The sequence below is a fragment of the Pseudomonas sp. GLN_2 genome (assembly GCF_043106005.1).
Taxonomy (GTDB): domain Bacteria; phylum Pseudomonadota; class Gammaproteobacteria; order Pseudomonadales; family Pseudomonadaceae; genus Aquipseudomonas; species Aquipseudomonas alloputida.
Window position 1 is genome coordinate 57672 of record NZ_JBICMC010000028.1, and the last position, 56944, is coordinate 114615.

The 56944-nt window shown below is 62.8% G+C and carries 49 protein-coding genes (1 of these 49 running past the window's edge); 15 read left to right on the forward strand and 34 right to left on the reverse strand.

What is annotated here, in order from left to right; translation table 11 throughout:
- Positions 1-253: 253 nt before the first annotated feature.
- Both ACF8Q6_RS07985 and ACF8Q6_RS07990 read right to left on the reverse strand, forming a co-directional pair.
- Positions 254-1450 (reverse strand): aromatic amino acid transaminase, encoded by a 1197-nt coding sequence (locus ACF8Q6_RS07985; RefSeq protein ID WP_003247729.1) that lies wholly within the window; start codon positions 1448-1450, stop codon positions 254-256.
- Between the two features lie 159 nt (positions 1451-1609).
- Positions 1610-2635 carry an Ldh family oxidoreductase gene (locus ACF8Q6_RS07990; RefSeq protein WP_392490110.1) on the reverse strand — a complete coding sequence of 342 codons (1026 nt, stop codon included), beginning with the start codon at positions 2633-2635 and terminating at the stop codon, positions 1610-1612.
- A gap of 141 nt (positions 2636-2776) precedes the next feature.
- Here ACF8Q6_RS07990 and ACF8Q6_RS07995 point away from each other — a divergent pair, with 141 nt between their 5' ends.
- The 8 genes from ACF8Q6_RS07995 to ACF8Q6_RS08030 all read left to right on the forward strand — a co-directional run bounded on the left by ACF8Q6_RS07995 (position 2777) and on the right by ACF8Q6_RS08030 (position 9636).
- A complete protein-coding gene (locus tag ACF8Q6_RS07995; RefSeq protein ID WP_012052078.1) occupies positions 2777-3649 on the forward strand; it encodes a MurR/RpiR family transcriptional regulator in 873 nt (290 codons plus the stop codon).
- Between the two features lie 22 nt (positions 3650-3671).
- The gene (locus tag ACF8Q6_RS08000; RefSeq protein WP_012052077.1) at positions 3672-4424 is read left to right on the forward strand and encodes a transporter substrate-binding domain-containing protein; all 753 of its coding nucleotides are present in this window, start codon (positions 3672-3674) and stop codon (positions 4422-4424) included.
- Positions 4425-4594: 170 nt separating this feature from the next.
- Positions 4595-5314, forward strand: coding sequence for an ABC transporter permease (locus tag ACF8Q6_RS08005; protein WP_003247720.1), 720 nt, complete (start codon positions 4595-4597; stop codon positions 5312-5314).
- Positions 5311-6021 (forward strand): ABC transporter permease, encoded by a 711-nt coding sequence (locus ACF8Q6_RS08010; RefSeq protein WP_003247716.1) that lies wholly within the window; start codon positions 5311-5313, stop codon positions 6019-6021. Before ACF8Q6_RS08005 ends, ACF8Q6_RS08010 begins: the two co-directional genes overlap by 4 nt.
- Before the next feature lie 16 nt (positions 6022-6037).
- The gene (locus tag ACF8Q6_RS08015) at positions 6038-7282 is read left to right on the forward strand and encodes an FAD-binding oxidoreductase (RefSeq protein ID WP_274144548.1); all 1245 of its coding nucleotides are present in this window, start codon (positions 6038-6040) and stop codon (positions 7280-7282) included.
- Between the two features lie 22 nt (positions 7283-7304).
- Positions 7305-8087, forward strand: a complete 783-nt coding sequence (locus ACF8Q6_RS08020) for an amino acid ABC transporter ATP-binding protein (RefSeq protein WP_003247711.1) — start codon at positions 7305-7307, stop codon at positions 8085-8087.
- 268 nt (positions 8088-8355) lie between these two features.
- A complete protein-coding gene (locus ACF8Q6_RS08025; RefSeq protein ID WP_392494020.1) occupies positions 8356-8916 on the forward strand; it encodes a PQQ-dependent catabolism-associated CXXCW motif protein in 561 nt (186 codons plus the stop codon).
- A 54-nt stretch (positions 8917-8970) separates the two neighbouring features.
- Positions 8971-9636 (forward strand): response regulator transcription factor, encoded by a 666-nt coding sequence (locus ACF8Q6_RS08030; protein WP_003254108.1) that lies wholly within the window; start codon positions 8971-8973, stop codon positions 9634-9636.
- A gap of 45 nt (positions 9637-9681) precedes the next feature.
- On the opposite strand, the gene ACF8Q6_RS08035 is transcribed toward ACF8Q6_RS08030, so the two are convergent.
- The 12 genes from ACF8Q6_RS08035 to ACF8Q6_RS08090 form a co-directional block, all read right to left on the reverse strand.
- On the reverse strand, positions 9682-11580 hold the full coding sequence (locus ACF8Q6_RS08035) for a NahK/ErcS family hybrid sensor histidine kinase/response regulator (protein ID WP_014860443.1): 1899 nt from the start codon (positions 11578-11580) through the stop codon (positions 9682-9684).
- On the reverse strand, positions 11549-12712 hold the full coding sequence (gene nosP / locus ACF8Q6_RS08040) for a nitric oxide-sensing protein NosP (RefSeq protein WP_392489611.1): 1164 nt from the start codon (positions 12710-12712) through the stop codon (positions 11549-11551). Before nosP ends, ACF8Q6_RS08035 begins: the two co-directional genes overlap by 32 nt.
- Before the next feature lie 140 nt (positions 12713-12852).
- The gene (locus tag ACF8Q6_RS08045) at positions 12853-14040 is read right to left on the reverse strand and encodes a porin (RefSeq protein ID WP_010953581.1); all 1188 of its coding nucleotides are present in this window, start codon (positions 14038-14040) and stop codon (positions 12853-12855) included.
- 392 nt (positions 14041-14432) lie between these two features.
- Positions 14433-15032 carry a hypothetical protein gene (locus ACF8Q6_RS08050; protein ID WP_003254112.1) on the reverse strand — a complete coding sequence of 200 codons (600 nt, stop codon included), beginning with the start codon at positions 15030-15032 and terminating at the stop codon, positions 14433-14435.
- Entirely contained in the window at positions 15032-15730 is a 699-nt protein-coding gene (locus ACF8Q6_RS08055; RefSeq protein ID WP_392489612.1) for a hypothetical protein, read from the reverse strand. The genes ACF8Q6_RS08050 and ACF8Q6_RS08055 overlap by 1 nt, the downstream gene beginning before the upstream one ends.
- A gap of 94 nt (positions 15731-15824) precedes the next feature.
- On the reverse strand, positions 15825-16610 hold the full coding sequence (gene pstB, locus ACF8Q6_RS08060) for a phosphate ABC transporter ATP-binding protein PstB (protein ID WP_003254117.1): 786 nt from the start codon (positions 16608-16610) through the stop codon (positions 15825-15827).
- A gap of 50 nt (positions 16611-16660) precedes the next feature.
- Positions 16661-17554, reverse strand: coding sequence for a phosphate ABC transporter permease PstA (gene pstA, locus ACF8Q6_RS08065; protein ID WP_392489613.1), 894 nt, complete (start codon positions 17552-17554; stop codon positions 16661-16663).
- Positions 17551-18519 (reverse strand): phosphate ABC transporter permease subunit PstC, encoded by a 969-nt coding sequence (gene pstC / locus ACF8Q6_RS08070; RefSeq protein ID WP_004574212.1) that lies wholly within the window; start codon positions 18517-18519, stop codon positions 17551-17553. Before pstC ends, pstA begins: the two co-directional genes overlap by 4 nt.
- Before the next feature lie 70 nt (positions 18520-18589).
- Positions 18590-19621 carry a phosphate ABC transporter substrate-binding protein PstS gene (pstS, locus tag ACF8Q6_RS08075; protein WP_003254123.1) on the reverse strand — a complete coding sequence of 344 codons (1032 nt, stop codon included), beginning with the start codon at positions 19619-19621 and terminating at the stop codon, positions 18590-18592.
- A 316-nt stretch (positions 19622-19937) separates the two neighbouring features.
- On the reverse strand, positions 19938-20171 hold the full coding sequence (locus ACF8Q6_RS08080; protein ID WP_392489614.1) for a hypothetical protein: 234 nt from the start codon (positions 20169-20171) through the stop codon (positions 19938-19940).
- A 71-nt stretch (positions 20172-20242) separates the two neighbouring features.
- Complete coding sequence (locus tag ACF8Q6_RS08085; RefSeq protein WP_392489615.1) at positions 20243-20668, reverse strand: MAPEG family protein; 426 nt, start codon at positions 20666-20668, stop codon at positions 20243-20245.
- A complete protein-coding gene (locus ACF8Q6_RS08090; protein WP_392489616.1) occupies positions 20665-20979 on the reverse strand; it encodes a DUF2834 domain-containing protein in 315 nt (104 codons plus the stop codon). The genes ACF8Q6_RS08085 and ACF8Q6_RS08090 overlap by 4 nt, the downstream gene beginning before the upstream one ends.
- 106 nt (positions 20980-21085) lie before the next feature.
- On the opposite strand from ACF8Q6_RS08090, the gene ACF8Q6_RS08095 reads away from it, so the two are divergent.
- Positions 21086-21904, forward strand: a complete 819-nt coding sequence (locus tag ACF8Q6_RS08095; RefSeq protein WP_392489617.1) for a helix-turn-helix domain-containing protein — start codon at positions 21086-21088, stop codon at positions 21902-21904.
- Here the strand turns inward: ACF8Q6_RS08095 and ACF8Q6_RS08100 are convergent.
- The 3 genes from ACF8Q6_RS08100 to ACF8Q6_RS08110 form a co-directional block, all read right to left on the reverse strand.
- Positions 21894-22679, reverse strand: a complete 786-nt coding sequence (locus ACF8Q6_RS08100; RefSeq protein ID WP_392489618.1) for a 2-keto-4-pentenoate hydratase — start codon at positions 22677-22679, stop codon at positions 21894-21896. The two genes, ACF8Q6_RS08095 and ACF8Q6_RS08100, sit on opposite strands and share 11 nt — an antisense overlap.
- Positions 22680-22817: 138 nt before the next feature.
- A complete protein-coding gene (locus ACF8Q6_RS08105) occupies positions 22818-24161 on the reverse strand; it encodes an MFS transporter (RefSeq protein ID WP_392489619.1) in 1344 nt (447 codons plus the stop codon).
- Positions 24162-24205: 44 nt separating this feature from the next.
- Entirely contained in the window at positions 24206-25348 is a 1143-nt protein-coding gene (locus tag ACF8Q6_RS08110) for an iron-containing alcohol dehydrogenase (RefSeq protein WP_392489620.1), read from the reverse strand.
- Positions 25349-25490: 142 nt separating this feature from the next.
- Between ACF8Q6_RS08110 and ACF8Q6_RS08115 the strand changes: the two genes are divergently transcribed.
- Both ACF8Q6_RS08115 and ACF8Q6_RS08120 read left to right on the forward strand, forming a co-directional pair.
- Positions 25491-26432, forward strand: coding sequence for a LysR family transcriptional regulator (locus ACF8Q6_RS08115; protein WP_012052065.1), 942 nt, complete (start codon positions 25491-25493; stop codon positions 26430-26432).
- A gap of 290 nt (positions 26433-26722) precedes the next feature.
- Positions 26723-27598, forward strand: coding sequence for a universal stress protein (locus ACF8Q6_RS08120; protein ID WP_392489621.1), 876 nt, complete (start codon positions 26723-26725; stop codon positions 27596-27598).
- Between the two features lie 59 nt (positions 27599-27657).
- Here the strand turns inward: ACF8Q6_RS08120 and ACF8Q6_RS08125 are convergent, their stop codons facing one another.
- Entirely contained in the window at positions 27658-28512 is an 855-nt protein-coding gene (locus ACF8Q6_RS08125; protein WP_392489622.1) for a helix-turn-helix transcriptional regulator, read from the reverse strand.
- 151 nt (positions 28513-28663) lie between these two features.
- Between ACF8Q6_RS08125 and ACF8Q6_RS08130 the strand changes: the two genes are divergently transcribed.
- Positions 28664-29218, forward strand: a complete 555-nt coding sequence (locus ACF8Q6_RS08130; protein ID WP_324737469.1) for a GNAT family N-acetyltransferase — start codon at positions 28664-28666, stop codon at positions 29216-29218.
- 292 nt (positions 29219-29510) lie between these two features.
- Positions 29511-30737, forward strand: a complete 1227-nt coding sequence (locus ACF8Q6_RS08135; protein WP_392489623.1) for an MFS transporter — start codon at positions 29511-29513, stop codon at positions 30735-30737.
- 100 nt (positions 30738-30837) lie between these two features.
- Here ACF8Q6_RS08135 and ACF8Q6_RS08140 read toward each other — a convergent pair whose 3' ends face one another.
- The 5 genes from ACF8Q6_RS08140 to ACF8Q6_RS08160 form a co-directional block, all read right to left on the reverse strand.
- Entirely contained in the window at positions 30838-31215 is a 378-nt protein-coding gene (locus ACF8Q6_RS08140) for a DUF2493 domain-containing protein (protein ID WP_014859235.1), read from the reverse strand.
- Positions 31216-31236: 21 nt separating this feature from the next.
- Positions 31237-33951, reverse strand: coding sequence for a magnesium-translocating P-type ATPase (gene mgtA / locus ACF8Q6_RS08145; protein WP_392489624.1), 2715 nt, complete (start codon positions 33949-33951; stop codon positions 31237-31239).
- A gap of 738 nt (positions 33952-34689) precedes the next feature.
- The gene (locus ACF8Q6_RS08150; protein WP_392489625.1) at positions 34690-36315 is read right to left on the reverse strand and encodes a methyl-accepting chemotaxis protein; all 1626 of its coding nucleotides are present in this window, start codon (positions 36313-36315) and stop codon (positions 34690-34692) included.
- A 140-nt stretch (positions 36316-36455) separates the two neighbouring features.
- The gene (locus ACF8Q6_RS08155; protein WP_392489626.1) at positions 36456-37346 is read right to left on the reverse strand and encodes an alpha/beta fold hydrolase; all 891 of its coding nucleotides are present in this window, start codon (positions 37344-37346) and stop codon (positions 36456-36458) included.
- A 325-nt stretch (positions 37347-37671) separates the two neighbouring features.
- On the reverse strand, positions 37672-39168 hold the full coding sequence (locus ACF8Q6_RS08160) for a PLP-dependent aminotransferase family protein (protein WP_392491318.1): 1497 nt from the start codon (positions 39166-39168) through the stop codon (positions 37672-37674).
- Here ACF8Q6_RS08160 and ACF8Q6_RS08165 point away from each other — a divergent pair, their 5' ends adjacent.
- Complete coding sequence (locus tag ACF8Q6_RS08165) at positions 39169-40935, forward strand: M24 family metallopeptidase (protein ID WP_392491319.1); 1767 nt, start codon at positions 39169-39171, stop codon at positions 40933-40935. It abuts the gene before it with no gap.
- A 72-nt stretch (positions 40936-41007) separates the two neighbouring features.
- Positions 41008-41454: a GNAT family N-acetyltransferase gene (locus ACF8Q6_RS08170; protein WP_392491320.1), complete on the forward strand. Its 447-nt coding sequence runs from the start codon at positions 41008-41010 to the stop codon at positions 41452-41454.
- A 46-nt stretch (positions 41455-41500) separates the two neighbouring features.
- Here ACF8Q6_RS08170 and ACF8Q6_RS08175 read toward each other — a convergent pair whose 3' ends face one another.
- From ACF8Q6_RS08175 to bcsQ, 11 genes are all read right to left on the reverse strand, one after another.
- Positions 41501-42013 carry an AmiS/UreI family transporter gene (locus ACF8Q6_RS08175; RefSeq protein ID WP_012052056.1) on the reverse strand — a complete coding sequence of 171 codons (513 nt, stop codon included), beginning with the start codon at positions 42011-42013 and terminating at the stop codon, positions 41501-41503.
- Positions 42014-42025: 12 nt separating this feature from the next.
- Positions 42026-42610: an ANTAR domain-containing response regulator gene (locus ACF8Q6_RS08180; protein ID WP_012052055.1), complete on the reverse strand. Its 585-nt coding sequence runs from the start codon at positions 42608-42610 to the stop codon at positions 42026-42028.
- The gene (locus ACF8Q6_RS08185; RefSeq protein ID WP_033724638.1) at positions 42607-43764 is read right to left on the reverse strand and encodes a transporter substrate-binding domain-containing protein; all 1158 of its coding nucleotides are present in this window, start codon (positions 43762-43764) and stop codon (positions 42607-42609) included. The genes ACF8Q6_RS08180 and ACF8Q6_RS08185 overlap by 4 nt, the downstream gene beginning before the upstream one ends.
- A 21-nt stretch (positions 43765-43785) precedes the next feature.
- Positions 43786-44907, reverse strand: coding sequence for an AAA family ATPase (locus ACF8Q6_RS08190; protein WP_392491321.1), 1122 nt, complete (start codon positions 44905-44907; stop codon positions 43786-43788).
- A 55-nt stretch (positions 44908-44962) separates the two neighbouring features.
- On the reverse strand, positions 44963-46006 hold the full coding sequence (locus ACF8Q6_RS08195; RefSeq protein ID WP_012052052.1) for an aliphatic amidase: 1044 nt from the start codon (positions 46004-46006) through the stop codon (positions 44963-44965).
- A gap of 185 nt (positions 46007-46191) precedes the next feature.
- Positions 46192-47058, reverse strand: coding sequence for a 4-hydroxy-tetrahydrodipicolinate synthase (gene dapA, locus ACF8Q6_RS08200; RefSeq protein WP_392491322.1), 867 nt, complete (start codon positions 47056-47058; stop codon positions 46192-46194).
- Between the two features lie 337 nt (positions 47059-47395).
- Positions 47396-50914 carry a cellulose synthase complex outer membrane protein BcsC gene (gene bcsC / locus ACF8Q6_RS08205; protein WP_392491323.1) on the reverse strand — a complete coding sequence of 1173 codons (3519 nt, stop codon included), beginning with the start codon at positions 50912-50914 and terminating at the stop codon, positions 47396-47398.
- Positions 50902-52017, reverse strand: a complete 1116-nt coding sequence (gene bcsZ, locus ACF8Q6_RS08210) for a cellulose synthase complex periplasmic endoglucanase BcsZ (RefSeq protein WP_014859243.1) — start codon at positions 52015-52017, stop codon at positions 50902-50904. Before bcsZ ends, bcsC begins: the two co-directional genes overlap by 13 nt.
- Positions 52017-54305, reverse strand: a complete 2289-nt coding sequence (bcsB, locus tag ACF8Q6_RS08215; RefSeq protein ID WP_392491324.1) for a cellulose biosynthesis cyclic di-GMP-binding regulatory protein BcsB — start codon at positions 54303-54305, stop codon at positions 52017-52019. Before bcsB ends, bcsZ begins: the two co-directional genes overlap by 1 nt.
- Positions 54302-56911: a UDP-forming cellulose synthase catalytic subunit gene (gene bcsA / locus ACF8Q6_RS08220; RefSeq protein WP_392491325.1), complete on the reverse strand. Its 2610-nt coding sequence runs from the start codon at positions 56909-56911 to the stop codon at positions 54302-54304. The genes bcsB and bcsA overlap by 4 nt, the downstream gene beginning before the upstream one ends.
- Positions 56908-56944, reverse strand: partial view of a cellulose biosynthesis protein BcsQ gene (gene bcsQ / locus ACF8Q6_RS08225; protein WP_392491326.1) — the final stretch only. 671 nt of this gene lie beyond the right edge of the window; 37 of the gene's 708 nt are visible here — the last part of the coding sequence; its start codon lies off the right edge, out of view; the stop codon is at positions 56908-56910. The genes bcsA and bcsQ overlap by 4 nt, the downstream gene beginning before the upstream one ends.

The following is a 56944-nucleotide window of genomic DNA, read 5'->3' on the forward strand; positions in this document are numbered from 1 at the left end:
AGTGGACGGCATTGCTGGTGTCGATCAATGGAATGTAGCGGCCTGGGGGCCTGTGGGGCAGCCTCTGGGGGCCGCCTGTGGGAGCGGCCTGTGTGCGGCCTTGCGTCGCGAAAGGGCCGCAAAGCGGCCCCAGCAATGTCAGCGGCAAAGCTACAATCGTGGGGGCGCTCCGCCCCCCTTTCGCGACGCAAGGCCGCTCCCACAAAGTCCAACCGCGCCCCACAGGAGGGGCCGTGGCTGACCCCTTGGCGAGTTACTTCTGAACGGCAGCGAACGCTTCGGCAACCCGTTGCAGGTTGGCCGGGCGCAGGCCGGACATGCACACACGGCCGCTGTCGATCAGGTACACGCCGAACTCGTCACGCAGGCGACGGACCTGCTCGACGCTGAAGCCGGTGTAGCTGAACATGCCGCGCTGGCGCAGGAAGAACTGGAAGTCCTGGCCCGGCAGCAGCACGGCCAGGGCATCGACCAACGCCTGGCGCATGTCGAGGATACGCTTGCGCATCACTTCGACTTCTTCGGCCCACTGGGCATTCAGGCCAGCATCGCTCAGTACGCCAGCAACCAGCTGGGCGCCGAAGTTGGGCGGGCTGGAGTAGTTGCGGCGCACGGTGGCCTTCAGCTGGCCAAGCACGCTCTGGGCAGTGGCCTCGTCATCGCACACCACCGACAGGCCGCCCACCCGCTCGCCATACAGCGAGAAGATTTTCGAGAAGGAGTTGCTCACCAGGCACGGAACGCCCGCACGGGCCATTTCGCGGATGGCGTAGGCATCTTCCACCAAGCCTTCGGCGAAGCCTTGATAAGCGATGTCGAGGAACGGGATCAGCTGGCGCGCCTTGACCACTTCGACCACTTGTTGCCACTGGTGCTGCTGCAGATCGGCACCGGTAGGGTTGTGGCAGCACGGGTGCAGCAGCACCACGCTGTTGGCCGGCAGGCTCTGCAAGGTGGCCAGCATGCCGTCGAAGTCCACGCCACGGGTGGCCTGGTCGAAGTACGGGTAGGTGTGCACCTTGAAGCCTGCACCTTCGAAGATGGCGCGGTGGTTGTCCCAGGTCGGGTTGCTGACCCAGACTTCGGACTGCGGGAAGTAGCGCTTGAGGAAGTCGGCACCGACCTTCAGGGCGCCGGAGCCACCCACGGTCTGTACGGTGGCCACCCGGCCGCCGGTCACGGCCGGGTGATCAGCACCGAACAGCAGCGCCTGGATGGCTTGGCGGTAGCTGGCCAGGCCTTCCATCGGCAGGTACAGGGAGGCTTCGTGGTCCTGACCGGCAATGCGTTTTTCCACCGCATCCACCGCCGCCAGTTGCGGCACCACGCCGGCCTCATCGTAGTACAGGCCAATACTCAGGTTGACCTTGTCGGCGCGCGGGTCGGCCTTGAAGGTTTCCATCAACGAGAGGATCGGGTCGCCGGCATAGGCATCGACATGTTTGAACACAGCGTGCAGCTCCTTGGATCAGGACGATACGGAAAGTCAGCCCTGAGCATACCCGCAGAGCGGGCTCAGGAACATCCACTATTGTGCAAGGTTGTCTATGCAACATTGCATGACCGGGGATGAGGGCTGGATTCTTCGCGGGTAAACCCGCGAAGGGGATCAGCCAAGCAGCTCCTTCAGGCCTTGCAACTCCTGCTCGGTCACCGCCACCCCCTCCTCCTCGGCCACCTCACGCTCACGGTAGCGCCGCTCGCCCGGCATGCGCGTCAGCCCCACCGCCTGCATGTGCTCCACCAGCTCGCGGCTGCGCTGGGCAAAGCGCTGGCCTTCGGCCTTGCCCGGGTCGATAACGATGATCAACTGCCCGGTCCACGGCGTTTTCGCGCCCGGATGCCCGGACCAATCGAACTCCCAGGAGAAATGACCGCCGGTCAGCGCCGCCGCCAGCAGCTCGACCATCATCGACAACGCCGAGCCCTTGTGCCCGCCGAATGGCAGCAAGGCCCCGCCTTCCAGAATCGCCTTCGGGTCGGTGGTCGGCTGGCCATCGGCATCCACCCCCATGCCCTCCGGCAATGGCTGGCCGGCACGCGCGGCAATCTGCACATCGCCATGGGCCATGGCACTGGTGGCCATGTCGAAAACGATCGGGTCATGCTCGGCGCAAGGCGCAGCAAAAGCGATGGGGTTGGTACCGAACAGCGGCTTGCGTGCACCATGCGGCACCACGCAGGTCATGCTGTTGACCACGCTGAGGGCTACCAGGCCCTCTTCGGCGAACGGCTCGACATCCGGCCATAGCGCGGCGAAGTGGTGCGAGTTGTGGATCGCCAGCACGGCAATGCCTGCGCTGCGCGCCTTCGCCACCAACAGCTCACGGGCGGCCGCCAGTGCCGGCTGGGCAAAACCACCCGCAGCATCGACACGCACATAGCCGGCGGCCACGTCGCTCACCTGTGGCGTGGCCTGGCCATCGACCCAGCCGCTGGCCAAGGTCGAGACATAACCGGGCATGCGGAACACCCCATGGCTATGGGCGCCATCACGCTGGGCGCTGGCGCAGTTGTGGGCCAGCACCCGGGCCACGGCCTCGCTGCACCCATGACGCTGGAAAATCGCCTGCAACAGGCTTTGCAGCTCGGTAAAAGGCATGCGCACAACGGTGCTGGTGGAAGGTGCGGACATCTGAAGCTCCTTGTTGATTTTGGAATGGCTACAGCGTTGCAACGACAAAAACTTTCCTTCATGTGACAGCAATCTGTCAAATGTTGACTTGATGACAGAAAACATTCATTTTCTTCCCAAGCCTCACCCTGGAGCCGCAGCATGAGCCAACTGATCAAGCAACGCCTGGAAAACAGCCTCGAAGGGGCCGCTGCCTCGGGTCGCAAGATCGCCACCTACATGCTTGCCAACCTGCACGAACTGCCGTTCCAGACCTCGGCCAGCATTGCCGCCAAGCTGGGCGTCAGCGAATCCAGCGTCGGGCGCTACTGTCGCTCACTGGGTTATGCCCACCTCAAGGCGCTTAAGCAAGACCTGCAGAACGATCTGGGCGATGGCCCGTGGCTGGTAGGCGATCGTCTGCAAGATTACCGCCAGAACCAGGACGCCAGCGACAACGCCGGCAGCCTGGAGCTGGAAATCGCCGCCCTGGTGCGCGTACACGAATACCGCCAGAGCCCCGCCTGGCACAACGTGGCGCAACGCCTGGCGAGCAAGCCGCGGGTGTTCATCGCCGGCTTCCAGACCGAGCGCGGCATCGCCATGTGCATGAGCCACCTGCTGCAATACCTGCGCGATGGCGTGCAACTGGTGGACATCAGCGCCGGGCACTTCGGCGAAGTGCTGCTGGGCCGCGCCGAAGACAGCGCCCTGGTGGTGTTCGAGGCGCGCCGTTATTCCCGCCATGCCCTGATGCTGTGCCAAAAAGCGCGCGAGGCTGGCATTGCGGTCACCCTGGTGACCGACACCTTCTGTGACTGGGCGGATGCCAATGCCGACGAGGTGTTCCGCATCCCCACCGAATTCAACCTGTTCTGGGAATCCACCTCGACGATGCTGTCGTGGGTGCATCTGATGGTCAACGAGGTCTGCAAGAAGCTCGGACCGGATGTTGAAAAACGCTTGGAAGCAACTGCCGCTCTACATAACGAATTCGTCGGCTACACCTCGTGGTCGACGGGCAAACAACAATAGCAAGAGTGCAATGAGGTGCGAGATGAACAAGTCCATGGCCTTGCTGGGTGCGTGCGCGCTGCTGCTGGCGGGTGCCGCCAGCGCTGAAACCCTGCGGTTCGCCACCGAGGGTGCCTACCCGCCCTTCAACTATGTAGACGCCGATAACAAGCTGCACGGCTTCGATGTCGACATCACCCACGCCCTGTGCGAACAGATGAAAGTCGAATGCACGCTGGTGGCGCAGGACTGGGAAGGCATCATCCCCGCCCTGATGGCGCGCAAGTATGACGCGGTGGTGGCATCGATGATCGACACCGAAGAGCGACGCAAGAAGATCGCGTTCACCGACCACTACTACCGCACGCCCCTGACCGTGGCGGTTGCCAAGGACAGCAAGATCGACAGCGCCCAGACCGACTTTGTCGGCTACACCGTCGGTGCGCAGTCTTCCTCTACCCAGGCCATCTACGCCGAAGACGTGTACGGCAAGGCCGGTGCCGACGTGAAACTGTACCCGACCATGGACGAAGCCAACGCAGACCTGGCGGCCGGCCGCCTGGATGGCGTGATTGCCGACAAATTCCCGCTGCACGAGTGGATGAACAAGAACGGCGGGGATTGCTGCAAGATCCTTGGCGACGTGGCCGACACCAAGGCCGATGCCGCGATCGCTGTGCGCAAGGACGACGAAGCCCTGCGCCAGCGCCTGAATACCGCGCTGCAACAGATCGTGGCCAACGGCACCTACCAGAAGATCGCCAGCAAGTACTTTGCTTTCGATATCTACAACTGATCTTCAGGAAGTTGTGCGACCACCTTGTGGGAGCGGCCTTGCGTCGCGACAGGGCCGCGTAGCGGCCCCGGCAATCTCTGCAGTTGCATGAACCCTGGGGCCGCTACGCAGCCCTGTCGCGACGCAAGGCCGCTCCCACAAGGCCGCATAACCCGCCCAAGAGGTTCGTCATGCTCGATCAATTGTCCTTGCTGTCTTTCGCCAGCGGAGGCTGGGGCCAGGCGTTGCTGGCCGGCGCGCTGGTTACCGTTTCCCTGGCCTTGGCCTGCCTGCCCATCGGCCTGCCACTGGGCCTGGTGGTCGCGCTGGCGGCGCGCTCACGCAAACGCCTGCCACGGGCCTGGGCCACCACTTTTTCCACCGTCTTCCGCGGCCTCCCCGAGCTGCTGACCTTGCTGATCATCTATTACGGCTGCCAGATCGCCGCGCAGAAGATCCTCGCCGCCATGGGCTACCAAGGTGAGTTCCTCATCAACACCTTCCTCGCCGCGATGATCGCCTTCAGCCTGGTGTTCGCCGCGTTTTCCAGCGAGATCTGGCTGGCTGCCTTCAAGACCCTGCCCAAAGGCCAGTTGGAAGCCTGCTCGGCGCTTGGGCTTAGCAAGCGCACCGGCTTCTTCAAGGTGCTGCTGCCACAACTGACCCGCATCGCCCTGCCCGGCTTGTCCAACAACTGGCTGTCGCTGCTCAAGGACACCTCGCTGGTGTCGACCATCTCGCTGGTAGACCTGATGCGCCAGACCAACCTGGCGGTCAGCGTAACCAAGGAGCCGATGTTCTTCTACGGCGTCGCCTGCCTGGGCTACCTGCTGTTCGCGGCACTGTCCGGGCGCGTGTTCGCCTACATCGAACGGCGCAGCAACCGCCACCTGCAAGGAGCACGCGCATGAGCTTCGATCAACTGCTGGCAATGGTGCTTGACCCCGACCTGCTGGAACGCTACGGCCCGCGCTTCATCGACGGCCTGCTGGTAACCGCCAAGCTGGTGGCGATTTCCTTCAGCCTGGGTGCTGTGCTCGGCCTTCTGCTGGCCCTTGCCCGCCTGTCTCGCAGCCTGGTACTGCAGCGCATGGCAGCTGGCTACGTGTACTTCTTCCGCGGCTCGCCGCTGCTGGCGCAATTGTTCCTGCTGTACTACGGCCTGGGCTCGCTCAAGGGCTTCTGGCAGGACGTCGGCCTGTGGTGGTTCTTCCGGGATGCGTGGTTTTGCACCTTGCTGGCGTTCACCCTGAACACTGCCGCCTACCAGGCCGAGATCTTCCGCGGCAGCCTGATGGCGGTTGCGCCTGGCCAGCATGAAGCGGCGCGGGCGCTGAACCTGAAGCGCTCGACCACGTTCTTCAAGGTGATATTGCCGCAGTCGCTGCTGGTAGCCATTGGCCCGTTGGGCAACGAACTGATCCTGATGATCAAGGCCAGCGCGATCGCCTCGCTGGTGACGATCTACGACCTGATGGGCGTGACCAAACTGGCCTTCTCGCGCAGTTTCGACTTCCAGATCTACCTGTGGGCCGCCGTGCTCTACCTGGTGATCGTCGAACTGGTGCGGCGCCTGCTGAAACACCTGGAAGCTCGCCTGGGCCGCCACCTGAACTGACCGAAGGATACGTTTCATGCATTGCCAGACCCTTGTCCTCGGCGCCGGCATCGTCGGCGTCAGCACCGCGCTGCACCTACAGGCACGCGGGCGCCAGGTAATTCTGATCGACCGCGACGAACCGGGCAGCGGCACCAGCCACGGTAACGCCGGGCTGATCGAGCGCTCCAGTGTCATCCCCTATGCCTTCCCGCGGCAACTGAGCGCACTGCTGCGCTACGGCCTGAACCGCCAGCCCGATGTGCGCTACAGCCTGGCGCACCTGCCCAAGGCCGCACCGTGGCTGTGGCGTTACTGGCGCCAGTCGGCACCCGGGCGCCTGGCCGGCGCCGCCGCCGATATGTTGCCGCTGGTGCAGCGCTGTGTCGACGAGCACGACGCGCTGATCGCTGCCGCCGGCCTGGAGGGCCTGGTGCAAGCCAAAGGCTGGATCGAAGTGTTCCGCGACCCCGCGCTGTTCGAGCAGGCAAAAACCGATGCCAAGGGCCTGAGCCGCTACGGCTTGCGGTTCGAAATCCTTGAATGCGGGCAGCTGCAGGCCCGTGAACATCAGCTGGACGCCACCGTGGTCGGTGGCATCCACTGGCTCGACCCGAAAACCGTGAACAACCCCGGCGCGCTCACCCGTGGCTATGCGGCGCTGTTCCTGCAGCGCGGCGGGCAGTTCGTGCATGGCGATGCGCGCAGCCTGCGCCAGGCCAATGGCCAATGGCGGGTAGAGAGCCAGCGTGGCCCGATCACTGCCGACGAGGTGGTGGCCTGCCTTGGGCCTCAGTCAGCCGACCTGTTCAGCGGCCTGGGCTACCAGATCCCGCTGGCCATCAAGCGGGGCTACCACATGCACTACAGCACCCGTGACGGCGCTCAGCTGGAGCACTCGATCTGCGACACCCAAGGCGGCTATGTACTGGCGCCGATGGCGCGCGGCGTGCGCCTGACCACCGGCATCGAGTTCGACGCAGCCAGCGCGCCTGGCAATCAGATTCAGCTGGGCCGCTGCGAGGCCTTGGCGCGCAAGCTGTTCCCGGCCCTCGGCGATCGTCTGGACGACACGCCATGGCTGGGCCGCCGCCCCTGCCTGCCCGACATGCGCCCGGTGATCGGGCCGGCGCCGCGCCACCCAGGGCTGTGGTTCAACTTCGGCCATGCCCATCACGGCCTCACGCTGGGCCCGGTCTGCGGCCGGCTGCTGGCCGAGCTGCTCACTGGCGAGCCCCCCTTCACCGACCCCGCGCCTTACAGCGCGACCCGTTTCGACTGAACCCACGCGGGAGAACAACAAGATGACCGCACCACTGAGCCTTGCCACCCTTGCCCCCGAACCCGACCCGCGTTCGGTGCTGATACGCATCGAAGGCCTGAACAAGCACTATGGCGCGTTCCACGTGCTGCGTGACATCGACCTGCAGGTGCGCGAAGGCGAACGCATCGTGCTGTGCGGGCCGTCCGGCTCGGGCAAGTCGACCCTGATCCGTTGCATCAACCGCCTGGAAGTCGCCCAGCAGGGCAGCATCCAGGTGGACGGCATCGACCTGGCGGCCACCACGCGCGAGGCCGCACAGGTACGCAGCGACATCGGCATGGTGTTCCAGCACTTCAACCTGTTCCCGCACATGAGCGTGCTCGACAACTGCCTGCTGGCCCCCACCAGCGTGCGCGGGCTGTCACGCAAGGACGCCGAGGAGCGGGCACGCATGTACCTGAGCAAGGTCGGCATCGAAAGCCAGGCGCACAAGTACCCCAGCCAGCTGTCCGGCGGCCAGCAGCAGCGCGTGGCAATCGCCCGGGCGCTGTGCATGAAACCGCGGATCATGCTGTTCGACGAGCCCACTTCGGCGCTGGACCCGGAAATGGTCGCCGAGGTGCTGGACGTGCTGGTGCAGTTGGCGGGCACGGGCATGACCATGCTGTGCGTCACCCATGAAATGGGCTTTGCCCGGCAGGTCGCCGAGCGGGTGCTGTTCCTTGAGGGTGGGCAGATCATCGAGGACAGCCCGCCGCAGGTGTTCTTCAACCAGCCGCGCACCGAGCGCGCCAAGGCATTCCTGGCGCAGATACTGCACTGATTGAAGACCTGTCACTGAACGTGTGCGAGCGGCCTTGTGTCGCGAAAGGGCTGCGCAGCAGCCCCGGCAATCTATGTACAGTGCTGAAATCCGAGGGCCGCTTTGCGGCCCTTTCGCGACACAAGCCCGCTCCCACACCTTGGGCGTCTCCCTGCCTTCAGGCGCCCGGCCCTCTACTACTTTAGTACTGCATTTACTGTCTATCGTCGCATTCACAAAGGACCGCCACTGGCATGTAATGAGTCCATAACAAAAAGGAAAAACCTCCATGCCACGTGCCCTGCCCCGGCTGCCACGCCCTTTGCTGGCGGTACTTTCGCTGAGCCTGACGTTAGGCATCGCCCAGGCTGACACGGCGCCGCTGTTCTCCGCCGACGGCTATCGCACCACGCACTACCGCAGCCCGACCCCGCAACAGGTCGAAGGCGGCCAGGTCGTCGACACCGCCACTTTGCAAAGCCTGCTGGGCCAGGCGCCCAGGCCGGTGCTGATCGACGTCTATCGCCGCCAATGGCTGCAAGGTCGTTTCATCGAAGACGAACCACACAGCAACCTCCCCGGCAGCCTGTGGCTGGCCAACGCCGGCGACGGCGAACTGAGCCCGGCATGGCAGGACTACTTCGTGCGTAACCTGCAAAAAGCCACGGCCGGGCACCCGGACCAACCACTGGTCTTTTACTGCCGCTCCGATTGCTGGTTAAGCTGGAACGCGGTAAAACGCGCGAAAGCCTTGGGCTATAACAACCTGTATTGGTACCGCGACGGCCTGGATGCATGGCAGCAAGCCAACCTGCCATTGCAGCCGGCACAACCGGTGCCGTTCCCCTGAAATGCCTGTGTATGCGTGCCCCGCTCCATCCAATAAAAACAAGGTGAAAAGGCCATGTACAAAATTCTGATTGCCGACGATCACCCCCTGTTTCGCGAAGCCATCCACAATGTCATCAGCGATGGCTTCCAGGGCAGCGAGGTCATGGAGACCGCGGACCTTGAAAGCGCCCTGGCCCTGACCCAGGCGCATGACGACCTCGACCTGATCCTGCTCGACCTGAACATGCCCGGCATGCACGGCCTCAATGGCCTGATCACCCTGCGCAACGAGGCGCCGACCACGCCGGTGGTCATTGTTTCGGCCGAGCAGGAAAAGCAGATCGTGCTGCAGGCCATTACCTACGGTGCCGTGGGCTTCATCACCAAGTCGTCGCCACGCTCACAGATGATCGAAGCGATCGAGCAGATCCTCAATGGCAATGTCTACCTGCCGCCAGACATCATCCGCGCGCAAAAAAGCAGTACCAGCCGGCGCCATAACGATGCTCCGAGCTTCCCGCCGGAAATGCTCCAGGCCCTGACCCGCAAGCAACTGCTGGTACTCGAGCGCATGACCAAAGGCGAATCGAACAAACAGATCGCCTACACGCTGGACATCGCCGAAACCACCGTCAAGGCCCACGTTTCGGCGATCTTGCGCAAACTCAATGTGCACAACCGGGTACAAGCCATCCTCAGTGCTGGCGATATCGATTTTGCTGATTATCTGCGCCGTTGACCTGTTCCGACGGCTTCGCGGGTAACCCCGCGAAGCGGCCAACCGCTATGCCACGCCACTGGCCAGCAGATGGCTCATCGCCGTCTTGAGTTTCATCGGCCTTACGGGCTTGTGCATCAGCGTGTGACCCAGCTCGCGGATCTGCTGCTTGAGATCGTTGCTGTAGTTGGCCGTGATCATCAGCGCCGGTAGCGGCTGGGCGCGGCGGGCATTGATCCGCGCTACGGCGTCGACACCATTGCAGTCATTGTCCAGGTGGTAGTCGGCAATCAGCAGGTCGGCCTCGGCATGGTAGTTGTCCACCTGGCGCGCCAGGTCTTCCTCCGACAGCGCAGTGACCACCCGGCAGCCCCAACCTTCCAGCAAGGTACGCATGCCCGCACAAATCGCCGCATCGTTATCCAGCACCCACACCCGCGCCCCGCGCAGGCGTTCGAGCATCGGCTCGCAGATCGCCTGGCTTGGCTGGGCCTTGGGTGCAGTGGCGCTCAGCGGCACCTCGACAGCGAACACCGAGCCTTTGCCCAGCCATGACCGCACGCGGATCCGGTGGCCGAGGATGCCGGCGATCTTCTCCACGATTGCCAGGCCCAGGCCCAGCCCACGGTCCTGGTCCGGGCGCTGCACATCACCCCGCTTGAACTCCAGGAACATGTCTTCCAGGTGTTCTTCGGCAATGCCGATGCCGCTGTCCCACACTTCAATCCGCACGCCACCGCGCTGGCGCCGACACCCCAGCACCACGCGCCCGCTGCGGGTGTAGCGGATGGCATTGCTGAGCAGGTTGCGCAGGATGCGTGCCAGCAGCTGGATGTCACTACGCACGACGGCAGAACACCCCACAAAATGCAGCTCTAACCCTTCACTACGCGCCACCTGGGCGTATTCGGCAGCCAGGTTGTCCATCAGTTCGTGGAGGGCGAACGGGGCGACATCGGCCTTGATCACCCCGGCATCGAGCTTGGAAATATCCACCAGGGTACCCAACAGGTTTTCCACATCCTCCAGCGAATTGCTGACATTTCGCACCAGGTGGGCAGCGTTTTGCGGTTCGTCGCGCTCGAGCAACGCACTGGTGAACAGCCGCGCCGCGTTCAGCGGTTGCAGCAGGTCATGGCTGACCGCCGCAAGGAACTTGGTTTTCGACAGGTTGGCCTGCTCGGCCTCGCGCTTGGCCTCGCGCAGACGCGACTCGGCCTGGCTGCGCTCTTCGATTTCGCGCAGCAACTGGTCGTTGAGGCTGGTCAGTTCGGCAGTCCGCTCGCGCACCCGTTGCTCCAGGTGCTGATACGCCTGGTGCAACGCCTGTGCGGTGTTGCGGCGCTCGGTGATGTCGCGGATCAGCACGAAGATACCCACCACTTCGCCACTGGCCAGGCGGTTCGGTACGTAGGAACGTAGCATGTAGCGTTCCTGGCCGTTGATATTGGTCTCGGCAAACTCGAACGTTACGCTCTCCCCCGCCAGCGCCCGCGCCACGTAGCCTTCCAGGCGCTGGTAATGCTGCTCGCTGTGGGCCTCGCGCAGGCTCTGGCCCAGCATCACGCCATGCGGCCAGCAATACCATTCTTCGTAAACCTTGTTGGTGAATTCGTAGACCAGATCGGCGTTCAGGTAGGCGATCAGCGCCGGGACGTTGTCGGTAATCAGGCGAATCTGGTGCTGATGGGCCGTCTCGGCCCGCTGCCGGGCCTCGCTGAGCAGGCGGTTGACGGCCTTGAGCTCGGCCATGGCCTGGTTCAACGCATCGGTGCGTTCGCGCACCTGCTCGGCCAGCACCACTGAATGCTGGAACGCGGCGTAGGGGTCGTTGCCCCGGGTCACGCCCGACTCGATGCGCTCGATCAGTGCGTCATTGATACGCTGCAGCTTGTGGTTCTGGTGCTGCAGCCGGGTCAGCTCGGCCTGCAGTTCAGCGACCGACAGGAGGCCGGTTGCGGGCAATGGCGACCCCGGTGAAGGTCTGGTTGATGTGCATGCCATTGAACTGTTCTCCGTAGGTGTTGAAGCCGATCACCCGTTGCTCGCGCAGGAACGCGCCGACCGGCTCCAGGCCGTGGTGGGCCTCCAGTTCCAGCCGCCGCAGGAAACAATCACAACCGATGGTCAGCAGCAACGGTCCGAGACGCTGGTGCAGGCCATCGAACAGCTGGTGCAGGTTCGGCAGCAGCGGGCCCGGGGTCATGGCCGTGAGCACGATGCCGTTCTCCACCGCGCAGTAGAAGCTCAAGCTGAAGTCAGGGTGCATTTGCTGGATCGCCCGCACGTAGTACTGATCATGAATGCGCACGGCCAGCGGGTGGGCGGCGAACACCCGGTGATCGAGCGCAGCCACGGGCACACCAATGTGGCGGGCATATTCCTCGGCCGCCGGCTCGGCATTCAGTTCGAAAACCCGGCGCTGGGCGCTGTCGGCACCGGTGACCACCAGCTTTTCCTGGCGCGGCAGGATGTGATGCGTGGTGAACACTTCGAAGTCGAGCCAGGTGTTGACCAGCACCACCACGGCTGCACCGTTGTGGAATGTACCGCCGTAATACACATGGGTGCGGTTCAGGTAGTTGTCGTCACCGGCCGAGCCGCCGAAGTGCGGGATATCCCCCAGTGCTGCGCTGAGTGCGGCAAGCACCATCTCCTCGCGGCTGGACAAGCCATCGAGCAGCGTGAGTGCAAAGCTGTGGCCCTTGATTGGCGCCAGGGTATTGCTGCGGCAGGTGCCGACCAGCCGCTCGACCATCTGCTGCGCGTCGATCAGGCTGAAGCGCTCCATCTCATCGATCAACGCGGTGGCGATCGAAAAGTGCCGGTGATCGAAGCCCACCGCCGTCACGCAATTGCGGCCGTAGCCCAGCGGGGTGATTTCACCGGCGCTGGTGCAGCCGACCAGGCGTATGCCACCAAAGTCCTGTTCCAATGCTTCGCCCAAAGCCTGCAAGTCGTATTCGGCGGAGCAGAAGAACAACACGAAACCCAGGTGCGGGTGCAGCAACTGCCGCGCCAGGTCCTGAGCGGCCAGCCGTGCGTCGGTAGCCTGCGACATGGCATTGACCACACCGTCGTTATGAGCCTGCTGCATCGTGGTCTCCGGCACGGGGTGGCTGAGTGATCAGTTTAAGGAGCGGGTGGCGGGTGACGAATGCTACTTGGGTAGCGGGTGGGCGGTTCCATGGGCGTAAAAGACCGTGTCATTCGGGGCCGCCTTGCGGCCCCGGCCGCTTACCAGGTCAACACCGCGCCCACCGCAAAGGTATCGGTGTCTTCGTTCTGCGCACTGGTGTCATGCCCGTCGATGGAAAACTGGTTGTACTCGGCCACCAGTTTCAGGTTGTCGTTGATGTCATGGAACAGCGCCACACCCCGGGTCTCGTAGTCCGCGCCGCTGCCAACCGCACCGTTGCCATCGTCCTTGGTCTTGCCATAGGACAGCGCCACGCGGTTCTTGCCGAACTTGTACGAGCCCTGCAGCAGGTAGCCATCACTGTCGACATTGCGCAAAACCGGTTCGCCGGCATTGTTGGTGAAGAACGGGTTGATGCCTTTGGCCTGGAACCCCGAGCCGGTCAGCGACCAGCCGCCCATCTTTGCCTGCACCCCGTAACCCACCCCCTTGGAAGTGATCGTTTCTACCGTGGAGTCAGTATTGTCCGAGGTCTGGTAACTGCCGTTGACCCAGCTGTAGATCTGCGCCCCACCCAGGTCGAACTGGTAGGTGATCTCGCTCTCGGTGCGTGGGTTTTCCTGGTAGGCCTTTCCGGTTGGGCTGCTGTCGTTGGTGTCCACCGGGTCCATGATGCCCACCGCCACCCGCAGGCCCTCCATCACGGGCGTACGGTAGGTGATCTGTGAGGTAGGGAACGGGTATGGGTAGCCGCTGCCAATGTTGCCGAACGACACCCCGCCGCCGTCCACCAGCCCCAGGGTGTCGCTGACCTGGCCATAACCGGCCAGCAGTTCGTCGAGCAGGATGTTGGAACGGGCGAACAGCCCGAAGTCCTTGCCGATCAGCACCTCGCCCCACTCGGGGTTGGCCACCGTGCCGTAAAACTGGCGCACGTCGATGGCGGTGTCGGTGCCGTTGGTTTCACTGTCGTTGATGGTTACCCAGAACGAGGCACGCGCGCCGAGCTTCAGGTCATCCACCTGCTTGCCCATGTTGAAGCCGAGGTAGTTGGGCAAGAAGCCCATCTTCACCCGCGACTGGCGGCGGTCAAACTGCTCGCCCTCGCGATCGACCTCGCTGTTGACGTAGAAGGCGTTGATATAGCCATCGGTGGAAAACGTCGTCTGGTCCTTGTCGTACAGCATGATCTCGGCTTCGGCGACGCTGCTCAGGCCAAGCGCAGAAAAGCTGGCGATGGCGGCTGCGAGAAAACGAGGCGGCAGGTGCTTATTGTTGTTGTGCATGGCGCGCTCCAAACGGGGACGGGATGTCGGAGGCGATTATCAGAAGTGGGCAAATTGCCAGAAACGCTGCTTTGGCGTGGGGTGGCGAGTGCTTTGGGGCGGGAGGGTGTGGCCCGGTGATTTGGTCCCGGTACCTGCTTGGGTCTGGGTTCGAGACTTAGGACTTAGACATGAGTGGTAGGCAGGTATCAGTACCGCTGCATGAGCGGGTTAGTACGGTCAATTGCAGGCGTGGCTGTGTTGAAGATGCGCGGGGGATGGCACCGGCATTGCCGGTGTTCGCGGCTAAAGCCGCTCCTACAGATGCCGTGCAAGACCCGAAGGTTGCGAGCGTCCTGTGGGAGCGGGGTTACCCGCGAAGGATGCTACGCGGTCGCTGGCATTGCGTCCGTTCAGGAAGCCAGTGCCTGCGAACGCTGGCAAGCGGGCATCTCATAGCGATGCGGTTGCTGCCAGGCCAGCCGTGCCTGCACATCCACCACCGCGTCCTTCACCTTCTGCGCCCAGTGCTCATCCTTCGGGCACACCACCACCACGCGGAAACCGTGGTCGACCCCTTCCAGGCGCACACCTTCGGAATCATCTACGTGCAGATCGATATCAAAAGCCGAAGGCAGCTTGGAGGGTGAGTTTTCCAGCCCGTTCTGGGCCAGGATGTGCTGGTGCCGATCGCTGTTGACCACGCCATCGACATGAATGCCGTAAAGCATCAGCCAGCGGCGGATGTAAGCCGGGGTACGTCCCGAGGAGGTGTAGATCCAGATGCTGCAGCCCTGGCGGCGCAGGTCGCGGATCAGTTCGCGGGTGCCGCTGCGCAGGGGCTCACCCAGCCAGCGATGGACGAAACCCGGCAGCTTGCTGTCCTCGGCGGCGGCGTGTTCGGGCAGGCAGGCCAGCGTGTCGTCGATATCGAACGAAATGCGTACCTGGCCACGCTTGAGCTTGCGTTCGATGGCTTGCCGCCCTCGGGCGAACAGGGATGAACCTTGCATCAGCGGCTCCACTCACAGGCAGGCACGGGCGTGCCGGTCAGGAAGAACTTGCCGGGCTCAGGCGCCTTCGCTTCCAGGAACGCGGCGTACTTTTTCTTGATCTTGGGGAGTTCGTACAAAGCCTTAACACCGTGTTTGGCGGAGTTGCGTATGACCGAGGACGGGTTGAAGTAACCCTCGGCGTTGTCCAGCGACAGCACGAATGGCGGTAGCCCGGCACGCATCAGCAAATAGCTGACAATAAGCGAACCCGTGCGGTTGTTGCCTTCGATGAACAGCTGCGGCTTGCTGAGGATCCGTACATACACACCCGCTGCCCGCTTCCAGATGGAATCGCTGCGGTACGCGCAGTACCAGTTGTACAAATCCTTGATGCCACCTTCCACGTTGTTGAAAAAGTGCGCTTCGGTTGCCGCAAGGTGCGGGGCGAATTCCAGGCGACGGGCCGGATCGCTGCCGCATAGCACGGTGGCATTGATTTCCAGCATCAGGTTCAGCTGTTGCAGGTCGAACAGGTCGATACCGCGAGCGACATAGTCGTCAATCAGCGCATAGCCTTCAACCACATTCAGCAGCACCTCGTCGGTAAACGGGTCCCGCGGTTCGGTGAAATGCTGGCTGAGTTCGGCAAAACGGCCCTGCACCTCGCGCAGTGCGCGCTCTACCGCTGACAGATCAAGACGACGCGTCGCTCGCATTGGTAATCCCGGGTAACACTTTAACGGAAGGTAACGCGGCCGGGTGTTGCAACCATCCTGGCTGCAACACCCGGCCACCTTGAGCTTGCATGGCTTAGCTGAACTTGCCGCTGATGTAGTCGCTGGTCAGTTGCTCGCGCGGGTTCTGGAAAATCTGCGCGGTCGGGCCCATCTCGACCAGGTAGCCGGTGCGGGTGCCCTGGGAAATATCCACCGAGAAGAACGCAGTGGTGTCGGCCACACGAATCGCCTGCTGCATGTTATGGGTCACCAGGGCGATGGTGTAGTCCTTTTTCAGCTCGACCATCAGCTCCTCCACGCGGCGGGTGGCAATCGGATCGAGTGCCGAGCAGGGCTCGTCCAGCAACAGCACTTCCGGCTCGGTGGCGATGGCACGGGCGATGCACAGGCGCTGCTGCTGGCCACCGGACAGTGACAGCCCGCTGACCTTGAGCTTGTCCTTCACTTCGTCCCACAGCGCGGCGCCTTGCAAGGCGTGCTTCACGCGATCGCCCAAGTCGCCTTTGTAGCGGTTCAGGCGCAGGCCGAAGGCCACATTGTCGAAGATGCTCATCGAGAACGGGTTGGGCTGCTGGAACACCATGCCGATATAGCGGCGTACTACAACAGGGTCGACACCCTTGCCGTAGACATCTTGCCCAAGGAAGTGCACATGGCCTTCGAAACGGAAACCCTTCACCAAGTCATTCATACGGTTCAAGCTACGCAGCACGGTACTCTTGCCGCAGCCCGAAGGGCCGATGAAACCGGTGATCTCGTTTTTCCTGATCGGCACATGGCTGTCACGCACGGCCATGAAGTTACCGTAGAAAATCTTGTCGAGCTTGCAGTCCATGACAATGGGGGCTTCGCTGACCATGGGAGCGGCTCTTTGCGCAGTGGATACGTTCAAGTTGGATGCTCCCTTTCTCAATACTTGGGCTTGCCGAAGACTCGGCTCAAAATGTTGATGACCAGCACGATCATTACCAGTACCAGCGAGGCCGCCCAGGCGAGCTCCAGCTGGTTGTCGAACGGCATGCCGGAGAAGTTGTAGATCAGTACCGCAAGCGAGGCTGTGGGGTTCATCACCGCCAGGCCGCCGTCGTGGTAGATCCAGTAGTTGCTGAACAACGCGGTGAACAGCAGTGGCGCGGTTTCGCCAGCGGCGCGAGCCACGGCCAGCATCACCCCGGTAAGGATGGCCGGCAGGCCGGTGGGCAGGACGATCTTCCAGATGACCTGGGCACGGGTGCAGCCCATGCCGTAGGCAGCATCCTTCATGATCTTGGGCACCATCTTCATCGACTCTTCGGCGGTGAGCACCACGATCGGCAGCATCAATACCGCCAGCGCCACGCCGCCTGCCGGTGCCGAGTAGGTACCGGTGGTCATCACCACCAGGGCGTAGGCAAACACCCCGGCCAGGATCGAGGGCAGGCCAGTGAGCATCTTGGCGGCAAAGCGCGCAGCGTTGGCCAGCTTGCTGTCGGGGCCGAGCTCGGCCAGGAACACCGCTGCCAGGATACCGACCGGCACAGCGATGGCGGCGGCAATGCCGACCATGACGAAGGTACCGGCCATGGCGTTACCGAAACCACCGCCCATCTCGAAGCCAGTCGGCGGCAGCTCGGTGAACACTTCCAGGTTAAGGCGTGCCCCGCCGCGAGTGATCAGCATGTACAGCACGGAAATCAGCGGCACGCTGGCCACCAGTGCCGCGAACCATGCCAGGGTGGTCAATACCAGGCTGCGCAGGGCGCGGCCTTCCAGCTTGCGCTGCAGGCTGGGCAGCGCGGCTACAGGGGTCGTCAGGTCAGTCATTGTTTGTTACCACGCTGAGCGTAGAGCATGATCATCGAGCCGAGGACGTTCACCAGCAGGGTGATGAACATCAGTACCAGTGCCGCGTACATCAGCACTTCGACTTCGTTCGGGCCGGCTTCCGGGAAGTTCAGCGCCAGCAGCGCCGCCAGGGTGTTGGCCGGTGCGAACAAGGACAGGGAAATGGTGTTGGCGTTGCCGACCAGCATGGCCAGCGCCATGGTTTCACCGAGTGCACGGCCCAGCCCGAGCACCAGCGAGCCGAAGATGCCGGTAGCCGCCGAGGGCACCATCACCTTGAGAATGGCTTCCCAGTGGGTGGTACCCATGCCGTAGGCAGCCTGCTTGGTTTTCATCGGTACGCTGGTCAGCGCATCCTGGGAAACCGCAGCGATGGTCGGCAGGATCATGATCGCCAGTACCAGCGCCGCAGGCAGCAGGCCTGGGCCACTCAGGGAGGTGCCGAAAAACGGGATCCAGCCCAGCTCGCTGTTCAGCCAGGCGGTCAACGGGCGAATCGCCGGGATGACCACATAGATGCCCCACAGGCCGTACACCACGCTGGGGATGGCGGCGAGCAACTCGACGATGGTGCGAAACACCGCGGCAAGCTTGGCCGGAAGGAAATCCTGGGTCAGGAAAATGGCCATGCTGACGCCGAAGAAACCGGCGATCAACAGGGCGATCAAGGCGCTGTACAGCGTCCCCCAGATCGCTGGCAGAATACCGTACTTGCCTTGGTTAACGTCCCAGACGCTGCCGAACAACACGTCAAAACCGTGCTTTTCAATGCCGGGCAGTGCCTTGCGGCCGACTTCGTAGACCAGCGCGAAGACCAGCGCCAGTACCAGCACCACGCCAATGCGCGCAAGCGCACGGAAGGTGCGATCGACCAGAAAGTCTTTCGCAGACGGTGGCTGGCACGCGGAGTCGGGGTTATCCGGTATGGCAAAAGGAGTGTTCATTGGCGAGTTCCGGGACAAGGGACAAACACCCCCGGCATGGCTTCATGCCGATACCGGGAGCGCCTGGGTATTACTGGATGTTGGCGGACGCTTTACGCACCTGGTCGACTACCGACGGCGGCAGCGGGATGTACCCCATCGAGTCGGCGATGGTCTGGCCTTTGGTCAGGCTGTACTCGACCATTTCACGCATGGCCTTGGCTTTTTCCGGGTTGCCGTTGTCCTTGCGGAAAATCATCCAGGTATAGGAAGTGATCGGGTAGGACTTGGCACCGTCCGGGTCAGGCAGCCAGGCCACCAGGTTTTCCGGCATGTTCACCGCAGCCAGTGCTTCGGCACCGCTCTCGGCATTCGGCACGACGTATTGGCCAGCCTTGTTCTGCAACATGGCGAAGTCGACCTTGGCCAGCTTGGCGAAGCCGTACTCGATGTAGCCGATGGCGCCCGGGGTCTGGCGGACGGTGGCGGTTACGCCGTCGTTCTTCGGCGACTTGATGAACTTGTCGGTGGCCGGCCAGTTGACGGTGTTGCCTTCGCCCAGCCCTTGCTTGAAGTCAGCGTTGATGGCCGACAGGTGCTTGGTGAAGACGGCAGTGGTGCCGCTGGAGTCGGCACGCACGACCACGGTGATCGGGGTGGCAGGCAGCTTCAGGTCAGGGTTGGCCGCCGCGATTTGCGGGTCGTTCCACTGGGTGATCTTGCCGAGGAAGATATTGGAGTAGACGTCGCGCGGCAGCTTCAGCCCTTTAGGGTTACCCGGCAGGTTGTAAGCCAAAACGATTTCACCGGCGGTCATTGGCAGCAACTGCACGCCTTCGCCAACCTTGGCAATGTCTGCTTCGCTCATGGCCGAGTCGCTGGCGGCGAAGTCGACGGTCTTGTTCAGGAAGTCCTGAACGCCCGCGCCGCTGCCCTTGGACTGGTAATCGACGGTGACGCCAGCCGTGTTCTTGCTGAAGTCCTTGAACCAGGTCAGGTAGATCGGTGCAGGGAAGCTGGCGCCCGAACCGGTCAACCGAACGTTTTCTGCAGCAAAGGCTGCCGAGGTGGCGCAAAGGGAAACGGCAACGGCGAGTGCAGCAGACTTCATCAGGCGTTTCATCAAAATGTGCTCCATGTGATGGCCGGCACACTTTGCATCAGCTGTGTTACAACTTTGTGACTATTGAATGGCAGGCCGCGCGGTAGAGCTTATCGACTGTGCCATCAGGCGCCGAGCCGGAACCCTGAAACGGCTCCGGCCTCAACGCTAACGCTTGAATGTGCCGATTGGATGACGGCCGTACGAGGCCAAAGCACCGCTCGCCCATTAGCCGGCACTTTTCAGACACGCAGGGTTGCAACCGTTCAGGCAAACCGGCAGGCGCGAAGACCCTGCAACGCAGCACCAGGAACAAGAACCTGGCCACTGCAGGCGATCAACCGATGCCGGCAAGACCTGGATCACCGGCATCGGCACAGCGGTTGCGGCATGCACATTCGAACTCGGCTTGGGCACGGGTGGAAAAGTTCAGGCTCAGACGCATCTTGTCTTGGGTGTCGTAGAGGTCGTAACCCTCCCCCAGTGCAGCGGGAAAGCCAAGCCGCCGAGGATAGGCCTCTTTCTTGAGTGGCACTGCGGGAACCACAACGAAGCGTGTCTGCATGATCATCCCCTTCGGCAGTGCTTAAGTATTAGTACCGCTACGTGAAAGCATCAAGATGACTCATGCAATATTTTGGTTCAGCCGCCCATTCTCGCGGTGATAAGTGAACAGAATCCCAGCAGGCAAATGACCCCGATGCCATAGAACAACGCTCTCCAGGGCTGCAAACCGCGCAGGTAGGCCAGCGTGTGCAGGACCCTGGCAACCGTGAACACAACACTCAGCCACAGCACCGGTAGCGTGGCGGCTTCCAGCGCAACAGCCAGCCCGCCGAGGGCAAAGAACAGAGGAATGTTCTCCAGGTCGTTGGCCCAAACCTTGGCAGCACGTATCACCTGCGGGCGTTCCGCGGCCTGGGCGACGCGCCCGAACACGGCAGCGTCCTCCGGGTTGGTGAACGCGACGAAGCGCAAGCGGTGATAGCCCTGATAGCAGGAAACCAGGAACATCTTGAGGAACAGCACCACCACACACAGCGCATAGACCTGCAAGGCACTGCTCATGGCTGGCGCCCCTCGGCAACGCCTCTGATCACCAGATACAGCAACGGCCCCAGCGAAACGAACACGACGGTCAGCAGCAGGTAAGGCAGCACCGCGATCCCGGCGCTGGCGCGCATGCGGTTGTCTCTCACCATCCAGCAACCGGCCAGCCCGGCCATCAGGTACAGGTCGATGACCACCTGGGCCGTGTCCGGCTGCGCCAGCAGTGCCAGCCCGAATGCCAGCAGCGATTGCTCGGCAATCAGCATGGCCCAGCCGGTATACAGCGAAAACAGCACCAGTATTGCCAGCGCGCAGATACGCAAGCCCATATAGCTCTCCTTGATAGGGTTTGCCGGCACAGTAGTGATAGGGTTGCTTGCACTCAATGACCCGTGAGGTCATGGACATTGCACTCAAGGACGATCAGGGCAACGTATGAATCAGCATTTGTTCCATCGCAGCACCCCTGCCCCGCACATCTCAGCGGGCCAGCATCTTCGCGAACTGCGCCGTCAGGCCAACCTCAGCCAGCTGGACCTGGCGCTGCTGACGGGGCTGTCGCAGCGTCATCTGAGCTGTGTGGAAACAGGACGCGCCAAGGCCAGCCCAGGCACGTTGCATGCCCTTCTCTCGGCCCTGGATGCGCCGCTGGAGCGGTGCAACGAAGTGTTCGTTGCTGCAGGATACGCGCCCCGCTACGCCGCCACGCCACTCGATGCGCCTGCACTGGCCTTGGTGAATACTGCCATCGAGCATATTCTGCAGGTGAACAACCCCGCTCCGGCGATCGTCATCGACAGCCACTGGGACGTCATCGCCGCCAACGCCAGTACCGGGCTGCTGCTGGCGATGGCCGGTGTCAGCGCACAGCCGGCAACCGGCCTCAACCTGCTGCAGACATTGCTGTGCCCCGGTGGCCTGGGTGATCACCTGGCCAACGCGCCGGAAATCCGCGCTGCAGCCTGGCAACGTGCATCCAGGGAGGCCGCAGGCAATCCGGCACTGGCAGCGCGCTTGCGCGACTTGCCGGCCCCCTCGAGCCCGTGCCTGATGACGACAGCCACCCCTCTGCTGCTGACCCGCGTGAACACCCCGTATGGCGAGTTGCGGTTCCTGTCCACGTTCACCACCTTTGGCATGCCGCAGGATGTCACCGTGCAGTCACTGCGCATCGAACACCTGATCCCCGCCGACCCACAGACCCGGCAAAGAATGCTGGCAGCGTTCGAGCAATGGTCGGCCGTTACAGCGTGAACGTCAGGGTCTGGCCAAGGAACCTGGCGCTGACCTGGTGGCCTGTTTCATGCAGGTCGAACGGCTGGCACATGGCCCCGGTGGTCACCACATCCCCGGCCTTCAGGGTCTGGCCACGCTCGGCAGCGTGCGCGTACAGGTGAGCCAGCGACACCAGCGGGTCGGTGGCCGCATCGCCAGACAAGCCACCGGCGCGCCGTTGACCATCCACATGCACCTCGGTGGTTTCGGCCAGGTCGGCGAGCAACGCCACATTGATACCGGCGCCCAGGCTAGTGCCGACCACCAATGCTTCGAACCCCACGTTGTCAGCCACAAAACTTGGCCAGCCGACAGCCTTGCGGTCGACAAAGCGCGAACGCACCACTTCAAAGGTGACGCACGTGGCGCGAATATCCTCACTCACCGGTACGCGCCCGGCTTGCGGAGGAATATCCCGGTCCAGCACGAAGGCAATCTCGCATTCGATGGTCACCGGCGTAACCGCTGGCAGCTGGATATGTGCGCCGTCGGCATGGCAACGCCCCGCTTCCAGTTGGCCAATCAAGGGCCGCGACAACTTGCCTGCACGCATGCCAGCTGGGCTGCCGACGCCCAGCTTCCACCCGGCGCGCTGGCCTGCGGCAGCAGCAAACAACTGGTCCTGGCTGTCATAGCCTTGTTTCAACGTCTCGGGCTTGAGGCTGGCGGGCAGTTCCGTCAGCAGGTCACCGCTGCGCCAGTGTTGCAGTAGCAAGGCTGCAGTGCGTTGGTGTACGAAGAGCGAACGGTTCATCAAGACCTCATTGAGATAGGCGATGGCGGGCAACAGATGCTATGGCCTGAAATTGATAATGATAAATATATTGTCATGATGCCCATCATCACAAATTGTTATTTAACTGCCTGATGAAATCCGCCTGCAGGTGCATGCTCAGCGATCAGTGGAAACCGGCTGCTTCAACAACAACACATAAGCCATCGCAGCAACCGCGGCCACGGCGGCACTGATCAGGAATGCCGAAGCGAAGGACCCGGTCTGCTGAATGCTGAACCCGGTCACGATGGGCGCCACAGACCCTGCCAGGTATCCGCCGAAGTTCTGGATCGAGCCAAACGAGGCCACGCGCTGGCTATCGACCACGGTGTTGGCGATCATCCATGCGGTAGAGCTGGCCATGTTCACGCTGAACAGTGCGCAACACAGCAGCGCCACACTGAGCAGGAAGCCGCTACCGAACGACAGGGGAACGGTGAATGCAGCCGCCGCGAACAACGCACTCACTACAACCCGCTTGCGGCTACCCAGCACACTGGCACCGTGCTTCACCAGGCGGTCGCAGATGCGGCCCGCGACAATGGTGCCCAACGCGCCGAACACATAGGCCAGCGAAACCACCCAGGCGGTCTGGTACAGGCTCAAGCCATGCTCGCGCTCGAAGTAGCCCGGCAGCCAGGTCAGGTGCAGCCACAGCATGTAGATCACCCCCATGAAGCCCAATACTGCCCCCCAGGTGCTCTTGTGGCGGAACAGCTCGGCCCACGCCGCCAGTTGTGCCTGCACACTGGGCCTGGCGCTCGGCACCGCCTGTTTATGCGCCTGGGCCGCCAGCAGTTGCTCACGCGCCTCGGCAGGCAGTTCGGCCAGGTACCGCGCCTTGCTTTTGTAGAAGGCGAACCAGCAGGCGGCAACCAGAATGCCGAACACTCCGGTGACGATGAACATGCCGCGCCACCCCCAGGTGACCATCAGCAGCGTCAGCAACGGCGGCGCCAGACACGGCCCGATGCAGGTCGATGACAGCACGATGCCGGTCGGCGTCCCTCGCTTCTCGGCCTCGAACCACTCCGCCAGCGCCTTGGCCGCCGACGGGAACATCGGCGCTTCGCCAATCCCCAACACCACCCTGAGCCCGATGAATGCAGAAAAACTGTTGATCAGGCCAGAAGCCGTCTGTGCCACCGACCAGCCCAGCAGGGCCGCCCCCAGCGAAATCTTGCTGCCCAGGCGGTCGATGATCATGCCCAAGGGCAGTTGCGAAAAGGCATACGCCAGGGAAAACGCCGACAGCAGAATGCCCATCTGTGACGGCGTGATGCCCATGTCGCGCTGGATGGACGTATTGGCAATCGACAGCGCACTGCGGTCGACGTAGTTGATGATGCCGATCACCAGCAACAGGCTGACGGTGATGACCTGGTACTTTCTGAACGGGTTCGAGCTGGCGACCGCTTCAGGTTCGCGGGCGAGCCCGGGTTGCGCATATTTGGTATTCATGGGCGTTCACTTTTGTTGTTATTGGTTGAACAGCAGGTAACGGCTTACATGGACGCTTCAAGCAGCCACTGATAGTCCTCGGCAGATGCCTCACGTGGGTTGGTGCGGTGGCTGTGATCGGCCAACGCGCCCTGGACGATGCGCGGGAACAGGTCCGGGCTGACATCCAGTTCGCCAAGGCCGGTCGGCAGGCCCAGCGTACGGGTCATGTGGCGAATGGCATCTTCGATCTGGCTGTCATCGGCCAGCCCCATCGCCCGGGCGATGCGTTGCATCTTGTGTTCACTCACCACCGTTTCGGCCGTGCGGTTGAAGCGGATGACGGCAGGCAGGAAGATCGCATTGAGGGTGCCGTGGTGCAGGCGCGGGTTGATCCCGCCCAACGCATGGCTAAGGCTGTGCACGCAGCCCAGGCCTTTCTGGAAGGCCAGCGCACCTTGCAGCGATGCGCTCATCATGTTGATGCGCCCGTCCAGGTTGCCCGGCTCGCGGGTGGCTCGTTCGATGAAGCGCCAGGCCCGCCACAGGCCGTCCAGGGCAATGCCGTCGGCAGGCGGGTTGAACGCAGGTGCCATGAAAGTTTCCAGGCAGTGGGCAATCGCGTCCATGCCGGTGGCAGCCGTGAGTTGTGCCGGCAGCCCGAGGGTCAATGCCGGGTCACAGATGGCGGCCTTGGGCACCACATGGGGCGAGATCACCCCCACCTTGCGCCCGTCCTCGAGTATCAGGATGGCACCGCGCCCGACCTCGCTCCCCGTGCCGGCTGTAGTCGGCACGGCAATCACCGGCGCAGTTGCCGGGGTAATCCGGGCCAGGCCGCCCTCGATCACCGCAAAGCCCTTCAACGGGCCGTCGTGCCGGGCACACACCGCCACCCCCTTGGCCAGGTCAATTGCCGAGCCACCGCCAATGGCGATGATGCCATCACAGCCATATGCCTTGAACATGGCCACGGCCTCACGCACGGCATGCTCGTTGGGATTGGGTGGCGTACCGTCGTAGATCGGCGGTTGTGCCATATCGCTGGAGAAGGTGTTCAACGCCGTATCGACGATACCGGCGGCACGCACGCCACGGTCGGTCACGATCAAAGGCCTGGTTATACCAATGCGCTCACATTCGGCGGGCAGGCAGGCAATGGCACCGATATCGAATTGAATCTGGGTGATGTAGTTGATCAGGGACATAAGGCTTGGCAGGCTCCTGGCTTTATTGTTCTGGGCGTTTCAGCGGCACTGGATGCGACACTGTGCAGCGCCAGTATAGGAATGCGCGGCTGGCCATGGTATTGAGAACAATCCATATCGGTATAACCAGGACTAATACCAGATGACCCCATCGCTCAATTCGATCATGTCCCGCCTGCACGCCCGCCATCTGCGCTTGTTGATCGAGTTGGACGAGCACCGCTCGCTGCTCGGTGCAGCAAGCAGCGTCGGGCTTACCCAGCCTGGTGCCAGCAAGGCCTTGCAGGAAATCGAAACCACCTTCGGCACTGTGCTGTTCAACCGCACCAACCGAGGCCTGGAGCCCACGGCCGCCGGACACTGCGCCATCCGCTACGCACGCCTGTTACAGACCGACATCGCCAACCTGCGGCACGATCTGGATGCAATCCTGCGTGGGGTCGGCGGCCGGCTGGCTGTGGGGGCGATCATGGGCGCGGTGCCGTTGCTGATGAAGGCGGTGTCACAGCTGGCCAGCATCCAGCCACAGATGTCGTTCGAAATCATCGAAGACACCAGCCAGTCGCTGCTGACGCAGATCGAGAGCGGCCGCCTGGACATCGCCCTGTGCCGCACCAGTGTCAGCAATACGCCGCAGCTGTTCGCCAGCACCTTTGTCCAGGATGAGACACTGGCGGTCATCGCCAACATCGACCACCCGCTCAAGCATGCGCCAAGCCTGAGCCTTGCCGACCTGGCCGAGAGCCGCTGGATCGTCTACCGGGCCAACATGCCCATGCGCGTGCAACTGGAGCGCGAATTTCACGATGCCGGGCTGCGCTTCCCGCTGCACCTGGTTGAAACCACTTCGATCCTGGCGACCTTGTCGCTGTTGCAAAACCGTCCTGACTTCGTTGCGCTGGTGTCGATCGACGTGGCCCAGCAATGTGCAATGAATCAACAGGTCAGCATACTGCCCTTGAGCATGGCCTCGGTCAGCGACCCCTACGAGTTGGTAACCCGTAAAGGCAGCCAGGCAACACCGGCCATGGACACGCTCACCGAACTGCTGCTGTTGCAGGGCCGACAGCGCTGCGACAGTTAATGCGGTTTCATGGCAGAAGCCACTGGGAAATCTGGGCTGAGAGGCTGAGGTTCAAGACAGTAATGAGGCGGCCCGCCAGCCCTGGGTAATCAGCCTTGCAGCTACACCGGCAGTGCTGTTGCCGGCATGACCTGCCGCTACACCTACACGCCATTGACCCAGATCAAGCCCTCGCGCCGGGTTCGCGCGACGATGGCTGCACGCAAGGAATGACTCAAGCACCGCCAGGCGCACAGTGCTCAAGGTTTACCGCTTGATCGCTGTGCGCGGCCTTGGCCAAGGAGCCCCACATGAACCCGATGAAACACATACTGGTTGCCACCGACCTTTCCCCACATGCCCGCAAGGCCGCTGAGCGCGCTGCCTACCTGAGCGATGCGCAACAGGCCTCGCTGGACCTGCTCTACGTTGCCAACCCGGCACCCTTCGAGCGCCTCAAACAGTTGGTGACGCCTGATGACGATCTGTTGAAACGCGTACTGGATTGCGCAGGCGAGAAAACCCACGCACTGGCAGCGCTGCTGTTCCAGCGTTACGGTATCTCCGCTGGCGTGCAGGTCGCCAGCGGCTCGGTGATCACGGAAATCAACCGGGTGGTGCAGGACAAGCACAGCGACCTGCTGGTGTGTGGGGCCAGGGGCCAGAGCGTGGCGCGGCGCCTGCTGCTGGGTTCGACCGTGCAGAAACTGCTCAACCGCATGCCCTGCCCTTTGCTGGTGGTCAAGCCGGCCCCTCGTGATGCCTACCGTACCGTGCTGGTGCCAGTCGATTTTTCGTCCGTTTCACTGCGCACCCTCGAATTGGCCAAGGCCATTGCCCCGCAAGCAGAGATCATTCTGCTGCATGTGTACGAAGCCCCGTTCGAAGCCAGCGTGCGCTTCGCCCATCTCGACCACGACACCCTCACCCACTACCGCAATGTCATCCGCAAGGATGCACAAGTACAGCTCGCGGCGCTGAGTGAGGCTGCCGGCCTGGCCGATGCACGGCAGATCCTGGTGCACGGTGACCCTGGCTGGCGCATTGCCGAGCAGGAACAGGAGCTGGAGTGCGACCTGATCGTGGTCGGCAAGCAGGGGGCAAGCGCGCTGGAGGAACTGCTGGTGGGCAGCGTCACCAAGCATGTACTGAACGAATCGCAGTGTGATGTGCTGGTCTCGCCATAGCATACCGTGCCTGCCGAGCACGCTGCTAAGCGCCCTCGGCAGGCACCGCTGTGCAAGCGTCAGCCCAGCCCTTGCACGTTCTGCGATTGCCTGCGGTAGCTGGAAAGCGAAAAACCGGTCTGACGCTTGAAATAGCGGCACAGGTAAGACGCGTCGGCAAAATGGAGTGCATCGGCAATTTGCCCGACAGCCTGATTACTGTAGGAAAGCAGTGCCTTGATTTCCAGGGTCACCTGCCGATCGATCAAACTTTTCGGGCTGGCATTGAAATACATCTTTGTCAGTTGCGACAGATAGAACGGGGTGATGTTAAGCGCGTCGGCATAGAACTTAACCTCGCGCTGCCGGGTGCTGTGTTTGCCTACCAGCTCCCAGAATCGCCAACTCAGTGCTTCCTTGCGGCTGAACGCCCTGCCTGCTGTCGGTAACATGGGAAGCTGCTCGGCAATCTTCAGAAAAAGGTTCTGCAGCTGGTTGCGCAGCATTATGTGCTGATAAGTGGCACAGCAGCGCACAATATCGCGCATCTGCCTCAGCCACCCTTCCAGCAGCGGCCTCTCGCTTTCGGCAAGTACACAGTGCGGATGGTCGTGCAGAAAGACGAACAATGAATTGGGCAGTGGGTAGGCGACCTCGGCAGCAAGTGCTTGGGGTATCAGGCAGAAAAACACCTTGAAGCATCGTGAGCGACATTTGAGCAAGGCTATGGTGTCTTCGGCCAGCACCAGCACATCAGCGCGCCTGACAGCATGTTCTTTGAAGTTCAGCGTGAAACGGGCAGACCCGGACAGGCACACAAGCAGTGTCAGATAGGCATGACCGAACGACAGTGGCGCCCCCTGCCCATCGGCAAGCGTGCTTTCACCTGTCTGGATCGGATCACCAGCCGCGTAAAGTTTCGGAATGTGATGCATCGCACTCGGTACCAGCGCCAGATAGAGCCAACAGCCTAACATCAAGCACCCGCGCAGTTTCGAAAAGTACCGATAATGCCAAGGTAGCGACGTTTACCGCGTGGCCAGTCGGCCATACGCTGGCCCAACGGACCAGACACGAGTACAGGACATGAAATTGGAAACCGAACGTTTGCTGCTTCGCCCTTGGCTGGAGAGCGACGCTGCTGATTTGTACGAATATGCCAAGGACGAGCGCGTCGGCCCCGTTGCGGGCTGGCCTGTGCACACCAGTGTGGAGCACAGCCGCGAGGTCATTCGCGAAGTGTTCAACCACCCCGAAGTGTACGCCCTTGAGCTCAAGCAGAATCAACGTGCCGTAGGCTGTGTCGGTCTGCTGACTGGCAGTAACAGCAACCTCGAGATCAGTGAACAGGAAGGTGAAATTTCCTACTGGATCGGGGTTCCCTACTGGGGCAAAGGCCTGGTTCCGGAGGCTGTGCGGGAAGTCATGCGCCACGCCTTCGAAACCCTGAAACTGCAGGCACTGTGGTGCGGCTACTACACTGACAACAGCCAGTCACAGGCGGCCCAGGCGAAGTGTGGTTTCCGTCATCATCACACCGAAGAAAACAAGCACAACCGCTTTCTTGACGACTATCGTACTGAGCACATCAGCCGCATCACCTACCAGCAGTGGGTGGAGGGTGAGCAACAGCAAAAGTAGCCGACGGCGACGCCCGTACGGTGCGTTCGATCACTCGCTGGGTACCCCCGGTATACGACGCAGGAAAGAGAAGCTGACGCTGCAGGCTGCAAATTGCCATGGCCTGCACCGTGCGGTACCGGTAGGGCGTAGTCGCTGCCAGCGCGCTCTCGACAAGGCGTTTCATCGATTGCACTGATGATTACTATCGAGCGGCCTGCCTGTCGGCCAGGCACGGCCGCCTCTACAATCCCCTGCCAATCCCCCCGCTCCTGCGCCTGCTACAGGCGAGATCCCTCATGGAACCTAACCCATGCCAAGCAACAGCCAGGCCCCTCGCGGCCTTCCCGAACACAGCCAACAAAGCGTGACCCAGCAATGGCTGGCAATCCTCTCGGTAGCCGTGGGCGCTTTCGCCCTGGTCACCAGTGAGTTCCTCCCGGTGGGCGTGCTGAACGATGTGGCCAGCGACCTTGGCATCAGTGCAGGCCTTGCCGGCTTGATGGTGACCCTGCCCGGCATCATGGCTGCGTTAGCCGCCCCGTTGATTTCCGTAGGCGTCGGCGCACTGGACCGGCGCTACCTGCTGATCGGCCTGACGCTGATCATGATCATCGCCAACGTCATCGTGGCCTATGCCGGTGACTTCAACCTGCTGTTGGTCGGCCGTGTGCTACTGGGTATCAGTATCGGCGGCTTCTGGGCGACAGCCATCGCCCTCAGCGGCCGCCTGGCACCTGACGGGATGGGCGTAGCCAAAGCCAACTCCATCATCATGGCGGGCGTAACCCTGGCGACGGTCGTGGGCGTGCCTGTCGGCACCTGGCTGAGTGGCCTGATGGGCTGGCGCATGACGTTCCTGGTCACTGCACTGGTAGGCGTACCGGTGCTGCTGGCACAGGTGTTCCTGCTGCCGCGGCTGATGCCGGAAAAGGCCATTCGCATCCGCGATCTGCCGGCGTTGTTCATCAACCCGCAAGCACGGGTCGGTTTGATCGCCGTGTTGCTGATCGGCCTGGCGCACTTTGCTGCGTACACCTACGTCGCACCGTTCTTCAAACAGAATGCCGGCTTTGACGGGCCTACGATCGGTTCATTGTTGCTGCTGTATGGCGTAGCCGGCTTCATGGGCAACATCTTCGCCGGCTTTGCCGCCAACCGCAGCGTGCGGCATACCCTGATGCTGGTCGCGCTCATGATCGCAGTCAGCACCGCCCTGTTCCCGCACTTCGCCACCGGCATAACGGGTGCCGCGATGCTGATCGCACTGTGGGGCTTTGCCTTCGGTGCGTTCCCGGCCTGTGCCAATATCTGGATGTTTGTCGTAGCGCCCAAGGATGTCGAACGTGGCATGCCGCTGTTCGTGGCCCTGTTCCAGGTAATCATTGCCGTGGGCTCGTTCTTCGGCGGGCAAGTCGTGGACCATCTGGGCACTGCGGTACTGCTGAGCCTGGCCACGGCGCTGGTGGGCTGTGGCTTTGTCACCGTGCTGGTGCTGGGGCGCAACGTCAGCAACGATCTGGCGACGCAGCCAGGCTGAGCAGCCGCCCAGGGCGGCTGCGCAAAGCTTGAGGCCGTGAAACCGAGGCGCCTGCTTCGCGGGCAAGCCCGCAGGTGCCGTACGGCCTTAGGCGCTTGTATTAGCTGCAATCGCCCCGCTCGGGCTGGCGCGGTTGCCTGGCGCACATCACCTGAACCTCGGCGCCACGGGCCCTGGCCAGCAGCTCCTCGGTGTCATCGCCACCGGGCAAGGCAAGCAACAGGTCAGGGCGGCTGTCGTTGAGCATGAACAGGTTGCGCAAGCGTTCGGCCTGCTTGCCGTGCAGCTGCCAGTTTGGCGGGTAACGCACCAGATCGGCGCCATGCTCGCGCGCCCAGCTTTCGATTTCCCCTCCAATGAACTGGCTGCCACCGTGGATCAACACCCGGATCGGCCGCTGGCGCTGGACGTCGTCCAAGGCCTGGCGGCAGCGTCGTGTGTCGGCGTAGTTGCGTCCTGCACAAATCAGTACTCGCATGGTCTGCTCTCCTTGCATCGCTCAGAACCACTGGCCGAAACGGCGGATATAGAGGGTCTTCATGGCCTGGGCGACCACGCAGTAGCCCAGCAGGGTGGCGGCCAGCCAAGGGAAGTACTCCCACGGCAGCGGCACCAGGCCAACCATCGCGCCCACCGGGGAGAACGGGATGTAGATACCCAATGCCATGACCAGCCCCGTTGCCAATACCACCGGCAATGCAGCGGTGCTCTGGAAGAACGGTACCTTGCGAGTGCGCAGCATGTGCACTACCAGCGTCTGTGACAGCAAGCCCTCGATGAACCAGCCCGACTGGAACAGCGCCTGCATTTCGACGCTGTTGGCGGCGAACACGTACCACATCAGAGCGAACGTGGTGATGTCGAAGATCGACGACGTAGGACCTATCCACAACATGAAGCGGCCGATGTTGCGGGCATCCCATTTGCGTGGCTTGCTGAGGAACGCCTTGTCCATGCGGTCCCAGGGCAGCGACAGCTGGGAAAAGTCATACATCAGGTTCTGCAGCAGCAAGTGGATCGCCAGCATCGGCAGGAACGGAATGAACGCACTGGCCACCAGGACCGAGAACACGTTGCCGAAATTGGAACTGGCAGTCATGCACAGGTACTTCATGATGTTGCCGAAGGTTTCGCGGCCTTTGAGCACGCCCTCCTCGAGCACCATCAGGCTCTTTTCCAGCAAAATGATGTCGGCCGATTCCTTGGCGATGTCGGTGCCGCTGTCCACCGAGATACCGACGTCAGCATCGCGCAGGGCGGCGGCGTCGTTGATGCCGTCGCCAAGGAAGCCCACGGTGTGACCATTGACCTGCAGGGCCTTGAGCACCCGTGATTTCTGCAGCGGGGTGAGCTTGGCGAAGACAGTGCGCTCCTCCACCTGAAGCTTCAGGGTGGTGTCGTCCATGCCCTCGATGTCCTGGCCGAGCAACGGCTGGCCTGGCGCCAGGCCCACTTCACGGCAGACCTTGGAGGTGACCACCGGGTTGTCGCCGGTCAGTACCTTTACCTGCACGCCCATGTCGCGCAAGGCGGCGATGGCCGGGCCGGCCGTTTCCTTGGGTGGGTCGAGGAAGGTCAGCAAGCCCTGGATGACCAGATCGCGCTCATCTTCGGTGTGATACTGCGCCTTGCCTTCGGCCGCCGGGATCTCCCGGGTGGCAACCATCAGCACGCGGAAGCCGTCCTGGTTGAAGGCATCGACACTGGCCATCAACTGCTGGCGGCGGCACGGATCGAGGGCAAAGACCTTGTCGCCTTCCTGCACATGGGTGGCGATGGCGAGCATTTCCTCGACCGCCCCTTTGCTTACCAGCAGGTGATCGCCCGAGGCATTCTTCACCACCACTGACAGGCGGCGGCGGATGAAGTCGAACGGCAGTTCGTCGACCTTTGCGTAGGCGGAAGGCGCCTGGAACTGGCGGTCCTGGCCGGCGAAATGCAGCACGGCCTGGTCCATCAGGTTGCGGATGCCGCTTTGGTGATGGCTGTTGAGCCAGGCCAGCTCGAGGATGCGCTTGTCGGTTTGGCCGTCGAAGCGCACATGGTGCTCGAGGATGATCCGATCCTGGGTGAGCGTACCGGTCTTGTCGGTGCACAGCACATCCATGGAGCCGAGGTTCTGGATGGCGTTCAGGCGTTTGACCACCACCTTGCGCCGGGCCATGGCCACGGCGCCCTTGGCCAGGTTGGCGCTGACAATCATCGGCAGCATTTCCGGGGTCAGGCCCACTGCCACGGCAAGCGCGAAGAGGAAGGCATCACCCCAGTCACCTTTCACCACACCGTTGATCATGAACACCACCGGCACCATCACCAGCATGAAGCGGATCAGCAGGCTACTGACGCTGTTCACGCCGCGGTCAAAAGCGGTCTGGCTGCGCGAACCGGCAATGGCCTTGGCCAGCGAGCCAAAATAGGTGCGTCGGCCGGTCGCCACCACCACGGCGCGGGCGCGGCCACTGACCACATTGGTCCCCATGAAGCAGATGTTCGGCAACTCGAGCAGGTTGTCCTGATGTGCGCCATGCTCGGCGGCCGACTTCTGCGCGACATTACCCAAGGTGTCGTACTTTTCGACCGGCAACGCTTCGCCGGTAAGCACGGCCTGGCTGATAAACAGGTCGCGCGCTTCGAGCAGGCGGATATCGGCGGGAATCATGTCACCTGCAGAAAGCTGCACGATGTCGCCGGCCACCAGTTCGTCCATGGGCACTTCGCGCAGGCGCGGGGCTTGCCCGATCTGCTCGCGGCGCAACACGGTGGCAGTAGTGCGCACCATTGCCTTGAGCGCGTCGGCAGCCTTGTTCGAGCGGTACTCCTGCCAGAAGCGCAGCAGGCTGCTGAGGCTGACCATGGTCATGATGATGATGACCTTGGTCAGGTCGGCGTCGTCTGCTTCGCCTGCGCTGACCGGCAGCCAGTAGTCGGTGACGAAGCTGATCCCGGCCAGGGTCAGCAGTACATAGATGAACGGGTTGTTCAGGGCCTTGAGCAGCTGCACCAGGGCGTGGGGTTGCGGGTCGTGGGCAACCTGGTTGGCCCCATCGCGCGCCAGGCGCTTGACGGCTTCGTGCTCGGTCAGGCCCTGTTCGCTGGCATCGAGGTTGGCGAGGGTGACCGCCAGGCCATTGCGCGCTTCACGGGCGGCGCGGGTGGACAGGCGGGTTTCGCGTTCGGCCTTGGCCGATGAGGTGTTACGGTGTTTGACAGTCATGTTGCTGTGCTCCTGCCGCGGCGGCACGACACACAGACGTTTCACTCAGGCGGTGAACGAAGGCATGTCGGGTCGCTGAATAATGCTGGTTCTTTCCGACAGTTATCTGTCCGCTGCCGAGAGTCGGAAGTTGTGTCGGCAGCGAACTTTCTACTCGCGCAATCCATGGTTTGATTCCTTTTCATAAACACAGGGCAATAGTTATCCCGCGAACTTTTAACGTGAAAAGTTCGAGCACAAAGATACCGTTCAATATATTTTATTCAGTGAGAAGTGCGGGGGCTCAAGCGTGCATGAAGACGCGCCAGCACCCCGCAACTACTTGGGGGGTGCTGGTGGTGGTCAAGGTAGCCGTGCAGACGCCGCGGCCAGGCGCGGGCCTGCCGCGGTACAAGGCACGCAGGCTGGCGATGTGAAACGAATGAAGTGAGGTTCATGAGCTTGCCTCCAACCGGCCAACACCGGCGGTGGCAAGTCACGGCGGAGCATCAGGCTCTGGCGCGGCTTGCCCGACCAGGGTGTCGGGACCGGTGTTCCGGTTCAAGTGCCTGACCCGGCCATTCGGCAGAGGTCAGGCAGCGACGAGATACTGTGTCCATTGAATTCTTCAGTGAAGGGAAAAAAGGCCCCGCGCTCGGGGCGGTCGAACTTTATTCAAGCGTAGTATCGAAGTCAACCCGCAAGGGGAACTTTAAATAAGTTTAACCTTATCTTAATGTTCCACGCAGGCGCAGCGCCTCAAACCTTGAACCGCCCCACCAACGCCGTCATCTCCCCCACCAGCCCCGACAACGCCTTGCTCGCCTCGCTGGTCTGCTGCGCACCTGCCGCGGAATGGTTGGACAGTTCGCGGATGTTCAGCAAGTTGCGGTCTACTTCCCGCGCCACCTGAGCCTGCTCTTCGGCCGCACTGGCAATAACCAGATTGCGCTCGTTGATTTCGCCGATCGCACTGTAGATGCCCTCCAGCACTTGCCCCGAGGCCAGGGTCACGTCCAGTGTCGACTGGGCGCGGTTGGTGCTGGCCTGCATGGAAGCCACCGCAGCTTCGGTCCCCGCCTGTACGCTGCCGATCATCTGCTCGATTTCCTGGGTCGATTGTTGCGTGCGGTAGGCCAGTGTGCGCACCTCATCCGCCACCACCGCAAAGCCGCGCCCGGCCTCACCGGCACGGGCCGCCTCGATGGCAGCATTGAGCGCCAGCAGGTTGGTCTGCTCGGACACCGAGCGGATCACTTCCAGCACCTTGCCGATGTCCCGCACCTGCCCCACCAACTGCTGCAGGTGCGCACTGCTGGTCTGGATCTCGCGGGTCATGGCTTCGGTGCCGTCGATGTTTTCGCTGACCTGCCGGCGGCTTTGCGCGGCCAGCTGGTTGGATTCACTGGTGGTTTGCGAGGTGGTGATCGCGTTGCGCGCCACCTCCTCCACTGCCGTGGTCATTTCGGTCACGGCAGTCGCCGCCTGCTCCAGCTCCTGCCCCTGCTGACGCAGGTTGTTGGCGCTTTCCTCGGTGACCGCGTTCAACGCCGTGGCGGCGGCGTCCAGCTGCCGGGCACAGTCGTTGATCTGCCCAAGGGTGTCGCGCTGGCTCTGCTGCATGCGCTGGAGCTCATGGAACAGCTGGCCGATCTCGTTGTTGCCCTGCCCTTGCACCGGCACGCTCAGGTCGCCACTGGCAATGCGCTGGAAATGCCCGCCGGCTTCACGCAGGGGGTGCAACACACGCTGGGCAATGAACGCCCAGCACAGCACCGCCAGCACCACGGTCATGCCCAGCAGGCACAAGCTCAGCAATTGTGCCCGGGCCAGACGCCGGTCGGACTCGAGCATGATTTGCTGACCACGTTCGCTCAGTGTGGTCACCAGCTGCTGGCGCAGGGTTTGCAACCGCCCCATGGCATTACCGGCATCGCTGTTGACCTTGAAGTACTGCTCCAGCGAACGCTGGCGGGTCGCTTCACGCTGCCCAGCCACCGCCTTGGCGTATTCGGCAAAGGTAGCCTGCAGCTCGGTTGCCAGCACGCGAAGGGCGGGTTCACGGGCGTTTTCGACAAATTCGTCGACCAGCGCCTGGCTCTTGTTGTTCAGCTCCACCGACAGTGCCATGCGCTTGCCTGCACTCTCGTCATGGCCACCCAACTGCTCGATAAAGCCCGAAGACACGTTGGCGCTGGAACGAATCGCCATCAGCAACGCATTGTTCAACCGGTCCGACTGGTGCGCAGTCTGGTCCAGTTCAGTGATCTGCTGGTCGCTACCCACGGCAGCCCACCAGGCACTGGCCGTCGAAAACAGCAGGGTCAGGCTGAACAGCGACAACACCCAGAACATTCCGGTGCGAATTTTCAGGTTGGCAAGCATGCGGGCAGTACTCCTTGTTGGCACCACTTCTGATCGAAGATTCGAGGGTGGGTGTGCTGCTATCGGAGGCGCTGGCGCAGGCTTGAGGCGCCGAGATGCGGTTATGTGCGGTAACCGAACGGAATGCGTTGAGGCCAACCTCAACGGCTGAGGAAGTCCACTACCGCCTCGGCGAGCGCCTGCGGTTGATCCAGCATGATGAAGTGGAAGCTGCCATCTATACGCTTGAAGGTGACACCCCGTGCCCCGGCATAGGCCTTAACGAAGGTTGCGTCAACGCTGTCAGCGGGTATGCCATACATGGAGTCATAGGCATACACGACCTCCAGCGGTGCCTGGATATCGCCAAGTTCGGGGCGCAGGTCGGTGATCATCAGTTCATGGGTGGCATCGGCTACTGCCTGGCGGTCCGAGCGCAGCGCCGCATCAACCAGTCCGGGCCTGACCGCTGCCGTCTTGGCCAATCGGTCGATGGCCGCGCGCTGCATGGCCTCGGCCTGCACTGCCGGGGCCGCCAGCATCGCGCTGCGCACTGTGCCAGCCTGCGCCGAAGCCGTTTCGGCAGTTGCCGTGGGATCGATCAGTAACGTGTAGAACGGCAGCGCATCGACAACCATCAGCCGCCCTACCCGCTCGGGGTGGCGTGCGCCAAGCATCAGCGCGACTTCACCGCCCAGCGAATGGCCAACGATGGCTGGCGCCTCAAGGTGCTGGCTGCGGATATAATCTGCAACAGCCTCAGCAACGGGAGCGGCCACGCGACCGTCTACAGAAGGCACGGCAGGCGAGCCGGCAAAACCTGCAACCTGCACCAGATGCAGCCGGTACTGCTGGCGCAGGGTAGTGGCGAGCCCCGCCCATACCTCACGTGATGAAGCCAGCCCAGGGATCAGGATAACGTCCGGCCCCGCGCCTTCGACCTGCACCGAAATGCGCTCACCAGGCGCTGGCACTGCCTGGCTCGGTGTTGCCAACGTTGAGGACAGCGACAAGCTGGCTCCTATTGCCGCAAGCAGGGTTAGTACGCGCATGTGTGCCACTCCTTTGACTTCAATCGGGAAAAGCCCGCCACTATAAGGCGCGCGGCAAGGCGTGGGAAAACTATCGTTTGCGACCCGGCGCGCTGCATCGGTGGTGGGGGCGACGCCTACACTCCGCTGTTCCTGAGTGGGCACTCAGGCTACCGCATTGCCAGGCAGGAGCAGCTGCTTGCTGAAAATCCAGAAGGTTGCGCGCCCTTTGGAGGCCTGACCCTCCTGCACAAATCCTGAGGCCAGCGCGATCACTGTGGGAGCGGGCTTGCCCGCGAACACGGGCGAAGCCCGTGCCATCCCCTGTCGCGACAGAAGGCCGTGCCTACAGCCACCGCACCTTGCCAATCGCTTTCGCGGCGTCTGCCAGGCGTTGGGTCGCCTGCCGAATCTCATCCGCATCCAGCGAAGCAAACCCCAGGCGCAAGGCATTCTCGGCATGGCCAAACGGTGAAAACTGTCGCCCACTGCGCACCACCAGGTCCCGTTCCAGCGCTTTGTCGACCAACTGATCCACGTTGATCTCATCGGCAAACCTCACCCACAGCGCCAGGCCACCTTCTGGCGCCTGCACGCTGATCTGTTCGCCGAACGCATCGCGCAAGCACCCCAACAAGGTCTCGCGCCGGCGCCGGTACTCGCGGTTGACACGGCGCAGATGCTTCTTCAGTTCGCCATCATTGATCAGGTCCGCCAACATCTGCTGCATGACTGCATCGCCCTGCCCCAGGGTCAGCATCGCCCTGCGTTCCAGCACGGTTGTCACTTCCTCCGGTGCCACGATATAGCTGCAACGGAACGTGCTGCCCAAAGGCTTGGACAGTGAGCCGATGTAAATCACGTGCCGCTGCTGGCGGTCGCTGGCCAACGGCAGATAAGGCCGCCCGGCAAAGTGGTATTCGTAGTCGTAATCTTCTTCGACCACGCAAAAGGCATGCTGGCGCGCCAGCTCCAGCAGTTGTTGCCTGCGCCCGGCTGGCAGGCTGACCGTGGTCGGGAACTGGTGATGGGGTGTTATGTACATCATCCGCACCTTGTGCTGCCGGCACAGGGCCTCGAGCTGATCGACCCGGCACCCCTCATGGTCCAGCTCCACGGTCACCAGGCGGGCACCCAGCTGACGGAAGATCTCCCAGGCAGGGGGGTAACTCAGGCGCTCGACCAGCACAACGTCACCTGGCTTGAGCAACACACTGGCCACCAGGGACAGCGACATCTGCACCCCCTGGGTCAGGCAGATATGCTCGGCGCCAACGTTCAGGCTGCGATTGTGCCGCAGCATGTCGGCCAGGGCGCTGCGCAGATTGCGGCTGCTGCACTCGCTGCCGTGGCGCACGCTATTGCTGCTGAAGCTGCTGCGCAAGGCATTGCGGTAATAGCGATGCAGTACAGCCTGTGGCAGCAGGCGATGGTCACAGGCGCCGTTGTCGAAGAACAAGGCCCCCGGCCGCCCTTGCTGGGCTACAGCCTGTTCGTTCGCCTTGAAGTAGGCAACGGCGGGTTCCTCTGGCAGCGCCAGGGCAAAAGGCCGCACGGCACCGCAAACGGCCGCTGTGCCAGGCGCCAGCTGCTGGCTGACAAAGGTGCCCCGGCGTTGCACGCTTTGCAGCCAGCCTTTGGTTTCGGCTTCCTCATAAGCAAGGATCACGGTCTTGCGATTGACGTTCAGCAGTTGCGCCATCTCCCGCGTGCCCGGCAACGGTGTGCCAGGGCGCAGGCGACCCTCGCTGATTGCGGCCACCAGCCCTTCGACGATCTGCCGGTACGAAGCCTGTGCCCCATCGAGTTTGAGCAGTGGCTGCCATTTACGAAGCTGGACCATATGAAATATCCAAAACTGGAGGTTCTGCTGGTCCTGGACTATAGCAACAATCGAACCTCCATTTGCCCCGAGGTGCTTATGCAAAGCCGCCACGTCATTGAATTGTCGCCCTCGGGCAAAACCTTCGAAGCCAGCCAGGAGCTGCTGCTCGACGCCATGCTCGCCAGCGGCCTGCCGGTACCCTTCTCCTGCCGCCGCGGCGCCTGTGGCTCGTGCAAGGTCAAGGTGGTGTCGGGGCAGCATCAGGACAAGCAGCGGGATGCGGTCACACCGCCGCCTTCCTACCCCTTGGCCGCCGACGAGATGTTGCTGTGCCAGAGCCACGCCTGCAGCGACATGCGCCTGGAAATACCCGGCTGGTCACTGGACGCACCCGCACTGGAAACCCAGGCACAGGTGGTTGGCAAGCGCGCGCTGAGCGCAGATATCGTCGAGCTGGTGTTGCAGCCTGCTCAGCCGCTGGAGGTGCGGGCGGGCCAGTACATGCGGTTTCAGTTGGACAACGGCGACAGCCGCTGTTTCTCCATTGCCAACCTGCCTGCCCGGGAACAAGGGCAACTGGTGTTTCACATCCGCAAGGTCAGCGGCGGCCTGTTCACTGAAGGTTTGCTGCCCACCCTGCAAGCAGGTGCAACGGTAAAGCTCGAGGGCCCGCTGGGCGCCTGTACCTGGCAGCACGATGACCAACGCCCGCTGATCCTTTTCGCCACTGGCACAGGTTACGCCGGCATAAAGCCGCTGTTGCTGACCGCCTTGGCCGGCGATGCAGACGTCACGCTGTATTGGGGCGGCTCTTCGCCGGCGGATTTCTATGACCGCGAATTTCTCGACGTGTCCAGCCGTGTGCACCCGCACTTTCGCTGGCAACCGGTGCTCTCGGCCCAGGCACGTATACAGCAGGTGGCGCTCAGCCAGACGCATCGCTGGGACGAAGCCCAGGTCTATGCCTGTGGCAATGCCACGATGATCACCCAGGCCCGCGAGCAATGCCTTGCAGCAGGGGTACAGCCCCATCGCTTTGTCGCCGAGGCCTTTGTCGCCAGCGGCGCACGGACAACGCAGGCTTCCTCAACCAACCCGCTGCACCCCGAGCTGGAAAAGGTCGGCCCACGTTATTCGCTGGACGGCATGCTTGCAGCCCGCGAACAGTCGGTACGGGCCGTGGCCGCCATTGCCAGCCAACTGCAGGTCGGCATGACCACCGCCCAGGCACTGGAGATGGCCGCGCATACCCTGCAGGCGATGGGCGCCTCACACACCTGGCACCCCACCTACATCCGTTTTGGTGATGATACCGTGCGTACGCCACGGCAAGGCATTGACCTTCAACGTGTGCTACGTACCACGGACATCGTCGTGGTCGACGTCGGGCCGGTATGGGATGGCTATGAAGGTGACTATGGCGATACCTTCGTGTTTGGCCAGCACGCTTTGCACCACGCCTGCGTGAAGGCACTGCATGAAGTGTTCGACGAGACCCGTCAGGCCTGGGGCCGCGGGTTGACCGGGCGTGAACTGTATGACTTCGCCGAGCGCAGTGCCCAGGCCAAAGGTTGGCAGCTGGAGCGCAACCTGGCCGGGCATCGCATCGCCGACTTCCCGCATGTGTTGTATAGCCAGGACAAGCTGGCCGAGGTGGAGATTGTCCCGAGCGAGGTGGTGTGGGTGCTGGAGATACAACTGTGCCACCCTACCGAACCTGTCGGGGCATTCTTCGAAGACATCCTGATTGGCGAACGCAAGCCGGGCACTGTCAGGGCAGCTTGATACCGCATCAGCGTCTGAACCCGTAACAGGTTAAAGTGGGCAACAGAAGGTCACCCGACAAGGACGATTACCATGCAAGTACGCACGCTCACCCCTGACGACCTCCCCCAAGCCTGCGCCTTGTGCATGGATGCCTTCATGCAGGCTGTCGCGCCCACGCTGTCGGCGCAAGGTATCGAGACCTTTACCCAGGTGTCAGCACCCCCGGCGTTTGCCGAGCGCATGCAAGGTGACAACCTTATGCTGGCCTGTTTTGTCGAAGGCGCTATCGCGGGGCTGATCGAGCTCAAGGAAGGCCGCCACGTTGCGATGCTGTTCATTGCACCAGGCCTGCAACGTCAGGGTATAGGCAAGCGCCTGATGAACGCAGCACTGGCGCATGCCAGCGCTGAGGTGGTGACGGTAAAGGCATCATTGTCCTCTGTACCCGCCTACCAACGCTACGGCTTCACCCTGGCAGGCGACGTAGGTGAGTTTGCCGGGCTGGTGTATCAGCCGATGGAAAAGCGCCTGCCGTAAGGGCAGCGTCACAGCGCAAGGCTGCTCCACAGCGGGCGCATGGCCGTCAGCCCATCTGCTGCCACAGGATCAACAGCCCGGGCACCCAGGCGGTGAAGATCGCGCACAGCAACGTCATTGCCGCCACCAGACGCTGGATCTTCCTGGCCAGCGCCAGCAACAGGAAAAAGCTGAACCACAACACCGTCCACGCCGCCCAGTTCAGCACATCCCATACCTTCAACAGCCCTTCGGCGCCAGGGATGGAACTGACTGTCACCACCAGCGCCGTCACGCTGACGAACAGGCAGAACCAGCCTAGCCCGCGCCCATCAACCTGCAGCACCTGGTTGGCGGCCACCCACAGGTAGGTAAAGGCGAACAGGAGGGTCAAGGCACCGGCCTTGATGCCTTCGGCCGAGCCCACCACGAAGATCAGGTAGACCGCCACCAACAGGCTGAGCAAACCGACAAACAGGTTGATCACCGCCACTTCGCGGTCAGTGATACGCCCCATCAGCCAGATGCTGTTGATGAACAACACCGCACCCACATACAGCAGAACCAGTCCGTACAACATGGCAACCTCTTCTCATTCGAATTGTTTTAGGGTTTTTCTTGCCATTTCCAACATCGACAGCCGCTGTTTCATCGCTTCTTTCGACAAGTAGGCATGAGCTTCAGGCTCCTGCCAGCCCTGGGCCGCCATCAGCAGGACCTTGGCCTTGTTGATGTCGGCCTGGTGCTCCAGACGCTCCTGCAACTGGGCATTCTTCTGCATCAAGCGGGCCTGGGCTTCGCTGTTGCTTCTGGCGCACACCAACGCCGGAAGTACCTTGTGGTTGTCCAGAGGCAGCACCATCACGCCGTGACACCCCAGCTCCAGGATTTGCGAAAGAATGGTCGGGCTCTCGTACTCCACCAAGGCGATGGCGGTCAGGCGTACGCCGCCCTGCGCCAGCAGCTTGCCCAGCTCGGCATGGTGGCGGCCTTCGAACACCCCGCAGAACACCAGGTCGGTGTGGGTGTCGAACGCCTTGGGCGGTGGCCAGCACTGCTTCACCGAGCAGCCGATACGCATCAGTTGCAACACCAGGGCATCAGTGATTTCACTGGGCGGACAAACGATGCCCACGTGCAGTTCACGCAGCGTGTTCAGGATGTTCGACGTGCTCATGAGGGGCCGCCCCCCATCATGCTCACGGTCCAGTCGTCCAGGTTGTGAACCACCACATAGGGGTCAGGGCGGATGGTCGTAGGCGATTGCCATTTGATGCAGATCTGCCCGCGCGCATCGATCTCGCCGATACGTGAAAACAGGTGCGAGTGGTTGTTCTGCTGCTCCACCTGCACCCTGCCCTGGGGGCTATCCATGCTCGCGTGGTACAGGTGATTGCGGATTACCTCCACCTCCAGGCTGCCGGTGGCATTTACCGCCTGGCACAGCATGCGCATCTGGCAGTACGCCGCCTCGGCCCAGGCAGTGATGCGCACATCGGCCGGAAAGAACGCACGGCACTGACTGACGAATGCGTTGCTTTGCGGTGACTCGACGCTGGTGAAGTAGGGTGCCACGACAATGTTGCCACGGGCCGCCTCGGCCCCCATTTCGGCAATTTCTGCCTCGCTGGTAGTCAAGCTGGCGATCGGCGGCCGAGGGCCATTGCCATAGCGCTGCGCCATTGCTTGGTAGAAGCTTGCCGTCCCCGTACCGACCACGGTCGAGAACACCACGTCAGGGGCAGAACGCACCACCCGCTCGACCACCAGGGCCAGGTCATCGGCCGAGGGGTACAGGGGCATGTAGGCTTCTTCCACCACTTCGCCACCATGCTGCTTGTACAGGTGGCGCATGACATGGTTGCTTTCCCGCGGGTAGATGTAGTCGGAACCGACGAAGGCGACCCTGGCACCGTAATGACGTGTCAGGTATGCCGCCAGTGGCGCGCTATTCTGGTTAGGTGCCGGCCCGCCGTAGATAATATTGGGCGAGTACTCGAAGCCCTCGTAGGGCGTGGGATAGAACAGCAAGCCATCGGCGCGCTCGATGACGGGCATCACGGCTTTGCGGGTGTGCGACATGTAGCAGCCGAGCATCAGGCGCACACCGTGGTTGCGCACATAGTCGTCACACAGATTGCGATAACGGTCCGGGTCGCCCCCGGGGTCGCCGACCAGGGTCAGAACCGGTTCGCCAAGTACGCCCCCCTCGCGGTTAACCTGTTCGACCGCCAGCAGCGCGCCACAGCGCTGCGAGCGTTCAATGGCTGCGGTAACGCCGGTTTCGGCGAACAGCAAGCCCACCTTCAATTGCCTGTCTTGTCTACTCATCACACCATCCTGTGACAACCGTCATGTCGGCAACGAAAAACGGATGCGCCCGCGCTCAAGGCGGCCGACCACCGTCATGCACGTCACTTCTGCCTGGCATGGGATGCGGTTACCAAGCAGGAACTCGGCCAGTGGCACTTCCAGCTCATGGCGGATAAAGCGCTTGAGCGCACGCGCGCCAAACTCCAGGTCATGGCCTTCGCTGGCCAGCTTGCCAACCACCGCCGCATCCAGTTGCAGGTGGCAGTGATGCTTGGCAAGGCGCCGGTTCAGGCGCGACACCTCCAGTTCAACGATGCGCTCGCTCACCTCCTGTTCGATGGCATTGAACACCACAGTGCTGTCGATGCGGTTGACGAACTCGGCAGAAAAACGCTTCACCAGGCGCCGCCGCACCAGCCCCGGCAAACGCTCGCGGCGCCCTGCCTGCAGGCCAAGCAGACGCCGCAGCGGCGCCAGCGGGCCCAGCCGGTGCTGGCGTATTTCGTCTGCCGCCAGGTTGCTGGTCATGAACACCAGTGTGTTACGGAAATTGAAGCTCTTTTCACCGGAGGCCAAGCGCAGCAGGCCATTGTCGAACACATTGAGCAGCGCCTGGGACACCTCCTTGCTGGCCTTTTCCAGCTCATCGAACAGCACGATCCCAGGGCGCCCTTGGCTCCCGTCCAGCAGCGCCTGGTCAAACAGCGTGCGGCCTTCCTTGGCGCCAGCATAGCCCGGTGGCGCGCCGGTCAGAGCAGCGGCGTAGTGTTCCTGGGCCAGCGTGTTCATGTCGACCCGGCAGAAGGCATCGGCATCACCGTGCAGGGCGCGGGCCAGGGCACGCACGACCTCGGTCTTGCCGACCCCGGTCGGGCCGAGGAACAATGCCGTGAACAGCGGGCGGCGCGGGTCGAGAATATCCGCACGCACCACCGTGAGCACATCTTCGATGGCCTGCAAGGCTTCGTCCTGGCCCAGCACTTCGTTGCGTACTACCTGCATGACGGCAGCGACATCGAAGCGGAAACGCGACTCCAGGGTGTCTTCACTGCGCAGGTGGGTCTCGACGATTGCCCGGGTGTGGCAGTTTTCAGCACTCAGTGCAGCACTGGAGGACGCATCGCGACGCGTCTGCTCCAGCAGGTCGTTCAAGAACGGCATGGTCTTCCCCTCGCTTTGTGAAACAGCGTGCCCGCAGGCACGCTGGGCAACCCCGTCAGCGGGCTTCCTTTTCCTTGGCATCGTAGGGAAGGCTGCCGACCGGGCACTGCGCCACCCCCGAGGTGCGCCGGGTCAGGGCCTCGACGTTCTCGCGGGCCTTCTCGGCATCCAGCACCCAGGTGCGGTAGAACTCGAATGGGCATTCGGCAATGCCGCGGTCGCCGTCGCCAGACAAATGCATACCGCTGTAGCCACGGTGCAGGATCTTGTACAGGTGGTTTTGCGACTGGTCGTTCTGCCGCGCATCGCGAATTTGCGAGATCGACAGCTGGGCGTACTGGATACCCATCTCCTCTTCACCGCACTCGCCGAGTGTACGACCATCGAAACCGATGATTGCCGAGTGACCGAAGTAGGAATACACACCATCGAAGCCCGCGGCGTTGGCCACTGCAACGTAGCAGTTGTTAGCCCACGCCATAGCCTTGGCCATCAGCACCTGCTGGTCCTTGGCCGGGTACATGTAACCCTGGCAGCGCACGATCAGCTCGGCGCCTTTCATGGCACAGTCGCGCCAGATTTCCGGGTAGTTGCCGTCATCGCAGATGATCATGCTGATTTTCAGGCCCTTGGGGCCATCGGCAACGTAGGTCTGGTCGCCCGGGTACCAACCCTCGATCGGGCACCAGGGGATGATCTTGCGGTACTTCTGCACGATCTCGCCATTGTTGTCGATCAGCACCAGCGTGTTATAGGGGGATTTGCGCGGGTGCTCTTCATGGCGCTCGCCGGTCAGCGAAAACACGCCCCAGACATTGGCCTTGCGGCAGGCCTGGGCGAACACTTCGGTTTCCACGCCGGGTATGGCCACGGCGGTTTCCATCATTTCGGCCGGGTCATACATGATGCCCTGCAGGCTGTACTCCGGAAAAATCACCAGATCCATGCCCGGCAGCCCCTGCTTCATGCCGACAATGATGTCGGCGATTTTCCTGGCGTTTTCGAGCACTTCATCGCGGGTATGCAGGCGCGGCATCTTATAGTTGACCACGGCGACGCCGACGGTGTCATTGCTGCTGGAAATATCACCATGACGCATGTTGACCACCTCTTGTTGTTATTTTTCAGGGACGAAAAAAAGCCCTCTCCGCATGCGGAGAGAGCTCATTTGCTCTTTGGGTTCGGGGTGGAGGCTGCGACATCGCCATTGATGCGCGGCTCCTGACAACCAACGGTATATGCCGGGTGTGGCGGCTTGTCAACCCGCCATCAACCGTTGCCGCTTCAGGCGCCGAGCGAACACAGCACGCTTTGCAGCTTGTCTCGGGTGGTATTCGTGCACGCCTGCATGGGCTCGCGCAGCTCGTCTGCAATCAGGCTTTGCAGCTGCAACGCCGCCTTGACCACGGCCGGGTTGGGCTCGGCAAAGGCCACTTTGATCCAGGGCAGCAACTTGTAGAACGTACCCCGCGCGGCGGCCCAATCACCGCTGTCAACCTGCTGCACCATGCGTACGTAAAGGTCGGCGCGCACATGTGCGGAGGCTGAAATGGCCCCTGCCCCACCCAGGCACAGGTTATTGAAGATCTGCAGGTCTTCACCGGCCAGCACCTGGGCGTGGCCGTCCTCGATCAGGGCCATGGTCGTCTCGCTGTCACCACCACAGTCTTTCACCGCTGCAATGCGTGGATGGCGCACGATACGGCGCAGGGTTTCACGTTCCATGCGTACGCCAGTGCGGTAGGGAATGTCGTAGACGATCACTGGCACGCTGGCGGCATCGGCCACGGTGGCGAAGAAGGCTTCGATGCCAGCCTGCGAAGGGCGGATGTAGCAAGGTGCGGGAACCAGCAGTCCGCCAATGTCACGCTGCTGGATTTCAGCCTGGAAGGCCAGCAACTCACGCAGGTTGTAACCTGACAGGCCCATCACCACCCTGCCAGGCTCCACCCAGGCCAGCACGGCATCCAGCACTGCCAGTTGCTCGGCCTTGGACAACGCCGCTGCCTCACCCGTGGTACCGCACACCACAAAACCGGCCACACCGTCTTCGAGCAGCTTCTTCACCAGCTTTTCCAGGCCTGGGAAGTCGATTTCATTGGCGCGCATTGGCGTGACGAGGGCGATCCAGATACCACGGAAATTCGACATGCAAAAACTCCTGATGTTGACCGAAAGTCAGCGTCAGCAGGGCGAAGAGTGGAAGTGGTGGCAGGGATACCTGGCGCCTTCTGTCTCGTCAGCCCACCTGACGAGACAGCGCGCCTCGGTCAGATGAGCGGCTGTTTCTTGGATTTCTTGGCAACGGCAACGCACGCGTCTGCCCGAGCGATGAAGCCCGAAGCGGAAATGGCGTGGTTGGATGTGGACATGCTGGCAAGCCCGTTGCGTAGGTATGGCTGGATAATGGTGGGGCGGCGTGCCTGGTGTCAACCCTTGGCCCGCATCGCCCCGTGCAGGCGCGCCCCTTGCAACGCAGCGATTGCCGTCACCGCCACTCGCTGTAAGGCTCCAGCGGTGTCACCGGCAGGGCCAGGTTGCCTCGCCACGGTTCGAACAGGTAGCGCAGGTAGAGCATGCCATGGCTAGGCGCATAGTCATCGCTGTGCTGCCAGTCGAAGCCGCCGCCCAGTACCCACTGGTCACTCAGGCGCCGTTCGAACAAACCGCGCAGGCGGTAGCCCAACCCGCTGCTGTCGCTGGCTTCGGTCATCGCATCGATGTTGGAATCGACGCCATAATTTGCCAGTACCTTGCGGTTGATGTGTGCGTCCGGGTACAAGCGGCTACTGCCACTATGGGCCTGGGACCAGCTGACGGAACCTTCCAGCAGCAGCGACCAGTCGTAGTTGCGCCAGGCATAACTGACCGGCACGCCCACCGAACTGTAGCGCTGCGGGCTGTAGTAACCGCCCTGCCCCAGGCTGTAGCCGCCCAGGTCCTTGTCATGGCGCCAGTGCATCAGCGTCACGCCAACACGGACACGCTCGTCGGCCTTTTCCACCACGCGGTGGTAAAAGCCGGCCATGGCCCGGGTCCGCTGGTTGTCGGCCACGTTTTCGCCGTACAGCCAATGGTGCCCCAGGCTGGCCCACACCCCGTTGTCGCCACCTTGGTCCCAGCTCAGGCCGAGCGTGGCGCCATTGGCAGTGACCCCGCCCCAGCGCACGCCCGTCGGGCGGTCGCGTGCGCCGGAGAACGACAGCAATGAATTGCTCATCGGCCGGCGCGAGGCGGTCAGCGACCAGCCAACCTGCCCGAGGTCACCGTTGACCGTTGCGCCGCCCAGCCAGTTGTTGATTGCATAGCCCTGGGTTGTGCCCAGGTCGAACGCCCAGCGGCTGCCCTGCCAACCCAACGCCAACAGGCTGCCGTTTGCAGTCTGCGATCCCCCCGTGCACGCGGGCAGTGTTTTGCCGTCAGCGGTCTGGCCAACAAACTGGCAGCTGCCGAAGTCGGGGGTGTAGCTTCCCTGATCGTTCGGCTCGAACGACCCCGCATCCATGCCAATGCGCTCTACCCGCGCAAACGCGGTGCCTTCCTGCCAAGGGGTGTCGACATGCAACAAGGTCGACTGGGTACTCAGCTCCGACGTGCCGGGTGTACCGTCATCCTCGCGCCAGCCGTAGTCATGCATCAGCGTCACATGGGTATTGCGCTGGCGATACAGGGCGTCCACATCACTGCGCAGGCTACGGGCCAGCCAGTCGTCGCCATCCCGCTCGCGGCTAGCCAGGGTCAATGCACGGTCATCCCGTGGCGCTACGGCAGCACGGTCCAGCAACTGCGCATCAGCCATCGCTGCCGCGTAAAGGTCCAATGCTCGTTGAGGATCATCCTGCGCTACCAGGCGGGCTGCGTCGCGTCGCAACAACGGATCGGGTCGCGTCTGCTGCGCGGCAATCCGGTCAAGCAGCCTGGCCGCCTGATCGTGTTCGCCCAACGCGGTCCACAGCGCCGCCAGGCGCCGCTGGGCGTTGCCGTCATCAGCTGCAAATTGTGGCACCTTCACGCCCAGCATGTGCCGGGCCTGCTGCAGGTTGCCTTCGGCCACGGCGCTTTCCATCACCCCAAGGCGTGCATCAGGACGCCCAGGCTGCGCGACCAGCACACGCTGGTAATAGCTGCGCGCCTTGCCATGTTCACCACGCGCGGCTGCCCAGTCAGCCAACAGCATCAAGTCGTCCGGGCTACCTTCACCACGCGCCAGGCCGGCTTCAAGCAAGGCTGTCGCCTCGGCACCGCGGCCTTGTGCCTGCAACTGCTGCGCAGAGACCAGGGTCATACGCCGTTGAACACGTTGCTCCAGCGCGTGCATGTCCGCGCTCCAGGTCGCCTGAGGTACCGCCCTCAGACTGTCCAGAGCCAAGGCATCACGGTCGCTGGACTCCAGGAACAGGCCGTGGGCATAGCGCGTTGCCGGATCACGTGGCTGGTGCTGCACCAGCCTGGCAAATGCCGCGTCGGCCTCGCCAGTGCGCCCTTGGTGACGCAGACTGTTGGCCAGCTGATACACCAGCCAAGGCTCATCGGGAGCCAGGGCTGAAGCCTGGCCCAGCACGTGGCTGGCCGTCGACCAGTCCTCGCGCTGCAGGGCTTCGTCCCCTTGCTGGCGCAGCCGCGCAAGTTCCAGGCTGCGTCGCAGTCTGGCGAACTGCGCCTGCTGCCGTGGTGGCAGGCTGTCCAGGTATGCCTGCGCCTTGCCTGGCGACTGCGCCTGGTAAACGCGCATCAAGCCACGCACGGCACTTTCGTTATCCGGCGCCATACGCCGTACCTGCAGGTACTGCCGCTCGGCAGCCGCCACATCGCCTTCGGCCAGCGAGACATCTGCCAGGCCCAGCAACGCGTATTCATCCTTTGGCCGTTGCTGGCGAGCCTGCCGGTAAAGTGCACGCGCACTGCGCACGTCTTTCGCCGCCAGAGCCTGCTCGGCTTTCTTCAGCAGGGCCCAATACTGGCTGGACGACTCCAGGTCCTTCCATTGGCTGATCCAGTAGGTGTCCTGCTCCTTGGCACTCGCCGCGCGGAACGCCGCATGGGCGTCTTCATGGCGGCCCTGGCGCATCAACGCATAACCCAAGGCCCCATACAGGCCGGCATCGCCCGGGTACTGGCGCAGGGCGCGACGCAGCTGCGTTTCAGCTTCGGCATTACGGCCCTTGTCGAGCAATGCCTTACCCCGTTGACCGGCCTGCCATGCCGGGTCGGCCAGCAGCTTGCGCTGCTGTTGCAAGGTCTCGCTGGCCTGTGCCAACAACGGTGAAGCCGGGTAACGCTGAAGAAAGGCCTGCCAGGCTGCCGCACTGGTTGCACTCACGGCTTGCCCGGACAGGTAGTCGAACTCGCGCTGGGCAGCGGCATCCCGTGCACCGGGGTCTCGCGCCAGCTGATCGAGCAGGGCCAAGGCCTCGCGGTCACGCTTTTCGGCGAACAACCAACTGGCCAGGGTCTGGCGCAGCCCGGCGCTGCCCGGGTACTGCTGATCCAACCGCTGCAACTGGCGGATCGCCTCAGGGCGTTGGCCTGGCAGATTGCCACGCACGCGCCAGTAGTCCAGGGCCAATTCAAGGCTGGGTGGTTCGCCGGCAAACAACTGTTCGTACACGGCCAGCGCCTCTTCGTTACGGCCGGTAACCGCCAGCAGACGCGCCTGCTGCAAGCGCCGCGCAGGCGCCGGTTGTTGAAGTTCAAGCAGGCGTGCGGCCTGACGTGCTTGCAGGCTGCCAGGCGCCACGGCACTGATCCGCGCACTCAACTGCTCGGCTTCACGGCTGTTCTTCTCGCGCAATGCCAGGCTCAAGGCCGCCAGCAACACCTCCGGGTTGCGCGGCTCAAGCAACTGCAACCGGCCCAGCGCATCACGCACCAGGTCGTCACGGTGCAGCGCTTCGCCGCGGCGTACCTGGTCCAGCAGCCATTGGCGCTGTTCATCGACATCCTTGGGTTGCGCCCCTGCCTGGCAGGTTATTGCTGCCAGCATCAACACGCCGATCATTCGCTGCATGGCGCGCTCCAGGCCGGCAACAGGCGGCCGTGCGGGTCAAAACGGTAACGGGCCTCGTCGAAGCCCTGGCCGAACAGCGCCAACACCTGGCTGTAATACGCCTTGGCCTCGACCGGCTGTTCGCGCAAGCGCTGGCGCTGGGCCGCCAGGCCGGCCACGTGCTCTGGCGAGGCAGCAAGCAATGGCAGCAAGGCCGCAGAGAAACCCGCCGGGCCATGGCCGCGGGCTTCACCGCTGCGTGCATCCAGGTGCTCAGGAGGTAGCCCCTGACGCTGGGTCAATGCCGCCATCGGCGCATAATGGGCCACCAGTTCGCGGCGTTGCGCCGCCCCCTCGGCCAACATGCCGACCCACAGGTACACACGAATGGCGTCATAATCACCGGCATTGCCATGTTTCGTGTCTGCCGCTGGCTTTCCGGCCGGCGTCCACAGCAACCAGTCCGGGGCAAAGCCCTTTGGCGACGATGCCAACCACAAACGCCGCGTGTTGGCCGCCAGCTCACCCCACAAGGGGTCCACCTCGCTGAAGCGGTCGAGCAACTGCAGCGGCAGGTAACTGGGGTTCAGGCGAGTACCCTGGGCGTCTTCGAAGCCGTAGTCACCTGGCAGCAACATCACGCCAAGGCCTGGAAGCTTGCGCACGGTCTGCGCGGCGATACGCCACAGCAGGTGCTGGCCCAGTTGCGTGTAGGCCGGCTGGTCCCACAACCGCCCTGCTTCCAGCAGGCTGTAGGCGATCCACAGATCGGCATCGCTGGCGTTGTTGGCGTCCAGCACCTGCCACTGCTGCTGCCCGTCACGGCCCCACAGCCAGGCAGGCAGATGCCGGGCCAGGTCACCCTCGGCGAGGTTGTTGCTGGTCCAACGCAGCAACTGCGCGAAGGTTTGCCGGTCGTTGCCTACCAGGGCGAAGAACAGCGCGTAACTCTGCCCTTCCGAGGTGGTGATCAGGCGCTCGTCACTTGGGTCGATGACCCGCCCATCCACACTCACCAGCTCGGCCTTGAACCGCTCCCAGGCAGGCCATGGGCAAACCGACCCGGCATTGGCGAAAACGGGCAGGCCTAAGGCGACCAGCCCTACCAGCATCTGGCGCATCATCACCCCGCCTCACCCAAGCGGCGCTTGCCTGCCCAGCGCAGTGCCCGCCACAACAAGAAGGCGAACAGCACCACGCAAACAGCTGCGATCACCGCCAGCAACACAGGGTGCTCGGACAAGTGGAACCACAGCAGCAGCCACCACGGCAGCGCGCCCACGAAGTAGTGCTCGCCGACGAACTGGCTGCTCACGCCACTGCTGCGTACCAGCGTTACCGACCCCGCCACCGCATCGAGCTTGCCCACATCGCCAAGCACGTCGCGCAGCAATGCGTAATCGCTGTCGCTGTTGGCCAGCAAGGCCACAACACTGCGCTGCTCGTGGAACGGCGACTTCAGCCCGGTGATGGCCGCAATCGGCGCCTGGGCGCTGACCGCCACGCGGCTGCTTGCAGCCACCGGCTCAGTATCGAAACGCTGGCCACCGGGCAACGATGCGCTGCGGCCCTGCAGTAACCAGTCACGCTGGGCGCTGAGCAACAGGCCAAGGTCGGGCGCATCGCGCAGGGCCTCGGGCAGGCTGCCGATCAGCAGCAAGTCGGCGTCTGCCGCTGCGACCTGTTGCCAGTCGTCGATCAATTGCAGGCCAAGCGCCGGGTAACCGATCTGTCCGGCCAACCCGCCAACCGTGTCGAGCAAAGTGCCGACCTGCATCGCCGTGGGTTGGGCCGGCATGATGACCAGCGTCTCGGACAGGTCGGCCATGCGGCTGAACGGGAAGCCACTGCGGGCGAATGCACGCAGGTCGGGCATGGCGATGTAATGATGGTAACCGGAAAGGTCGATGGTGGAGTTGTCGTCGATCGCTGCACGCACGTCCACCGGCAGCGAGGTCTGGCAGCGATCGCGCTGGGCGCTGCCCAGGGTGCTGGCAAAGCTGAAGTCGAAGCGCAGGCGGTTGCGGTCGCCAATCTTCAGCGCCGGCACCAGCGAGTTCTCGGTCAATGCAGTGTTGTCACCGGACAGCACTGCCAGGCGCATTTCTTCAAGGGTACCGCCGCGCCGGTCATTGCCCACCAGCGGCATGCTGGTGATGTACTGATCGTTGACGCTGATGCTCAGGCGCGATTCGTCGGTCACCGCTGGCGCCGTATAGCGGTACAGGGTGCGCAGCGGAATACCCTGGTTGCGCCAGACGAACAAGTCGGGCGGCAGGTTCAGTTCCAGTGTCACCGGCCGCGGTTGCAGGCCGCTGACTTGCAGTTGCTCGGGGTAATCCAGCAGCTCGGCAAATCGTACCGGCCGGTCGGTGCGCGTCCAGTTCGGCGCATCGTAAGGCTGACGCGGTTGCAGCGCGGTCATCTGCTCCACTTTGACGCGCGCGCCGCGGAACAGATTGTTGCCGACCGCCAGCGCCGAGGCGGCCTTGATCAGGTCGTCGTCGTTACGGCCCAGCACCAGCAGCACTTTGCTGAAGCGGTCGTCCGGGTGATCGATCACCTGCAGCACGGGGCCGTCGACTGGCGGGAACTGCTGCAGATCGGCGAGGAACGCCGGGCGACGGTCGTTGCTGGCAAACACGATGCTCGGTGCAGGTTTTTCGCCACGGGCCGGCAGGTGGTTGTACAGCACAGGGAAGCTGGCCTTGCGCCAACCGGCCTGGCTACCGAAGTAGGATGCCAGGATTGCCGCCGCACGCTGCTCGCCCAGGCTCGGCACGCCGCTGAACACCACCGGCAGCACTACCTTGCCGGTGTCGCGGGTATCGAAGAACGGCAACGGGAAATACGCCAGGTCGTTTTCCAGCACCAGCGCCTGCTCGTGCAACTGTACCTGGCTCTTGCGGTTAAGGTTAAGCCACAGGCCGCTGTGGGCCGGGTCTTCGCAGACATCGGTATAGTGCCCGACAAACTCCAGACGTACCCGGTTGAAGTCGCCGAGCAGTTTCGGGTCCAACGGCAGCTGGCGACGTACACGCTGGCCCAACTGCTCCTTTTCCACCGGAACTACGCCCATCAGCTCGTCGTTGAGGTAGACGCGCAAGTGCGACAGGTTCGGCAGCAAGGCTGGCGAAGGCGTGTAGTCCAGTTGCAAGCTGGCATCGGTGGCCAGGCGATCGCGACGCAGGCCGAACTCAATATGCTCGCTGTTGCGTACCCCCAGCAGCAGGCTGTCGGACGCATGCCCAAGCTGCTCGAAGGTTTTCGCAACCTGCCAGTTCGGTACCGTGGGTGTGGATACCGCAGGCTCGGCAAGCGGAGCTACAGAAGCAGCAACGGCGCTCTGCGACAAGGCGGTAAACAGCGCCATCGCCAGGCCCCAGGTTCGCGCGGGATAACCAGTCATCATGCGTCTCGATCAACAGGGTTCATGGAAGGGATTGCCCGCGGTGTGCGGGGCCAGTAGCTGGCTAGCCACAGCGCCAGCGAACGCAACGGGCGCAACCACGCCCGCAGCCATGGCGGCATGTGCTCGACCAGGCGCACGTAACCGACGCCGCCCAGCTTCAACACATCGATCAGGCTGCGCAGCGGGCGCTCGACCTCGTGCTGCTCGTTCCAGCCAAGCCAGGCATCGGCGCGGGCAAAGGTGCAGTGGACCAGGTCGATACGCTGCTGCAGGGCGAGGTCGCGGAACACCAGGCCCACGTGTTGCCCGACGGTACGGGTGACGCACGCCTGGAAGGCGAACTCGCGCTGGCCGCGGTTGAGCAGCAGGCGTACCTGCTCCCCCGGTTTCAGCTCCAGACCGGGCTGTACCTGCAGGCCGATACCGCCGTCGGAGTAGTCGACCAGGGTGCAGGGGTAGGCATGACCGCTGGCCAGCATCAGCCCCGCCGGCAAGCGCATCTGCACCCGATGGGCGCGGCGCACCTGGCGCACTTCGGCGGCCACCGCAACTGCGGCACCGATGATCAGCAGGTTGTAGATCACCCACAGCGAGCTGACGATCACCGTGCCGACTTCTGCCGTCGGGCCGGTGACCAGGCGCCACGCCGCAAAGCCCAGACCCACCACGTTGAGCGCCGCCAGCCACAGGTAAGGTTGGGCGATGCGCCAGTCGAACTGTTCCTGCTCCATCAGGCCGCCCTTGGCGGTGACGTTGAACGTGCCTTTTTTCGGCGCGAACAGCGCCACCGTGGTTGGGCGGGCGATGTACCAGGCCAGTACGGTCTCGTAGACCTCGCCCCAGAAGGTTTGTCGGTACTTGCCCTGCATGCGCGAGTTGGTCAGGCTGGCGTGGATCATGTGTGGCAGCACGTACAGCAGAATCATCAATGCCGGTGCGTAGATGATGTAGGCATGCAGCAACAGGAACGCCAGTGGCGCCGTCAGGAACACCAGCCGCGGCAGGCCGGCCAGGAAGTGCAGCATCGCGTTGGCGTAGCACACCCGCTGGAACAGGCTAAGGCCACGCCCGAACAGCGGGTTGTCGGTGCGGAAGATCTGCACCATCCCACGGGCCCAGCGAATGCGCTGGCCGATGTGCGCCGACAGGCTTTCAGTGGCCAGGCCCGCAGCCTGCGGAATGCTCAGGTAGGCTGACGTCCACCCTTGGCGATGCAGGCGCAGGGCGGTGTGGGCATCTTCGGTCACGGTCTCGACGGCAAAACCACCGATGCTTTCCAGCGCAGTGCGGCGCAGCACGGCACACGAGCCGCAGAAAAACGCCGCGTTCCACATATCGTTGCCGTCCTGGATCAGGCCGTAGAACAGCTCCCCTTCGTTGGGGCGGCGGCGGAACGAGCCGAGATTGCGCTCGAACGGGTCAGGCGAGAAGAAATGGTGCGGTGTCTGCACCAGCGCCAGTCTAGCGTCCTTGAGGAACCAGCCCACGGTCAGTTGCAGGAAGGAGCGCACCGGCACATGGTCGCAATCGAAGATGGCGATCAACTCGCTGTCGGTAACGCCCAGCGCATGGTTGAGGTTGCCAGCCTTGGCATGCTTGCTGTCGGGCCGCACGATATACCCTACCCCGACTTCGTCGGCAAAGGCACGGAACGCGTCGCGGCGGCCATCATCGAGGATATAGATGCGCAGGCACTCGCGTGGCCAGTCCAGGCCCAGCGCGGCCATTACCGTGGTGCGCACCACTGACAGGTCTTCGTTGTAGGTGGGGATCAGCAAATCGACGGTTGGCCAGTGCCTGACGTTGGCCGGGAGGTTTGCCGGCTTGCGCTGCAATGGCCAGCTGGTCTGGATGTAACCCAGGATCAGCACGAACCACGAATAGGTTTCTGCCGCCAACAGGATCACCCCGAACACCAAGTCGGTGGTGTCGTTCCAGTTCAGGGTCGAGGTGTAGCGCCACCACAGATAGCGGCACGAGATGATGGTCGACAGCACGATCAGCATCAGGGTCGGGAAACGCCCTGGCATGTGCCGCACCAGCAGGGCGATGACCAGCAGCAGGCAGATGAACATCAGTTGCGCCAGATAGCCGAACGGTTCCGTCACGCACAGCAGGGCGAGGCTGAGGGCGAACACCGTCAGCACGCTGTAGAACGCCCGCCGGGCAAACACGCTCAGGCCGCGCAGGCGTGCCGAGGCCTGGTGCCTGAAAGCACTGGCGCGGTAGCGCGCGGGTACCTGTTGCAATGCATCGATCAGCAGGCCGCGGTAGTGGCGCGCCACCCCGCCTGCCGCCCGCAGGTGCATGCGCACCGCGCCCAATGCGCGGCGGCCAGGCCCTGCTGTACGTGTCTGCGGTTGGCGCCGCAGCAACAACCACAGGCTCTGGATCAACAGACGCAGCGGGTCACCCAGGGTTGGGCGCTTGCCCGCCAGCTGCGGGTACAGGCGTTGCCGCTCGGCCAGCAGCGCCTGCCAGGCCGGTGACTCCAGGCGCAGAAACAGGAAGGCCAACCACACGCCGAGGGTGAACAGCCATGCGACCGGCAGACGCGCGCCACGGACAGTGAACCAGGTATAGGCCGACAAAGGGGTCAGGGTCACGGCTGGCGCCTCGTCAGACAGCGCACCGCCAGG

Bases quoted from the DNA above. Each gene is read 5' to 3' on its own strand.
- ACF8Q6_RS08080 (WP_392489614.1), bottom strand. From the start codon at position 20,171: ATGATCATGCAGACACGCTTCGTTGTGGTTCCCGCAGTGCCACTCAAG.
- ACF8Q6_RS08150 (WP_392489625.1), bottom strand. From the start codon at position 36,315: ATGCTTGCCAACCTGAAAATTCGCACCGGAATGTTCTGGGTGTTGTCG.
- ACF8Q6_RS08175 (WP_012052056.1), bottom strand. From the start codon at position 42,013: ATGTTGTACGGACTGGTTCTGCTGTATGTGGGTGCGGTGTTGTTCATC.
- dapA (WP_392491322.1), bottom strand. From the start codon at position 47,058: ATGTCGAATTTCCGTGGTATCTGGATCGCCCTCGTCACGCCAATGCGC.
- ACF8Q6_RS08190 (WP_392491321.1), bottom strand. From the start codon at position 44,907: ATGCCGTTCTTGAACGACCTGCTGGAGCAGACGCGTCGCGATGCGTCC.
- ACF8Q6_RS08020 (WP_003247711.1), top strand. From the start codon at position 7,305: ATGACCGCACCACTGAGCCTTGCCACCCTTGCCCCCGAACCCGACCCG.
- ACF8Q6_RS08000 (WP_012052077.1), top strand. From the start codon at position 3,672: ATGAACAAGTCCATGGCCTTGCTGGGTGCGTGCGCGCTGCTGCTGGCG.
- ACF8Q6_RS08100 (WP_392489618.1), bottom strand. From the start codon at position 22,679: ATGAACCGTTCGCTCTTCGTACACCAACGCACTGCAGCCTTGCTACTG.
- pstA (WP_392489613.1), bottom strand. From the start codon at position 17,554: ATGACTGACCTGACGACCCCTGTAGCCGCGCTGCCCAGCCTGCAGCGC.
- ACF8Q6_RS08015 (WP_274144548.1), top strand. From the start codon at position 6,038: ATGCATTGCCAGACCCTTGTCCTCGGCGCCGGCATCGTCGGCGTCAGC.
- ACF8Q6_RS08090 (WP_392489616.1), bottom strand. From the start codon at position 20,979: ATGGGCTTGCGTATCTGCGCGCTGGCAATACTGGTGCTGTTTTCGCTG.
- ACF8Q6_RS07995 (WP_012052078.1), top strand. From the start codon at position 2,777: ATGAGCCAACTGATCAAGCAACGCCTGGAAAACAGCCTCGAAGGGGCC.
- ACF8Q6_RS08005 (WP_003247720.1), top strand. From the start codon at position 4,595: ATGCTCGATCAATTGTCCTTGCTGTCTTTCGCCAGCGGAGGCTGGGGC.
- nosP (WP_392489611.1), bottom strand. From the start codon at position 12,712: ATGCAGCAGGCTCATAACGACGGTGTGGTCAATGCCATGTCGCAGGCT.
- ACF8Q6_RS08180 (WP_012052055.1), bottom strand. From the start codon at position 42,610: ATGAGCACGTCGAACATCCTGAACACGCTGCGTGAACTGCACGTGGGC.
- ACF8Q6_RS08130 (WP_324737469.1), top strand. From the start codon at position 28,664: ATGAAATTGGAAACCGAACGTTTGCTGCTTCGCCCTTGGCTGGAGAGC.
- ACF8Q6_RS08055 (WP_392489612.1), bottom strand. From the start codon at position 15,730: ATGCGAGCGACGCGTCGTCTTGATCTGTCAGCGGTAGAGCGCGCACTG.
- ACF8Q6_RS08045 (WP_010953581.1), bottom strand. From the start codon at position 14,040: ATGCACAACAACAATAAGCACCTGCCGCCTCGTTTTCTCGCAGCCGCC.
- ACF8Q6_RS08085 (WP_392489615.1), bottom strand. From the start codon at position 20,668: ATGAGCAGTGCCTTGCAGGTCTATGCGCTGTGTGTGGTGGTGCTGTTC.
- pstB (WP_003254117.1), bottom strand. From the start codon at position 16,610: ATGGTCAGCGAAGCCCCCATTGTCATGGACTGCAAGCTCGACAAGATT.
- bcsC (WP_392491323.1), bottom strand. From the start codon at position 50,914: ATGCAGCGAATGATCGGCGTGTTGATGCTGGCAGCAATAACCTGCCAG.
- ACF8Q6_RS08010 (WP_003247716.1), top strand. From the start codon at position 5,311: ATGAGCTTCGATCAACTGCTGGCAATGGTGCTTGACCCCGACCTGCTG.
- ACF8Q6_RS08105 (WP_392489619.1), bottom strand. From the start codon at position 24,161: ATGAATACCAAATATGCGCAACCCGGGCTCGCCCGCGAACCTGAAGCG.
- pstS (WP_003254123.1), bottom strand. From the start codon at position 19,621: ATGAAACGCCTGATGAAGTCTGCTGCACTCGCCGTTGCCGTTTCCCTT.
- ACF8Q6_RS08125 (WP_392489622.1), bottom strand. From the start codon at position 28,512: ATGCATCACATTCCGAAACTTTACGCGGCTGGTGATCCGATCCAGACA.
- pstC (WP_004574212.1), bottom strand. From the start codon at position 18,519: ATGAACACTCCTTTTGCCATACCGGATAACCCCGACTCCGCGTGCCAG.
- bcsB (WP_392491324.1), bottom strand. From the start codon at position 54,305: ATGATGACTGGTTATCCCGCGCGAACCTGGGGCCTGGCGATGGCGCTG.
- ACF8Q6_RS08185 (WP_033724638.1), bottom strand. From the start codon at position 43,764: ATGAGTAGACAAGACAGGCAATTGAAGGTGGGCTTGCTGTTCGCCGAA.
- ACF8Q6_RS08120 (WP_392489621.1), top strand. From the start codon at position 26,723: ATGAACCCGATGAAACACATACTGGTTGCCACCGACCTTTCCCCACAT.
- bcsZ (WP_014859243.1), bottom strand. From the start codon at position 52,017: ATGATGCGCCAGATGCTGGTAGGGCTGGTCGCCTTAGGCCTGCCCGTT.
- ACF8Q6_RS08195 (WP_012052052.1), bottom strand. From the start codon at position 46,006: ATGCGTCATGGTGATATTTCCAGCAGCAATGACACCGTCGGCGTCGCC.
- ACF8Q6_RS08140 (WP_014859235.1), bottom strand. From the start codon at position 31,215: ATGCGAGTACTGATTTGTGCAGGACGCAACTACGCCGACACACGACGC.
- ACF8Q6_RS08155 (WP_392489626.1), bottom strand. From the start codon at position 37,346: ATGCGCGTACTAACCCTGCTTGCGGCAATAGGAGCCAGCTTGTCGCTG.
- ACF8Q6_RS08095 (WP_392489617.1), top strand. From the start codon at position 21,086: ATGAATCAGCATTTGTTCCATCGCAGCACCCCTGCCCCGCACATCTCA.
- ACF8Q6_RS08030 (WP_003254108.1), top strand. From the start codon at position 8,971: ATGTACAAAATTCTGATTGCCGACGATCACCCCCTGTTTCGCGAAGCC.
- ACF8Q6_RS08050 (WP_003254112.1), bottom strand. From the start codon at position 15,032: ATGCAAGGTTCATCCCTGTTCGCCCGAGGGCGGCAAGCCATCGAACGC.
- ACF8Q6_RS08160 (WP_392491318.1), bottom strand. From the start codon at position 39,168: ATGGTCCAGCTTCGTAAATGGCAGCCACTGCTCAAACTCGATGGGGCA.
- ACF8Q6_RS08170 (WP_392491320.1), top strand. From the start codon at position 41,008: ATGCAAGTACGCACGCTCACCCCTGACGACCTCCCCCAAGCCTGCGCC.
- ACF8Q6_RS08115 (WP_012052065.1), top strand. From the start codon at position 25,491: ATGACCCCATCGCTCAATTCGATCATGTCCCGCCTGCACGCCCGCCAT.
- ACF8Q6_RS08135 (WP_392489623.1), top strand. From the start codon at position 29,511: ATGCCAAGCAACAGCCAGGCCCCTCGCGGCCTTCCCGAACACAGCCAA.
- ACF8Q6_RS08110 (WP_392489620.1), bottom strand. From the start codon at position 25,348: ATGTCCCTGATCAACTACATCACCCAGATTCAATTCGATATCGGTGCC.
- ACF8Q6_RS08025 (WP_392494020.1), top strand. From the start codon at position 8,356: ATGCCACGTGCCCTGCCCCGGCTGCCACGCCCTTTGCTGGCGGTACTT.
- ACF8Q6_RS08165 (WP_392491319.1), top strand. From the start codon at position 39,169: ATGAAATATCCAAAACTGGAGGTTCTGCTGGTCCTGGACTATAGCAAC.
- ACF8Q6_RS07990 (WP_392490110.1), bottom strand. From the start codon at position 2,635: ATGTCCGCACCTTCCACCAGCACCGTTGTGCGCATGCCTTTTACCGAG.
- mgtA (WP_392489624.1), bottom strand. From the start codon at position 33,951: ATGACTGTCAAACACCGTAACACCTCATCGGCCAAGGCCGAACGCGAA.